Below are 55406 nucleotides of genomic sequence, written 5' to 3'. Positions count from 1 at the left end.
GGCGGGGCTCTCGTAAGGTGGCATTAGCGTCCGGTTAGCGTCCGGTTAGCGTGCGGGCAGGGACCCCGCCGCGAACAGCGGGGCCCCCGGTTTGCGCGGTTGTCAGAAGTCGGCCGTCACGCTGAACACCAGGGTTCGCGGGGTGCCGATCCAGGCATAGTTGCCGGAGATGCCCCCCAGGTAGCTCTCATCCGTCAGGTTGGTGACGTTGAGCGCGAACTGCAGCGCCTTGAGCTGCTCGGTCAGCGCCTCGCCCTTCAACGCGACCGAGAGGTCGGTGAGGAAGTAGTTCTCCGAGACCCAGTCGTTGTCGGCATCGACGAAGCGGTTGCCGGTGTACTTGCCGGTGATGCCCAGCGTCACCGGACCGGTGCTGTAGCTGCCCGAGAGCACCCACATGTGCTTGGGGATGCCCGCGACCCGGTTGCCTGCGGTGACTCCCTGCTCCGCATCGAGATCGGCGTTGCCGGTGCCGCGGTAGGTGGCGTCGATGTAGGTGTAGGCGCCGTAGAGGCTGAGCCCGTCGACCGGGCGCACGTTGGCGAGGATCTCGAAGCCCTCGGAGTCGATGCCGCCGGCGTTGAAGAAGCGGCCGTCGCCCTCGCTCAGGTAGTCCGGCCCGGCCGAGGTCGAGCTCGGCACGAAGATCACCTGGTTGGAGAACTTGCTCTTGAACCAGGTGGCCGAGGCGTTGAAGATCGGGCTGGCGTAGCGCAGGCCCGCTTCCCAGTTCTCGGCGGTTTCCGGCTCGATGTCGGCCACGGCGTCGGCGCTGTATTCGAGGAGCGTGTCGCTCAGCGCCTTGAAGTTCTCCGAGTAGCCGCCGAACACGTCGAGGCCCGCAAGCGGGGTCACCTGCACGCCGCCGGACCAGAGCACCTGCGACTTCGACTTGGTCTCCAGGTTCGGCGTCTCGCCGAACATGTCCTCGCGGTCGATGTGGTTGATGAACTGCTTGGCACCGATGTTCGCGGTCACCGGGCCGACCTGGACCTGCTCCTGCACGTACCACTTGAAGGTGTCCTGCGGATACTTGCGGTCGTACTGCGTCCAGTAGGGGTCGGCGTCGTAGGCAGGGCCGACGCGGGTGTCGGTGACGTGGTGCCAGTCGCGCCATTCGCGCCGGTCCGTGTCCTCGTACCACAAGCCGCCGCGCAGCGTGTTCTCGACCGTGCCGAACTGCGCGATCCAGGCGGCGTCGAAGGTGCCGCCGAGGCGCTCCTTGCGATAGTGCGTGTGGCGGTAGGACTGCTGCCAGAGGAAGCTGGCTGCGGTGGTGGGATCGACCGCCGCGCCGGTGGGACCGGTGGCGGTGTAGACCGGCGTGCCGGTGCCCGCGGGCAGCCCGGCCCACCATGCCGGCGTGCCGTTGACGGTGCCGCCTGCGATCTCGCTCTGCGGGCCGGTGCCGTCCTGGATGACGTCGACGATGTAGGGCGGCGCCCAGTCGCCGCGCCCGGACATGTCGTGGTAGTAGATCGAGCCCTTGAGATCGAGCACCTCGGCGATCCGGGTCTCGCCCTTGAGGTAGCCGAAGAAATTCTTGCGCTTGGTGTTCCACACCTGCCGGTACTGCTGGTCGAGCACGGGCACGCCGGTCCACACGCCGGTGAGGCCGTCCGTCTCCGGATTGGCGGCGAACTGCGCCGCGGAATACATCTGGTCGTAGTTGCTTTCGAACGCGTCGTCGTAGCTGGCGTAGCCGGTGATCTTGACCGAGGTGTCGATGATGAACTTGCCCGCGAAGTTGTCGCGGTGGTTCTTTGCCGAGCCTTCCATCCAGTCGGTGGCTTCCTGGTGTGCGTAGGAGAACCAGGCCTTGGCCACGCCGCCGATCAGGCCGGTGTCGAAGCGACCGTAATAGCGGCTGGCCTCGTAGTCGCCCACCGAGCCGGAGAGACGCACGTTCATCTCGTCACGCGGGTCGGACGTCACGAAGTTGATCGTGCCGCCCAGCGCCTCGTTCGAGCGCGAGGCGATGTCGGCGGTGCCCTGGAACACCTCGACGGTGGCGATGTTGGCAGTGTCGACGAAGCGGTTGGCCTTCGAGCCGCCGCCGTAGCCCGACCCGCCGTTGGGCAGGCCGTCGATGGTCAGACCGACCTGCTGCGTGTCGAGGTTCGTCTGGTAGCCGCGGATCGAGTAGGTCGTCGACCAATCGTCGAAGCCGTAGGCGTCGCCTTCGTTGACCTGCACGCCGGGCAGGGTGCCGATGAGGTCGATGGCCGAGGCGATCGGCGACTTGTCGTCGATCAGCGTCTCGTCGAGCGCGGCGTTGTTGTACGTGGTGCGCTGGCCGGTGACGATGATGGAGTCGCCCCCGTCGACGGGCCCGACGTCGGCAGCCTCGGGGGCAGCCTCGGCGGCAGCCTCGTCGGCAGCCTCGGCGGCGAAGGCTGGCGCGTGGGCGGCCAGCGCCGCAAGGCTCGATCCGAGCAGGCAGAGATGACGAACGAAATGCGCACGCATGGCTGAAACCCCCACATTGAACATGTTGCGGTGCAGCATCTGAGCCTGTTTGGTGACGCCGTGCAGTCATTTCGGTGTCCGCGAGATGACGGCATGGCGACGATCGTCTGACGGCGCGGGAGGCGTCGCGCCTTCTCGGGGCATGGGAGCCTCACGCCTCGCCCCGGGGCCTTCGACAAGCTCAGGCTGAGCGGGCGGTGGGGAGCTGGCGTGCAGGGGAGGTGTGGTGCTCGCCCCTGAACCGCCACGTCGCGCCCGCGCCCGCACTTCCGCTCCGCTCATGCTGAGCTTGTCGAAGCATGGGAACCTCGCGCCTCGCCTCGGCCGGCAGCGGTTTTGCGGCCAACCTCCCCGAGGGGTTGCCCCCACCCGTGCGTGGCACGTAACGTCCGGCGACACCGACATGGAGCGAAGTTTTGGAATCAGTCTCGATCGTGCTTTTCCTTCTGCTGGCCGTGGTGGTCAGTGGCGCCCTGGCCCGCATGGTGCCGTTCTCCGTCCCGACGCCGCTGGTGCAAATCGCGCTGGGCGCCATCATCGGCCTGTCGACGGAGCACCGCGTGGCGCTCGATCCCGAACTGTTCCTGTTCCTCTTCCTGCCACCGCTGCTGTTCCTGGACGGCTGGCGCATTCCCAAGGACGAGCTGCTGAAGGACGCCTCGACCGTGCTCGAGCTGGCGCTCGGGCTGGTGCTGCTGACGGTGGTGGGGATGGGCTTCCTGATCCACTGGATGATCCCGGCGATGCCCCTGGCGGTCGCCTTCGCCCTTGCCGCGGTGGTGTCGCCCACCGATCCCATCGCGGTGTCCGCCATCGCCGCGCGGGTGCCGATCCCGCGGCGCATGATGCACATCCTCGAGGGCGAGTCCCTGCTCAACGACGCGTCCGGCCTGGTCTGCCTGCGCTTCGCGGTGGCCGCCGCGCTGACGGGCACGTTCTCCGCCGGGGCGGCAGCGGTCAACTTCCTGTGGGTGGCCGGGGCCGGCCTCGTCATCGGCATCCTCGTCACCCTGGCGACCACGCGCCTCAAGGCCTGGGTCACCCGGCGCTGGGGCGAGGACACCGGCTCGCAGATCCTGGTCAGCCTGCTGATCCCTTTCGGCTCCTACCTGCTGGCCGAGCACGTCCATGCCTCGGGCATCCTGGCGGCGGTGAGCGCGGGCGTGACGATGACCTATGCGGAAATCTCGCGCCAGGCGCTGGCTATCACCCGGATGCGCCGCAACTCGGTGTGGGACACGATCCAGTTCACGCTCAACGGCATCATCTTCGTGCTCCTGGGCGAGCAGTTGCCCGCGATCGTCTCCGGCGCGCGGCAGACGGTGGCGCTGACCGGGCACGCCCAGCCCTGGTGGCTCGGTGTCTACGTCCTGGCCATCGTCGCGGGCCTGGCGGCGCTGCGCTTCGCCTGGGTCTGGGCCTCGCTGCGGCTCACGATCCTGCGCGGCGACCGGCGGGGCGTGGGGGCGCAGAGCCAGGACTGGCGGCTGGTGGCCGCGACGTCCGTCGCCGGCGTGCGCGGTGCGATCACGCTGGCGGGCGTGCTGACCCTGCCGCTGGCGATGAACGACGGCACGCCTTTCCCGGCGCGGGACCTGGCGATCTTCCTGGCGGCGGGGGTCATCGTGGTCTCGCTGCTGATCGGCAGCGTGCTGCTTCCGGTGCTGCTCAAGGGCCTGGCGATGCCGCCCGAGCCGGTGCGCCAGGCCGAGGAGCAGGGCGCGCGGATCGCTGCGGCCGAGGCCGCGATCCGCGCGATCGAGCGCCACCAGCACGCGCTGGCGGAGGATCACGACGAGCCCGACCTCTACGTCGAGACGGGGGCGCAGGTCATGAACCTCTACCGCGAGCGGATCGAGGGCCTGAGCGGGCGCCCGTCCCAGCAGGCGCGCGCCGAGGACCGGCTGCAGCGCGAGTTCCGCCTGATCGGCTTGAGGGCGGAGCGGGCCGTGCTCGGACAGCTGCTGCGCGGGCGCCAGATCGGCAGCGAGACGGCGCGCAAGCTGACTCGCGAGCTGGACCTGTCGGAGGCGCGCTATCTGGGCTGAGGCTGACGGCTAGAGGACGGCGGGAAGGGCCTGCCAGCACACCGCGACCAGGCTGATCGCGGTTCCCCCGAGCGCGACCGAGCGGCGCCACGCGCCGAAGCCGTCGCGCGCGGGGAGGCGGCGCAGCCGCACCAGCAGCGCGGCGTCGGCGAGGAGGCAGGGCAGCGTCAGCGCCGCGACGGCGAGCGGGGACGGGGCTATCTCGGCGATGGCGTAGAGGCCGAAGAAATGCACGGTCCAGACCAGCAGGCCGCCGAGCAGGATGAACCAGGTGCTCATGCTCCGATGGCGCGCGCGAAGAGGGTGCCGACCAGCCCTTGCGCACCCGTGTAGCCCAGGAACAGGCAGGTGAGATCGAGCGTGGTGTTGCGGCGCGCGGTCACCGCGCCGCGCAGCCGTCGCCAGCCGAGGTAGAGCGCCATCAGCAGCGCGATCCCCGCCACCATCGCCTGCAGCGCCAGCAGCGCGAAGACCGAGGCGGCCTGGCCGCTGCTCTGCGGCGCCAGGATCGCCAGCCAGGCGCGCGCGTCGAGCCAGATCAGCCCGGGCACCGCGAGCGCGGCGAGGAGGGCGGGAGCGACGGCGAGATCGAAGCCGCGGCGGTGCAGCAGGCGGGTGCCCCAGGCCGCGGCGATCACCAGCAGGTAGCCGAGCGCGATCGGCAGTCCCTCGGCGAAGGGCGGCGGCGCCGTCCAGAAGTCGGGCTGGTTTCCCCACAGGAAGGCGAGGCCGAACAGCGCCATGGCGAAGATCATGCCCATGACCACCATCAGGATCACCATCGCCCACCAGCCGTGGCTCTGCGGGCCGGTGACGTAGGTGGGGACGCGGATGCCGGCGCCGATGTCGACCTCGTGCTCGGCCACCGGGCGGTCGGTGTCGGAGAGCCAGCGGATCACCGCCAGCACGCCCAGCACGCCGCTGGCCAGCCCGAAGGTATAGGCCTGCACGGTGAGCGCGAGGAAGAAGCCGGCGGTGAAGAGGGCGGCCGCGAAGGGCCAGACCGAGGGGCCGGGCATGATCTGGACGTACTGCGGCTCGGCGAGGAGGGGGCTGGTGACGATCGTCTCGCGCAGCCCGGTCGCCGAGCGGGGCAGGAAGTAGCGGCCCTGCTCGACGTCGTCGCAGATCTGCGGGTCGTCCCACAGCGGCTCGCGGCTCCTCACCACCGGGATCGAGCGGGTGGAGTAGAGTTCGGTGGGGAGCCACTCGAGCGTGCCGGCGCCGTAGACGTTGCCCGCGTTTCCCTCGCTGGGCGCGAGGCGGAAGTTGCGGGCGAGGTCGAGGAGGAAGAGCAGCACGCCCGCCGCCAGCAGAAAGGCGCCCAGCGTGGAGACGAGGTTGGGCAGGTCCCAGCCGCTGCCGGGGAGATACGTGTAGACGCGCCGGGGCATGCCCATGAAGCCGGCAAGGTGCATCGGCATGAAGGCGACGTTCATGCCGGTGAACATGAGCGCGAAGACCCATCGCCCCCATCGTTCCGACAGCGGCCGCCGGCTCACCATCGGGATCCAGTAGTACATCGCGGCGAACAGCGGGAACACCATGCCGCCGATCAGCACGTAGTGGAGATGGGCGACGATGAAGTAGGTGTCGTGGACCTGCCAGTCGAACGGGACGAGGGCGACCATCACGCCCGTGAGCCCGCCGGTGACGAACACCACCACGCTGCCCATCGCGAACAGGCCGGGCGCGTTGAACCGGGGCTTGCCGGCCGCGAAGGTGGCGATCCACGCGAAGACCTGGATGCCCGCCGGCACGCTCACCGCCATCGAGGCGGCGGAGAAGAAGCCGGAGGTCATCGGCGGCAGCCCGGTGGCGAACATGTGGTGCGCCCAGACCCCGAAGCTGATGAAGCCGGTGGCGACCATGGCCAGCACGATCAGGCGGTAGCCGACCAGCTCGGTCTGGGCGACGGTGGGGATGATCATGCTCATCATCCCGGCGGCGGGGAGGAAGATGATGTAGACTTCCGGGTGCCCGAAGAACCAGAACAGGTGCTGCCACAGCACCGGGTCGCCGCCGCGGGTGGCATCGAAGAAGGGCCAGTTGAAGGCGCGCTCGATCTCCAGCAGCAGCGTCGCCAGGATCACGCTGGGGAAGGCGATCACGATCATCACCGCGAAGACCAGCATGGCCCAGGCGAAGATCGGCATCTTGTCCAGGCTCATGCCCGGCGCGCGGGTGCGCAGGACGCCGACGATGATCTCGATGGCGCCGGCGATGGCGCTGATCTCGATGAAGCCGATGCCCAGCAGCCAGAAGTCGGTGTTGATGCCGGGCGAGAACGCCTTGGAGGTCAGCGGCGGATACATGAACCACCCGCCGTCGGGCGCGAGGCCCACGAACAGCGAGGCGAAGAAGGCAAGGCCCCCCACCGCATAGGCCCAGAACGCATAGGCGGAAAGGCGCGGGAAGGGCAGGTCGCGCGCGGACAGCATCTGCGGCAGCAGCAGCACGCCCGCCGCCTCCACCATCGGCACCGCGAACAGGAACATCATCACCGTGCCGTGCATGGTGAAGACCTGGTTGTAGGTCGCCTGGGGCAACACCGCCATCAGCGGCGCGGCCAGCTGCACCCGCATCAGCAGCGCCAGGACGCCCGCCAGGAGGAAGAACAGGAAGGCCGTTCCCAGATAATAGATGCCGACGTAGTTGTTGTTGACGACGGTGAGGTATTCCCAGCCCTTGGGCGCGCACCAGATGCGGCGCAGCGCCTCCTCTTCCCCCTCGGGCCGCGCGTCCTGCGTGGGGAAGCGGCGGTAGAGCGCGGGGTCGAAACCCGTCTCCGACCTCATTTCAGGCCCGCGAGGTAGGCGGCCAGGTCGTTGAGCTCGTCGGCGCGGAGCTGCTTGTAGTCGGGCATGCGGTTGCCGGGCTTGATGGCCTGGCTGCCGGCGATCCATCCCGCCAGCGTACCCGGGTTGTTGGGGAGGATCCCCGCGCCCAGCGTCCGGCGCGAGCCGACGTGGGTAAGGTCGGGCCCGGCCAGCCCACGCGCCGGCGTGCCTGCGATCGTGTGGCATGCGGCGCAGCCGCTGGAGCGGAACAGCGCCTCACCCCGGCCCCTGTCCCGCGGCGGAGGCGGTGCCAGGCGCTGCGCGTGCCAGCGCCGGAAGCTCTCGGGCGTGTGCGCCACCACCACGAACCCCATCAGCGCATGGGGCCCGCCGCAGTACTCGGCGCACTGGCCGCCGTAGGTCCCCGGTCGGTCGGCCTGGATGCGCAGCAGGTTCCGCCGGCCCGGGATCATGTCCATCTTGCCCGAAAGCTGCGGCACCCAGAAGCTGTGGATCACGTCGGCGGATTCGAGTTCGAGGAGCACGCTCTGCCCTACCGGCACGTGCAGTTCGTTGGCGTCCTGCACCACCGCGCGGCCTGCGCCGTCGAGGTAGGCGACCCGCCACCACCACATCTCGCCCGTGACGCGCACGCGCATCTCGCCCGGGCGGGGGCCCCGCGCCTGGAGGTCGGAGGTCAGCCACAAGCCCCAGGCGAGCAGCACCGTCAGCACCACCACCGGGAAGGCGACGCCGCCGATCCAGATCGCGCGGTCGCCGCCCAGCCTGTCCCGCACCGCGCGCTTGCCCCATAGCGCGATGCCGAGCGCCGCGAGCACGATCAGGAACACCACCCCGCCACCGACCAGCAGCGCCCAGGACAGCTGCGTCACCGGCTTGGAGTAAGGCCCTGCCGGATCGAGGACGGCCGGCGGCCACCCGCCCAGCATGGCGCGCAGCCCCGTCTCAGCGGGCATCGGGCTGGTGCAGGAATGCGGCGATGTCGGCGGCCTGCGCGCGGGTCATCGGCACGCGCGGCATGCCGGTGCCGGGCACGGTGGCCGGGGGGTTGAAGAGGAAGGCGGCCAGGGCATCGGGGCGGTTGGGAAGGGTGCCCGCGATCAGGCCGCGCTCGGCGAAACCGGCCAGCGACGGGCCCGAGGTTCCGCGCGGCCACAGGCCGGGAATGACGTGGCAGGCGCCGCAGCCCAGCCGCTCGGCGGCGAGGCGGCCGCGCGTCGCGGACGCGGGTCCCGCCGCGTTCGGCTCCACGGCCACGTTCTCGCAGCCGGCTAGAAGCGTTGCGGCCATCAGTGCGAAGCGGGCCCTCGTCCTTCGTTCATCCATCGTCAAGCGGAACAGTCGGCCGTCGCGATGGTTCCGCTTGACGATGCGCCGCTCCTTCCTCGTTCTGTCGCTCGCCCTCTCCGCCTGCGGCGCCGAAGGCGGCAACCCCGCCTTCCGGTCCACGGGCGAGGTGATCGCCTTCAGCGGGGGCGACGGCGGTGCCGCCCACGCCTGCGTCACCTGCCACGGCCTTCGCGGCGAGGGCGACGGGCGGCTGGCGCCCCGCCTCGCCGGGCTGGACGCCGGCTATCTCCACCGCCAGCTCGACGACTATGCGAACGGCCGGCGCGATCACAAGGCGATGCGCGCCGTCGTGCGGCGCCTCAGCGGAGAGGACCGGGCGCGGGTCGCGGCCTACTATGCGGGCCTGCCCGGAACCGGCACGCCGTTCGCACAGACATCCGCGCTGTACCGCGCCCGGTGCGCCGGGTGCCACGGGGTGCGGGGCGAGGGCGGGGACGCCGCCAATCCGCCGCTGGCCGGACAGTCGCCAGCCTATATCGCCGCCCAGCTCGAGGCGTGGCGGGCGGGCAAGCGGCGGGGCGACGGCATGGCGCAGATGCTGCAGGTCAGCCGGGCGCTGACGCCGGAGGAGGTCCGCCTGGTCGCAGGCCACGCCGCGCCTCCGCTTCCGCCGGCTCGTCGGCCTGAAGCTCAGGCAGCATCCCGATAAGCACGTCGTGCTTGTCCCAGAAGTGGTGCTTGATCGCGGCCCCGGCGTGCAGCGGGACCATCACCAGCAGCAGGATGACCAGCAGCGCATGGATGCCTTCGGCCCAGTCGAGGATCGCCCACTGCATGGCGATGGGAATGTCGTGGAAGGGCATCTGCGGCCACGGGACGCCACCGAGCGAGAGGGGCGGGGCGTCGCCCAGCGCCGACCACATCGCCCATCCGCTCAGCGGCAGGGCGAAGAAGCAGGTGTAGAACAGCCCGTGGGTGAGGTAGGCGAGCTGGGTCTGCCAGCCCAGCTTGTCCGCATCGTTCTCCGGCCCCGGGACGATGACACGCCACGAGAGGCGCAGCGCGGCCAGTACGAGCATCAGCAGGCCGAGTTCGGAGTGCAGGCGGTAGCCCTCCAGCTTGGCCTCGCCCACGGGAAGCCGGCCGACGTGCCAGCCCCAGTAGAGCTGCAGCGTGATGAGCGCCGCCATCGTCCAGTGGAAGGCGACGCCGACCGGCGAATAGCGCCGCTCGGCGGTATGGCGAGCGGCCCAGCGCCGGATCGCCGCGATCACGCCGCCATCGCCCGTTCGCGGCGGGAGAGCCAGGCCCCGGTCAGCGCCAGCGCCGCCAGGAGGTAGGCGCCGGCTCCGGGCACCCACATGATGAGCCCGGCAAGCTGCTGGTCCTCGCGCGGAGAGAGGCCCCAGGGCTGCACGGTGGTCCAGTGGAAGGCGTAGATCGCCCGGCCTGCGAAGGCGAGCAGGGCGCCCAGCAGCCCCATCTGCACCATCGTCGCCAGCAGCGCGGCGCCCGCCGCGGGGGCGGAGGCGGCCAGGACGGCACGCCAGAAGCCCACGGCCACGGCGAGCATGCTGGCCTGCATCAGCCAGTAGACGCCGTCGTTCGCCAGCGCGAGGGCGTAGGCGGGCGGGGCGTGCCAGATCCACACCACCACCGCCTGCGCCAGCGTCCACGAGGGAAGCGCGCGGCCGCCGCGGGGCAGGGCAAGCGCCAGGCACGGGGCGACCAGCTCGACCAGCAGCAGGTGATGGACCGTGCGGGCGCTGAACAGCGCCGAGGTCAGCGCGCAGAGCGGCGACACGAACAGGACTGCCAGCAGCGCGAACCCGGCCCACAGCGGCGCCGGTCGCCCGCCCGCTCGCGTCAGCGCGGCAAAGGCCAGCACCAGGACTGCGGCCAGCACCGGGTCGGGGTTCCAGCGGGTCCACAGGTCATGGGGAAGGGGCGGCGCGCCGCAATAGGGGATGGTGCCCGGCTCCATGCTAGCGCAACCGCCCGTTCCGCACCCGGTTCCCGGTCCGGCGCGCTATTCCCTCAGTCCGCGACGATCCGCACCGGCACTCCCTTGGCGGCGGGTGTCTTGGAGAGCTGGTCGTGGTGCTCCAGCGGCACGAGTGGGTTGAGCTCGGGGAAGTAGCCGGCCAGGCAGCCGCGGGGCAGGTCGTAAGGAGTGACCGCCAGCCCCGCGACGGCGCGGTGGATGCCCTCGCCGCAATCGGTGACGAGCGTCACCTTCTGGCCTTCGGAGAGGTTCGCGGCCGCCATGTCCTCGGGACTGACGAGCACGATCATGCGATCGCCTTCGAGCCCGCGCAGCCGGTCCGAGTGGCCGTAGACGGTGGTGTTGAACTGGTCGTTCGAGCGCAAGGTGACCAGGGTGTAGCGCCCCGGCGCCTCGTCGAAGCCGTGCGAGGTCCAGACCGAGGGCACGGTGAACTCGGCCTTTCCGCTCTCGGTCTTCCACACGCGTTCGTGCGCGGGGTTGCCGCGATAGAAGCCGCCGGGCTGGTTCATCCGCGCGTCCATGTCGTGGAACTCGTCGGGGTAGGTGCGGGCGATCAGCTCGCGCACCTGGCGATAGTCGCCCGCCCATTCGTCCCACCTCCACAGCGGGTTGGGCGGGAGGGTTGCCTTGGCGATCCCGGCGACGATCGCCAGTTCGGAGCGCAAGTGCGGGCTGGCGGGCTTGCGCCGCCCGATCGAGCCGTAGATGTGGCTGAAGCTGTCCTCGATGGTGACGGTCTGCGGCCCGCCCGCCTGGATGTCCTCCTCCGCGCGGACCAGGCAGGGCAGGAGGTAGCTCTCCTTGCCGGGCATCAGGTGCGTCCGGTTGAGGCGGGTGGCGACGTGCGCGGTCAGCTCCATGCCGCGCCAGGCAGGATGGACCCTGGCATGGTCCGGCACGGCCCGCGCCAGGTTGCCGCCGAGCCCGACGAAGCCTTTGGCGCTTCCGTCGAGCAGGGCCTCCAGGAACTCGACCGTGGTGTGGCCCTTCTCGGTCGGCGGATCGAACCCGAAGATCTCGCGCAGCTTGTCGAGCGGCACCAGCTCGGGCTTCTCGGAGATGCCGACGGTGCGCTGGCCCTGGACGTTGGAATGGCCGCGGATGGGCTGGCAACCGGCGCCCGGGCGACCGATGTTGCCGCGCAGCAGCAGAAGGTTGACCAGCATGCCGATCGCCTGCGAGCCGTGGACCTGCTGCGTCAGGCCCATGCCGTAGATGCCGATGACGCTGCGCGCCGCGACGTAGGAGTCGCCCGCGCGCTCCAGTTCGGCCCGGGTCACGCCCGAATGGCGCTCGATCTCGTCCCAGGCCGCGGCGCGGACCTGGGCCGCAAACGCCTCGAAGCCGTGGCAGTGCTCGGCCAGGAAGGCGTGGTCGAGCACGCCGCCACGCTCGTCCTCCAGCTCCAGCACCCGCTTGCACACGCCGGTGAGCGCGGCGATGTCGCCGCCGGGGCGGACCTGCACGTACTGGTCCGCGATTGGGGTCGGCTTGCCGAGCGTCATCTGCCACGGGTTCTGCGGGTCGACGAACTCGATCAGGCCCTTCTCGCGCAGCGGATTGAAGGCGACGATGCGGCAGCCGCGCTCGACCGCGTCCTTCAGCGGATGGAGGATGCGCGGGCTGTTGGTGCCCGGGTTCTGGCCCAGGTAGAAGATCGCCTCGCAATGCTGGAGGTCCTCGAAGGTGCAGGTCCCCACCGGGGAGCCGATCACCTTCTTGAGCCCGACCGAGGTGGTCTCGTGGCACATGTTGGAGCTGTCGGGGAGGTTGTTGTTCCCGTACATGCGGGCGAACACGCCGTAGAGGTAGGACGGCTCCAGCGCCGCCTTGCCGGAGGCGTAGAAGGTCACCGAGCGGGGCTCCAGCCGGCGCAGCGTGCGCCCGATGGCCTCGAGCGCCTCGTCCCAGGCCACCGGCACGTAGCGGTCGCTGGCGGCGTCGTAGCGCATCGGATGGGTGAGGCGGCCCACCTTCTCCAGCTCGTGTTCCTCCCATTCCGCCAGCGCGGTGACGGTGTGCTGCGCGAAGAACTCCGGAGTGCAGCGCTTGGAGGTGAGATCCCAGATCGTCGCCTTGGCGCCGTTCTCGCAGAACTCCGCGGGGTGCGGGCTGGGCGGCTTGGCCCAGGCGCAGGAGCTGCACATGTAGCCTTCGGGCTTGTTCTGCTCGGACAGCGTGCGCAGCGCCTCGGGGGGCGCCTTGCTCGCCACCTCCACGCGCGCCATGCCGTCCAGCGAGCCCCAGCCGCCGGTGGCGTGATGATAGCGCCGCGGCTTGACCAGGTTGTCCATCGCTCTCTCCTCAGGCCGGTTCGTGGGTCGGGCAGCCGTTGCGGTGCCGTGCGCGAGGCGCGGGCGATCGCCAGGGCTTCTTGCGTTAACCCCGCAGGACGCCGCGAGTGCCTGAATCTGCGGAAATTTACCTGCGCGCCCTGCGCAATCGGGGCGCTCAGGCGGAGTGGTCGCGCTGGCAGAGCCGCTTGGCGATGTTGGCCGTGCGCGTCATCATCCCGGCTTGGGGGTCGGTGGACCAGAACCGCGCCCCGGCCCGGTGCATGTAGTCCCACTGCAGGTCGCGCCGCCCTTCGTGGTCGACCCGCTTGCTGATGATGAAGCGGATCTTGCCGGTGGAATCGAGGATCACGGTGGCGCCGCCGTAGAACGGGAAGAGCTTGCCGTCGCGCCGGACCAACACCCGCTGCGTGACTTCGGCGACGAGGTCGAAGGCGATCTGCCGGTCGGGCCCGATCCGCCGCGCGATCCGCACCGATTCCACCGTGGGCAGGCCCGTCTCGCCTTCCACGAACTCGACCGCGCGCGGGCTGACGAGGCCGAACTCGCGCGCGTAGACCGGATCGGCGGCGAGCCGGCCGATCGCCCCGGCCAGGTGCATCATGTCGGTCCTGTCGTGCAGGTCGGCGAGATCGTCGCTCAGGTGCAGGGCGCCCAGCTTGAGGTCGGCGCCGGTCACGATCTCGGTGCGCGGCTTGCGCCATTGCAGCGCGTCCTCGCTCATGCTGTCCACCCCCTCGCCATAGATGCGCGCGCTGCCGAAGGCCTCGATGATCGCCTCGCGATAGGCGAGCGCGTCGTCGGGGACGAGGTCGATGTCGGCGGTGATAAGCGCGCGCAGGTAGTCGCCGAAGCGCACGTCCACCGGGGGGCAGTAGTCGATGGCGCGGATGCAGATGGTGAGGAACTGGCTGGCGAGCTTGCTCGCCTCGTCCACCAGGATCTCCAGGATCAGCTCGGACAGTTCGCCGTCGGGCAGCACCCCCGAGCCACCGGTGGCGAGGCGCACATAACGGCGGATGCGCCGCTGGTAGAGGCGGTCGAAGGCGCAGAAGATGGCGCGGGTGAGCGCCTGCCCGCGCGTGTGCGGATCGGTCACGCTCTCGTCGTACTCGACCTGGCAGTGCGCCTCCGGCTTGACGAAGGTGCGCAGGCCGGGACCCTCCACGCCGATCGCGCGGCCGAACTCCTGCGCCAGGCTGACGAGCTGCTCGGCGTTCGCCAGCCCCCCGCGCGAGGACGACAGGGCGGAGCGGACGACATCGGGGTAGGCGAAGTGCTGGAAGAACGCGATGAGGTCGGCGAAGGCCTCGTGGAAGGCCAGGACGTCGGCATGCGTGGGCTCGAAGAAGTGCGCGCGCAGCCCGTCCAGCAGGGCATGGCTCGCCTCGTGCACGATGATGTCGTGCGAGAGGCTGGTATAGACGAGGCTCTGCCCCGCCTGCATCAGCGGGCGCGACTGGGTGGCGGTGAAGTAGCCGAAGATGATCTCGCCGCGCTCGCGATCGTACCAGGCATTGGCGGCGTTCGCTCCGAACGGGCGCAGCCTGAGCCGGGCCGATCCGTCCTGCTCGCCCGCGATCGCCCAGGGCACCTCGCGCCCGAGCGCGAGCTTGAAGTTGGCGTAGGTCAGCATGGTCACGGCATAGACCATCTGCTGGTGGAACTCGGGCCGCGACAGCGAAGGCGTGTACCCGCCGTTCAGCAGCACCGGGATGCTGTCGAGCTCGGCTGCCGGATAGGCGGTGCCGTTCGCGTCGGTGTTGTCCACCTCCACGATGGCGCCGCACAGGCGCTCGCCGAGCGCCTCGTAGGGGATCTTGACCTTGGCGATCGCGCCGCCGAGCTTCGACACGCTGGGGTCCAGCGCGTAGATCGACAGCGTGCGGTAGAGCGGATCGCCCGGCCGGTGCGCGTAGGAGCGCAGCTTGCCCGCCCGCATCAGCCGCTTGCCGAAGTGGAACAGCGTGCCGGCCCCGTCCGGCAGCGGGTCCGACGGGTCGATCGCCGGCGTGGGCGGGACACGGCTCTGCGCCTCGCTGCTGACGGCCTCCGAGACCGGCTCTGTCGGACGCGTGGCCATGGCGGCTCAGAGCGCCATCGGCTGGTCGAAGGCGGCGGGGTCGCAGTACAGGTTGGGTATTTGCCGCGCCTGGGCGCCGAAGGCCTTGATGAGCGCGTCGTGGAACTCGCGGTTGGTGAGGCCGGAGGCGCGGGCGAGCAGGGGCACGGCGCGGATGGTGAAGTCGCCCGAGCCGTTGGACTCGAAAGCGACCTGCTGGTCCTGGCAGGCGGAGAACTGGATGCCGATCAGCCCGGCCTGCGCGGTCAGCGCGCGGCTCTGCTGGGGCGCCGTCGCCTTGGCCGCCTTCCAGGCCGCGATCATCCCGGGCGTGGGCTCGACGTAGCGGGCCAGCACGCCGGGCTCGGGCGCCGGCGGCGGCGGGGCCAGCAGCGCGCGCATGACGGTCCCCGAATGGCAGCAGTCCATGAAGAAGGTGACCGATGCCCCCGGGGGCAGGAGCTGGACGGCCCGGTAGATGGCGTCGTCGAGCACCAGCCCGCCGGTTCCTCCGGGATTGTTGCAGTCGACCGCGCAAATGGCGGAATCGTCCTTGCCGCCTTCGTCGCCGTCGGCGTCCGGGAACAGCGTGCCGTGGCCGGCGTACTGCACCACGAGCCGGTCGCCCGCCGCGGCCGAGCCGATGAAGGCGGACAGCTGCGCGATGATCGTCTCCGAGGTCGCTTCCTGCTCGGGGATCGTGCTCACCTGGAAGCCGATGCCTTTCAAGGCCGCGGACCAGCGCGCCACGTCGTTGAGGCAGCCGCGCAGGCCGGAAATGTGCCGGTAGTTGTCGATGCCGAAGCACAGCGCCTTGCGCATCCCCACCGGCGCGGAGGCGGACGGCTGCGCCGGGGAGGAAGCCGAAGAGGAGGGCGCGGAGGGCGCGGGCCCTGCCGCGGCCGCCGCGGGGAACGCCGAGAGGTAGGGTCGCAGGTGCTCGGGCAGGGCCGGCGGGGCGTCCCAGAGGCCTTCGAAGGCCCGCGTGCCGACATAGGGCGAAATGGCTTCGCCGTTCACCCGGTCGGTGATCCGGCGGCACACGCTTTCCAGGGTGGCAGCGTCGTTGTCGAAGCCGCCGTGGCTCGTCGAATCGCTCGCCGAGCCGGAGCCGGCATCGCTGCCCGGCGACCAGATCACCCGGGCGGCGCGGCCGGGGCCGCCGTCCAGCGCGAACAGGCGCCGCAGCGCGGCATCGCCGCGCAGCGAGACCTCGAGGCCGAGGATGTCCACGTCCCGCTCGGGCTCGAGCGCGCCGTAGATCATGTAGAGCAGCGACTTGCGATAGAGCGGGGTGACCGTGTCGGCACGCTCGCGCGCCTTGGTCATGGTGTAGACGGTCAGGTCCCTGACCTGCTGCCCGACCGCGGGGGCGAACCGCTCCTGGAAGAGATCGGAGGTGATCGCGGGAGCCAGGAAGTGCGCCGTCTCGACCACCACGTCGGGGCCGAACGCGCCCAGCAGGTAGGTATGGAAGATGCTGCCGGCGCTGTGGCCGGCCAGGTGCAGCTCGATCGCATCGCCATGGTCGTCCAGCAGCTTCGCGATCTTCTGCGCGACGTAGGCGGCACCGCCGTCCGGAGCGCTGGCCCGCTCGGCGCTGCGCTTCATGCCGGACCAGATCTTGTCCGCGCCCAGGAAGCGGACGGTGTCCTCGACCCGGTCGTCCATCCAGTCGGCCAGCCCTCCGCGCGGCGCCTCCTGCAGGCCGCGCGCGCCCAGGAGCATCTGCTTGAGCGTCTCCGCCAGTCCGGTCTCCCAGATGAAGAACAGCGGATAGACGCCGTTCGCCTGCCAGAAGCGCAGCTGGTCGTAGGCGCCCAGCAGCGCCGACTTCTCGCTGGTGAGCCCGCCATGGGCATAGAGCAGGAGCCGGACCTTGCCCGCGTCTCCCGCAGCGGCGATCTCTCGCGGCAGCACCTCGTCGAACACGCGGTCGACGTCGCCGGCGTCGGTCTGCACGATCCCGCCGCTGGAGAAGCGGCCCTGGGTGAGGTTGACGATGTGGTCCGACAGCGCCTCGACGATCCCCGGGTCCAGCGCGGGCGAGAACAGGTCGCGGCTTGCGCCGTCCGCGACCTCGGGCCACTCGAGCGGGTGGTCGGCCGCGGCGAGGTCGTCGGTCTGCGGGGCGCGCGGGTCCATCTTGTCGATCATGGCGTAGCTGCCGCCGCCTTGCGCCGTGAAGGCGTCGCGGCGGGTCTCCGCCGGGGCGTCGGGCAGGGCGAAGGCCGCGATGGCCTGGATCCACTGCCCCTTGTCCTGGCTGGTGCCGGGGCAGCTCTTGGTCGACATCTCGTTGTGGAAGCGCAGTGCCTTCGCCTCCAGGCCGAAGTGCTGCTGCACTGCCTTGATGACGGTCAGCGCGGCATCCTTCTGCGCGGCCGAGATCGTCTCGCGGCCCTTGTCGAAGTCGCCGATCATCTCGATCATGAACGGCCCGGCCTTGCTGTTGCCGTTGAAGCCGGAGGCCGAGGCGGGCGACCAGTTGAAGTTGCGGCCGATCCAGATCGTGCCGTCCGGCGCGATGCTGGCGTGCTGGGCGATGTCGCTCCACCCGTTGACCTGCGTGTGGTGGCGCCACATCGCCTCGATCGTGGGCAGCCCGCGGTAGTCCGCCTGGCGCGGCCGCCAGGTGTGGTGGAGATGGACCTCGACGATCCGGCGCGTCCACGGGAAGTCCCGGATGAGCCGGACGAAGGCGGCTGCGTCAACCGACTGGAACGATCGCATGGTTTCCTCCCCTCAGGATGCCGGCCGCAGGATCTCGGTGGCGATGTTCTTGACGATGGCCTGCCGCTTCTCCTCCAGCTTCTGCTTCGTGGCGGCATCCGGAACGGCGGCGATCTGCGCCTCCAGTCGGTCCGCCTCGCCCTTGAGGCGCATGTCGGAGACGAGTTGCAGCCCTTCGACCAGGGCGTCGACGGAAGCCGCACCGCCGTTCTTGCCGGCAGAGCCGTAGAACCGCTCCAGCTGCGCGGCGCTGGCGGCGCGCGCGGCGAAGCCGTTGAGCTCGGGCCGCTCGGTCCCGTCCAGCGTCAGCACCACGTAGGGCTCGTCCCCGGCATAGGCCTTCCCGTCGGGACCGACCAGCCCGCGCGCCGGGTCGTAGCGGTGGCCGGCGAGGTCGGCGTGGGTGAGCAGCCAGTGGTCCGCCACGGCGAGCGGCCGGCCGGGCAGCCCGAAGTTCAGCGCCTCGGTAATGGAGAACACCGGATCGCCGTCGATCAGCGCATCGGCCAGCTTGCTGCCGATGTTGACGACCTCTCCGGCGGCCAGGAGCGCGCCGGCGTAAGGCATCATCAGCGGCATCCCGCCGGCCGCCTTGAGCGCCCGGGCCACGCCGTCGAACAGTTCGCGGTCGAAGCGGTTCACCGCGATCTCGATGCTGAGGATCAGACTGTCGGCCATCACGGCGGGCGAATAGAGCACCACCGGAGTGCCTTCGTCGAAGGCCGAGCCGGTGATGTGCGAGCGGGGCTCGACATCGTCGAGCATCAGGTTCAGCGCGCGGGCGGTGGCCTGGAGGACGGCGTAGTCCTTGACGCCCGACATCACGCCCACGTCGGTGCCGCGGAACGGCCCCTGCTTGGGGTACTTGCCGGTGTAGATCCGCTCCAGGTAGACCAGCAGCGGCAGGCCCTTGCCGATCGGCTTGAACGGCAGGACCTCGCCCGGCCCGCCCAGCGGACCGCGCGCGTCCCGCGCCTGCGCGTCGTCGAGCATGTCGGTCTGCGAGACGACCGTCTCGCCCATGATAGCGAAGATCCCCAAGGTAACCCCCGTAGTTCCAAGGTCGATCGGGCCGGACGGACTGGAGCGATACTCCCGAGACGACTCCGAACGGCTGCAATTTACTACCACAGCAAAGAAGAAGTCTCATGACGTTTCGCGTCATGTTAGGCTCAGGAAAGAAAAGCCGTGCGCCCGGCGCCGCGCCGGACGCGTGGGGCACGCGGATACCGCTGTTCCACGTTCTCGAACGGTTCGAACGAGTTTATCCGGCTGAACTGAAAGGCCGGCCGGCGATACAAGGTCTGCATGAAGAGGGCGTTCCTCTTCTACCCGGCGGATCCCGCGGTCCGCCCGTCATTCCAGACCGGCTTTTTCAGACAGGATAAGGAGAGTCCCATGTCCGTCCGCTTATCCGACATCGAAGGTGTCGATCTCGTCGTCCTCCCGCCCGTCCGCGATCTCGGCGATGGCTTCCAGGTCCGCCGTGCCCTTCCCACCGCGCAGCGCCGGATGGTCGGCCCGTTCATCTTCTTCGACCAGATGGGCGAGGCCGTGTTCCGCAGTGGCGAGGGCCTCGACGTGCGCCCGCATCCGCACATCGGCCTGTCCACGCTGACCTACCTGGTCGAAGGCGAGATCCTCCACCGCGATTCGCTCGGTTCGGTCCAGGCGATCCGGCCCGGCGAAGTGAACTGGATGACCGCCGGCAGCGGCATCGTCCATTCGGAGCGCACCTCGCCCGAGGTCCGGGCCAGCGGCGGCAAGCTGTTTGGCCTGCAGACCTGGATCGCGCTCCCGCGCGAGGCGGAGGAGACCGCGCCCGCCTTCGCCCACCACAAGGCGCACGAGATGCCGGTGGCAGAGGATCGCGGCACCCGCATGACGCTCATCGCCGGCACCTCGGACGGCATGACCTCGCCGCTGCGGACCTATTCGGACATGGTCTACGCCGACCTGGTGATGCAGGACGGCGCCCGCTACCAGGTCCGGCCTGAGCACATCGAGCGCGCCCTCTACGTCGTCTCGGGCGCGATCGAGATCGAGGGCCAGACCGGCGGCTTCGTGGAAAGCGAGCTGGTGGTGCTCAAGCCCGATGCCGAGGTGGTGGTTCGGGCCAAGGGACCGACGCGCCTGATGCTGCTGGGCGGCGAGCCGCTGGCGGAGCAGCGCCACATCTTCTGGAACTTCGTCTCGTCCTCGGCCGAGCGGATCGAGCAGGCGAAGGCGGACTGGAAGTCCGACCGCTTCGCCCGCGTCCCCGGCGAAGACGAATTCATCCCGCTGCCGGCCTGAGGACCGCCTCGCGCCGGAAACGGAGCCTCGGCCGCACCGTGCCGGCGCGACCGAGGCTCCGTCCCATCATTCAGCCGCGATGGAGACTGCGGTCATGCCTTCCTCGCACTCGCACGTGGTGATTTCCTCGGCGAACCAGGCGCAGGTGCGTGCCAGGCCTTCCGAAAGCGGCATGCGGGGAGTCCATCCCAGCAGCGTCTCGGCGCGTGCGATATCGGGACGGCGGCGGCGGGGATCGTCCACCGGCAGCGGCAGGTTCGTCACCGTCGCGGACCGCCCGATCAGCGCGAGGATCGCGTCGAGCAGCTCGTTGACGGTGCGCTCCTCGGGATTGCCCAGGTTGATCGGCTCCAGGCCGTCGATGTCGCTCTCCATCAGGCGGATCAGGCCTTCGACCATGTCGGAGACATAGCAGAAGCTGCGGGTCTGGCTGCCGTCCCCGTAGATCGTCACCTCACGCCCGGAAAGCGCCTGACAGATCAGGTTGGAGACGACCCGGCCGTCGTCGGGGTGCATGTGCGGGCCATAGGTGTTGAAGATGCGCGCCACACGGACGTCGGCGCGGCCCATGCGCGCGAAGTCGAACGCCATCGCTTCGGCTGCGCGCTTGCCCTCGTCGTAGCAGGCGCGCGGTCCGGTGCAGTTCACCCAGCCGCGGTAGTCCTCGCGCTGGGGGTGGACTTCGGGATCGCCATAGACCTCGCTGGTGGATGTCAGCAGGAAGCGGGCTCCCGAGGTCTCGGCCAGCCGAAGCAGGTGGTCCGTGCCGACCACGCAGGTGAGCATCGTGTGCTCGGGATCGGCCTGGTACTGCGGCGGAGAGGCGGCGCAGGCCAGGTTGTAGACCCGCTCGAACCGCGCGGCGCGATCCACGATCGAGGCCGGCAGCGGATTGACGATGTCGGCCTCGACGAACTCGAAGTTCGGGTGCGCTTCGAGGTGCCTGAGGTTGGACGGGCGCGCGGTCTGCAGGTTGTCCAGGCAGACCACGCGCTTGCCGCGTGCGAGCAACTCGGCGCAGAGATGGGAGCCGATGAAGCCCGCACCCCCGGCGACAAGGGTGAGCGGCTCGCCATGGGGCTGGGTCTCGGCGATCATCATGGTGCTCCTCTCCTGTGGCGCGGATGCCGACCGCGCCATCGCTTCGAACAGATGGTTCTCCAGCTCGCCCGCGCGGTGGGCTGCCGTATGGGCGTCGAGCACGCGCCGGCGCGCGGCTTCGCCCAGCGCCTCGGACGGGCGTGCCAGCGCGGCGATGGCGTCTTCGCTGGTGTCGGCCAGCACGATCTCCTCGCCCGGGACGAACAGGCTCTCGATGCCGTCCCAGCGGTCCGACAGGATCGGAGTGCCGCAGGCCGCGGCCTCGAACAGGCGCACCGAGGGCGACCAGCCTGCGGCGATCATGTCGGCGCGCGTGACGTTGAGCGCCATGCGCGAGGCGCTGTAGAACTCGGCATGCTGGGACGGGGGAAGATGCTCAATGCGCTCGACGTTCGCCGGCCAGTCGATCTCGGCGGGATACTGCGGACCAGCGACCGCGAAGCGCAGGTCCGGCCGACGCCGCGCCGGTTCGAGCAGCAGCCTCTCGAGCGTCGGCTGGCGGTCCGGGCTGTAGGTGCCCAGATACGTGAGGTCCCAGCGCTTGGCGATGCCGAGCGGCCGGTAGGGCTCCGGGTCGACCGAGCAGTAGAGCGCGCGGGCGGCCTTGGCGCCGTACTCCTGCTCAATCCGCTGCAGCGTGGGGCCGCCGGTGAACGACAGGTACACGTCGAAGCCGGGGATCACCTCGGGCGAAAGATACTCGTAGTCGCCCCGGGCCAGCTTGGCGAGGGTGACGGGCGTGTCGATGTCGTAGAAGGCGGTGACGCCGCGGGCATGCGCCTGCACGAAGCGCGCGACCTCGACGCCGTCAGGGACGTAGGAGCCGACGATCACCGCGTCCGCGCCGGCGATCTCGTCACTCCAGAGCGACAGGTGGTCCAGGTCACGGTAGTATTCGAGCCGGCAGAAGTCCGGATCGGCCAGGTCGCGGTTTGCGCCGGCATACCAGGGGACCTCGCGCTCCAGGAACAGGATGTCGTGCCCGCGCGCGGCGAGGGCGGCGAGCAGCGCGCGGAAGGTGGTGGCGTGGCCGTTGCCCCAGGAGGAACCCAGGCTCAGTCCGAGTACGACGAGTTTCATGCTGGCTCCGTTGCGCGCTGCTGGTGTTCCTGGAAGATGCGGTGGACCTGCCGGCCGCGGAGCGCATACGTGTGCTCCGCGTGCACGCGGCGCAGCGCAGCCTCACCAATGGCTTCGGCGCGCTCGGGGGTGAGGGCGCCGAGGATCTCGGCGACGTCCTGGCCGTCGCGGGCCACCAGCACTTCCTCGTCGGGCTTGAGGAACTGCTCGATGCCTTCCCAGGCGTCGGTGATCAGGCACGCGGCCGCGCCCGCGGCCTCGAACACGCGCGTCGCCGGCGAGAAGCCGATGTGTGCCATGGAATCGCGCGCCACGTTGAGGACGGCGCGGGGCGTGCAGTTGAACGCGTTGTGATCGCCGGTGCCGACATGGCCGATGGCGCGCACGTTGAGGGTCATCGCCTTGTCGTGCCAGCCGTTGCCGCCCAGCAGGAAGGACGACTGCGGCAACTGCGCGGCGGGGCGCAGGAAGAACTCCTCGATGCGCGCCTCGCGGTCCGGCAGGCGGTTGGCGAGCAGGCCGAGGTCGGCGGTAAACCGCGCATCGTGGGGCGCGGGATGGTGCGTTTCGGGGTCGAGCGCATTGTAGATCGGCTCGCACAGCGCCGCGCCGAAGCCGGTGTAGGCGTCCACCACCGGCGGCCCGCCGCCATAGGTGAGCACCATGTCGAGATGCGGCAGCGCCTGCAGCACCGGATGGCTGGCATCGCCGCGCATCTCGTCGAGCGTGGCGGCGGCGTCCACGTCCCAGAAGATGCGCAGCGCATCGGGCCGGCTTTCGGAGACGATCCCTTCGAGCAGCTCGCGGTCGAACACGCCCACGCCGTTGGCCTTGACGACGATGTCGGCCGCGCCGGCTTCGGCAAGCACGGAACGCAGGCCCTCCTGCGTCGCCGGGTAGACCACCGAGCGCGCCCATTGCGGGGGCTCGATGTCGCGGTGCTGCTGGCGGTCGAAGGCGTCGGGTTCGTAGAAAGTGATCTCGTAGCCGTGCCCGGCGAGCGCCTTGAGGATGCCGCGGTAGTACGTCGCGGCGCCGTTCCAGTAGGAGGAGAGCAGGCTGGATCCGTAGAATGCGATCTTCATGCGGCGTCCTTGGCGGTCTGGGGTTGGGCCAGGCTGGCGACGATCGAGAGGAGTTCGTCGACACGGTGGGCGCAGGTGTGGCGGGCCAGGATCGTCTCCAGGCCCTTGCGGACGAGTTCGGCACGCACCGAGGGATCGTCGCGCAGGGTGGCAAGGTGGCGCGTCATTTCCGCCCCGTCCCGGGCGACGAGGTAGTCCTCGCCCGGGCGGAACAGGTGCTCGGCGTCCTCCCACGGGGCCGAGACCAGCGGAATGCCGCAGGCGAGCGCCTCGAACACGCGGATGGTCGGGATGCCCGGCAGGATCGTGGAATAGTAGCGGCGCGGCACGTGGACCGTGGCCAGGTGACCGGCGAAGATCTGCGGTGCCCGCGCGTTGGGAGCCCAGCCGTGGTACCGCACGCCGTAGCGCGCCAGCGTGGCGCGGGCGGCTTCGGGATAGCGCACGCCGTAGATGTCCAGAGCCAGGCGGGCGTCCTGGGCCGGGCGGAACAGGAACTGCTCCAGTTCCTCGGTGCGCTCCCCGTCGCCCCAGTTGCCGATCCACACCAGGCCCTCGCGCGGGCCCCCGGCCTGCGGCGGGTGGAAGCGGCGTACGTCCGCGGCCTCGTGCCAGGTCCATACCCGACCGCCCCAGCCCCAGCCGCGATAGACCTCGCTGAGGGTTTCCCCGAAGGCGAGAACGCCGTCGTAGCCCGACAGATCGTAGGCGCGCATGGCTTCGGGTTCGCTGACGGCGCGGTGGTGGGTGTCGTGGAACAGCAGCGTGAACGCCGCGCCCTGCGCGCGCAGGCGGCCGACCGCGGCGACGAGCTGCGGATCGTTCCACTCGTGGACGATCACCAGGTCGGCATCGTCCACCAGCGGCTCCACGGGTGTCTGAGGCTCGTACGTGGCGGAGGACAGCTCCGGATAGCTGTCGCGATAGGCCGCGAGGCCGGCCTCGCCGTGGTCGGCCAGCAGGTTCTCGAGGCTCCAGGCGCCGGCCGGCTCCCACACCGAGACCTCATGGCCGCGCGTGACGAGGTCGCTCAGGACGCCGCGCAGGAAGTGTGCGTTGCCGTGGTTCCAGCACGAGGCCAGCGAGTGGGTGAAATAGACGATCTTCATGCCGCCACTCTCCCGCTGCACGTTCCCTCGGCCAGCGCGTCCGCGTAGATCGCGAGCATGGCGTCCGCCATCGCCTGGGGCGAGTAGCGACCCGCCCGTTGGCGCGCCGCCTCGCCGAGGCGCCGGCGCTCCGCCGGATCGTGCAGCAACTGCTCGATCGCTCCGACGTAGGCAGCCTTGTCGTCCGGCGGCACGAATGCGGCGGCGCCGTCCCAGAGTTCGCGGAAGCTGTCTATGTCCGAGAGGACCAGGGCGCAACCGGCCTGCGCGGCCTCGAGGACGGCGAGGCCGAAGGGCTCGAAGGAGGCTGCGGACACGAAGACGGGCTGCTTCGCCAGTTCGGCGCCAAGGCCCGCTGCGTCCAGTTGCCCGAGCAGCCGAAGGTGATGGAGCTCGGCGCGCTCGCCGTGCGGACCGATGGCGGCACCGGCCGCGGCGAAGGGCGCGCCGATGCGCGCGGCGACGGCGTCGAGCAGGTCCGCGCGCTTGACCCGGTCCCACAGCCGCCCGACCGTCAGCACGCCGCCGGTCGGCTCGCCTCGCATCGGCTGATCCCCGGCGCCCTCGACGAGCACGGTGCGGCCGTTGTGGACGACCTGCGGCGTGTCAGGAAGCGCATAGAGCCGCTGGATGGTGCGGGCATAGCTGTGCGTCGGGGCGACCAGGCGGTCGGCGCTGCGCAGGCCTTCTCCCATCAGGTCGCGGTGCCAGTGATAGGCGGGATCGAGCGCTTCGCCGCGCTTGGCGGCTTCCCACCAGGTGCCGACGCAGCCGTGCGTCACGGCGATCACCGGGACCGGCGGCGGCGTCGCGGCGCCGAGCGTGGGCATGTTGAACTGGACGAGATCGGCGTGCTCGTCGCGGGCGAGGGTGGCGATGGCGGCGCCGGCCGCCAGTACCGGCTCCGGCCCCTCGCTGAGCCAGTCGAGCGCAAGGCCGGTCTCCACCACGCGCGCGCCCTCGATCCGGGATGCCTCCGCGCGCTGGCCGGCATCGGGCGCGGGGCCGAGCACGGCGAGGACCGGCTCCACCCCGCGTGCCACGAGACCGCGGGCGAGGTCCATGCCGTATTGCCAGACGCCGCCCACGGCATCGAGCGTAAGGAGGATCCGCAATCCTTCTGCGTTCACAGCGCGGCGGCCCGGGCCGGCATGGCGGCAACGGGTTCCTCGCTGCCGGGGAGGTCGAGGCCGCGTTCCCCGGCCAGCCAGCGCGCCAGGCGTTCGACGCCCTCGCGCCAGGGCGTGGCCGTGCCCAGGCCCAGCGTGGTGCGGATCGCGCGGGTATCGGCGACAAAATAGCGCTGGTCGCCCGCGCGCCAGTCCGAGAAGCTGACGTCCAGGTCCTTGCCGAGGAAGCTGCCGACGTGGGCCAGCAGGGTGCGCAGGCTGACGGCATTGGCCGGACCGCCGCCCAGGTTGAAGGCTCGCCCGGCCACCGCGTCGATATGCTGCCAGGTGCGCAGGTACGCATCCACCGCATCGCTCACGTCCAGGATGTCGCGCACCTGGTGCCCGTCACCGTAGAGGGTGATGGGCTTGCCTTCGAGGGCGCGGATCACGAAGTGTGCGACCCAGCCCTGGTCCTCGGTCCCCATCTGGCGCTCGCCGTAGATGCAGCTCATGCGCAACACGGCCGCCGGAACCGCGTAGCTGCGCGCGTAGTCGAGCACGTACTGGTCGGCCGCGCCCTTGGAGCAGCCGTAGGGCGTGTGGAAGTCGAGCGGGCGGGCTTCGCCTATGCCGTGGGTTCGCACGGCCTCGTCGACCGGCGCGTAGCCGTCGCGGGTGGGTGCGAATTCCAGGTCCGCAAGGTCGCCATAGACCTTGTTGGTGGAGGCGAACACCACGGGGACGGGGGCGCGGCGCACGGCTTCGAGCAGGTTGAACGTGCCGCTCAGGTTGATGTCGAAATCCTCGCGCGGGTCGGTGAGGCTGGTCGTCACGGCCACTTGCGCGGCCATGTGGAACACCGCGCGCGCGCCGCGCACGGCGTCCGCCAGCAGGGCACCGTCGCGGATGTCGCCGATCACCGGCTGGATCCTGTCGCCGTGGCGCGCCTGCAGCCAGGCGAGGTTCCGCTCGACCCCGGCCCGGGAGAGGGCATCGAAGACGATCACGGGGTGCCCTTGTCCGGCCAGCCGGTCGGCCAGGTTGGAGCCAATGAAACCGGCGCCGCCGGTGATGAGGATCGGGCGGTCGCTGGCTTCCATCATGCCACCAGCCCTCGCGCCTCGAGTTCGGCGCGCGCCTGGTTGACCCGGTCCTCCGCGGTCTGCTGCTGGACCCACTCGGCCAGTTCGGCGAGCCCTTCCTCGAAGTCCTGCCGCGCCTGGAAGCCGAGCTTCTCCTGGGCGAGCGCGGTGTCGCAGAAGCAGTGGCGGATGTCGCCGATGCGGGCCTTGCCCACGATCTCGGGCGCGATGTCGTTCTTGTTCATGGCGCGCGCGAGCGACTGCGCCACTTCGGTGACCGAGCGATCCGCACCCGAGCCGATGTTGAAGGTCTGGCCCGAGGCCTGGGGAAGCACCAGAGCATCGGCGAACGCGCGGGCGACGTCGCTGACGTGGACGAAGTCGCGGCGCTGCTCGCCGTCCTCGAAGATCATCGGCTGCTGCCCGTTGAGCAGGCGCGAGGCGAAGATGGCGAGGACGCCGGTGTAGGGGTTCGACAGCGCCTGGCCGGGGCCGTAGACGTTGAACAGGCGCAGGCACACGCTTTCGATGCCGTAAGGCGCACCCATGATGTGGGTGGTGCGCTCCTGCACGTACTTGTTCAGGGCGTAGATCGAGGCGAGGCTGGGGCGCTTCCACTCCGGCGTGGCGATCGGCATCAGCGGCCGTCCTTCGGCGTCCAGCGGATCCCAGACCTTCTGGCCGTCGCGGATCACGCCGCGCTCCGCATTCTCGATCAGGTTGCCGTCCGCGTCGCGATAGAGGCCTTCGCCATAGATGCTCATCGAGGAGGCCGTGACCACCCGGCGGACGGGGTTGTCGATCAGCCGTTCGAACAACACCGCCGTGCCGACGTCGTTCGCGGAGGTATAGCGCTCGACCTCGTACATCGACTGGCCCACGCCCACCTCGGCCGCGAGGTGGACGACGCTGTCCACGCCCTTGAGCGCGTTGGCGACGGCGTTACCATCGCGCACGTCGGCGACGATCAGCTCCGCCTCGGGGTCCAGACCCTCGGGCCGCGCCACGCCGCCATGGACCTGGTCCAGCATGCAGTCGAGCACCCGCACGCGGTTGCCGCGCCGGAGCAGTTCGGCCGTGACCTGCCGGCCGATGAAACCAGCGCCGCCGGTGATAAGAACGTTTTCCGCCATAGGTGAGCCCCGCCTCCACTATCGAATGAATGGACGACTGCCGCTGTGTGCGCTGGGCACGGTTCGGCGCCGATGCGGGGATCAACACCATCTTCTTCATCTTGTTCCCTCCCCCTCTGCAACGAAGCTCGGTGCTTGATTTAGGTTATCTTCGGGGGTGTGTTCAGGAACCGCGCGGATGGGCCCCTGTGTCTTCGCGGAGGCTTGTGTCTTTACCGAGGCTACTGTCTAAGCGCCGCCATGGGTCTGATACATCTGGTACGCCATGGCACGCACGACGAAGTAGGCCGCGTCCTCAGCGGCCGCTCCGAGATCGCGCTGAACGCGGCAGGGCAGGAGGAATCGCGCAAGGTGGTCCGGCTGCTGGGCGATGAGGAGATCGGGGCGATCCACAGCAGCCCCCGCCGGCGGGCGCGCGACACCGCGGCGCCGCTCGCCCAGGCGCGCGGGCTTCCCGTACTGACGACCCCCGCCCTCGACGAGATCGACTTCGGGCACTTCACCGGCCGCAGTTTCGCCGAGCTCGACCGGGATGCTTGCTGGCACCGCTGGAATGCGGAGCGGTCCACCGCCCGTTGCCCCGACGGCGAGACGATGGCGCAGGCGATCGCGCGGGCCGTCGATGGGCTGGCAACCCTGGAAGCGGATGCGTCGCCGGCAGTCTGCTTCACCCATTGCGATGTCATCCGCGGCGTGGTGGCGCACGTGCTCGGGCTGCCGTTCGACCGGATCTTCCGCTTCGACTGCGACCCGGGCTCGATCACCACGCTGGCGGTGGAGGCCGGCGCCATGCGCCTCGTGGCGCTCAACCGGCGCGGGCCGCGACCAGGGTCGGGGTGACCGGGCGGGCTGCCATGTCGGCGTAGCTCTTCTCCTCCACCAGTTCGCAGTCGAGCAGCATGTTGATCTCGCGCTTGATCGCGGCGCGCGTGTCGTTGGTCTGGTAGACCGACCGCGCCAGCGCCACGAAGCGCGGTCCGAAGCGGGCTTCCGCCTCCTGCTCGCGAATGGCGTCCTCCACGTCCCACAGCGTTTCGTTGACGCGCTTCAGCCGCTCGATCAGCGGCGCGACGAGCGGCGAGGACAGGACGTCGCGGGCCGCCGCAGTGAGGAGCGCGTGTTCCTTCTCGACGTTCGCCAGCGCCGCGCCCTGGGGCAGGCGTTCGCGCTTGATGTCGAGAATGGTGATCTTGTCGAGCAGTTCGCCCCAGGATACCGGCACGGAAGGAACGGTCGCCATCGCGTCATCTCTCCATCATCAGGTCGGCGCGCGCGGTGAGGTCGCGCACGACGGTGTCAATCACGGACTGCCAGTCGCCGGGTTGCGGCTGCACGTAGAGCCGCATGGCGGGATACCAGGGCGTGGAACGCGCACCGGGATTCCAGCGCCAGTCCGGCTCCGCCTTGAGCAGCAGCCAGGTCGGGACGCCCAGCGCGCCGGCCAGATGCGCGATCATGGTGTCCACGGTGATGACCAGCGCGCAGCCGGCCACCAGCGAGGCGGTCACGTCCATGTCGAGCGGACAGCCCGCCGGATTGTGCACGGGAAGCGCGGTTGGCTCCGCCACCAGGGTGATGCACGGGGCCAGGCCGCAGAGCGGCTCGAGCAGCGGCGCGGGGATGCTGCGCTCCGGATCCCAGTCGCCCGAACCGTAGCAAAGCCCCAGGGTGCCATGTGGCAACAAGGCCCGGGGCGCCTTCAGGTAAGGACCTTGGACGGCCGGCGGCGCGGTGCGCAGGGCGCGGTCGAGCTCGCCGATCTCGATGTCGCATTCGGCCGGCGGCAGCGGATGCGCGGGATCGAAGGGCACCAGCCGGGCATTTCCGGGCAGGGTCGCGAGCAGGGGGATCAGGCTGGGCTGCACTTCCACCGTCACCGAGGCGGCGCGCCGGGCGAGGAGAGGCAGGTAGCGGGCGAACTGAATGGTGTCGCCAAGGCCATGATAGCACCGCACTAGCACGCGCTTAGCGTCGCAGGAGCGGCCGTCCCACACCCAGCGCTGGTGGTACGGGCGGGAGGGGTCGTCGCGCGTGGCGGGATCCCGGCTTCGCATCGCGCGTTCGGCCAGGGACCATGCAGCCTCGTACCGGCCGGCGCGCATCGCCTCTGTCCAGCGCAGCATGTCATCGGTCATGAAGCGCACAATGCCCGAGAGCCCAACTGTATCCCGGCGCGGCAAAAACAAAGATGATGTTCCCCGCCGTCGCGGGCCATCCCCTAACATGGATCAAGCCTGGCCAATCTTTGTAGATGCTAGGGAACAGCAGGACGGGATGATCGTTGCCGGCCGGTGACCCGTTGATTTCAGCAGGCGCGCCGGCGTGGTTCTCCGGGACCGGGCCAGGGCCCACAAGTGGAGGAATCCGTTGCATCAGGCTGCAGCTCCAAGACGTCAGGATACAGCAGAGCTGCGGGATCGGATCGAAGAGCTTGGCCCCTGGTTCCACAACATCGATCTCGGCAACGGCCTGACTACCGCACCCGAGCACTTCCTGGGCGACTATCCCAGCTTCAAGTTCAAGGCCTTCGCGCATCTCCTGCCGGACGACCTCAGCGGCCGCTCGGTGCTCGACATCGGCTGCAACGCCGGCTTCTACTCGGTGGAGATGAAGCGCCGCGGGGCCGAGCGGGTGGTGGGCATCGACAGCGACGAGCGCTACCTGGCGCAGGCGCGGCTCGCCTGCGAGGCGCTGGGGTTCGAAGGGATCGAGTTCCGCAACCTGTCGGTCTACGACGTGGCGGCGCTCGGCGAGCGGTTCGACCTCGTCATCTTCATGGGCGTGCTCTACCACCTGCGGCATCCGCTGCTGGCGCTCGACCTCATCCGCGAGCACGTGGCCGACGACCTGATGCTGTTCCAGACCATGCAGCAGGGCTCCGACGACGTGGCCGAGGTGCCGGAGGACCACCCGTTCTTCATGCCCGGCACCACCGAGCCGCCGCCCTACTTCGACGCGCCGGGCTATCCCAAGATGCACTTCATCGAGCGCGAGTTCGCGAACGACTGGACCAACTGGTGGGCGCCCAACGCGGCGTGCAGCCAGGCGATGCTGCGCGCCGCCGGCTTCAGCGTGGAAGGGCGCGCGCAGTCCGACGTCTATCTGTGCCGCGCGGCGCCGGTGCCTTATGCCAAGTACGGCCCCGCGGCCGTCTATCCGACGAGAGGGGAAGCACGTTGATCGAAGCGGCGATGATCTGGAACGAGCCGAACAACAAGTCCCACTGGGACCCGGCGCTCGATCCCGAATGGAGCCGGTTCGCCGAGCACGTGATCGCCGCGGGCGGCGCCATCCACGCCGTGAACCCCGGGATCACCCGCGTGCTGGGCGGGATGTCGCCGATCGACCCGCACTGGCTACGCCGCATGGAAGGCCATGGCGCGCTCGACGCGGTGGACGTGGTGGCCGTGCATGGCTTCCCGCTCGACTGGAACCTGTGGCCGCTCTCCGCCTGGCCCGACAAGATCGCCGAGATCAAGGCGGTCACCGACAAGCCGGTCTGGGTCACGGAAGTGGGCGTCAGCTCATTCGGCGCCGAGGAAGTGCAGGTCTTCGGGCTGGAGCGCACCGCCGCGCTGCTCAAGGACGTGGCGCCGCGGGTGTTCTGGTATTCGCTGTTCGACCTGCCCATCAGCTGGGGCGCCGAGACGCGGCACCGCGAGGCGGAGGGATCGTCCTACTACCGCCACTTCTACCTGGGCCTGATCCGGGAGGACGGCACGCCCAAGCCGGCGCTCGAGACCTATGCGCAGCACGCGCAGGACCTCGGCCTGATGCAGTGGTTCCACTTCGAGGACCCGCGCCTGGACGAGGCGGTCGCCTGGATGAAGCGGCTGGGCACGCGCCGTATCCGCACCGGCCTGTCCTGGGCCGACAGCTTCCGCCCCAACGCGGTGGACTGGTTCGACCGGCAGATGGAGGCGCTGGCGGACTTCGACGTCACGGTGACCTTCTGCTTCACGCCCGAGCACCTGGGCCTGGCCCCGCACCACACCAGCCCTGCGCAGGACCCGCAGGCCTTTGCCGACTTCTGCGCCTGGATGATCGACCGCTACGCCCCCGCCAGCAGCGGCACCCGTGGCATCCCCGCTCCGGCTCCTGTCGCGTTCGAGGCGCGTGCGCCCGAGCTTTCCCCCCTCCATTTCGACCGAGACGAACGTCTCAGCGCTGAACGGAGCATTGCCTGATGCTGTCGCCAGAACGCCATGGAATCAATGTCGCGATCGCCGGCATCGGCAACTGCGCGAGCTCGCTCGTCCAGGGGATCGAGCACTACCGTTCGGGCGCGAACGACACGGTGGGCCTGTCGCACTACGAGCTGGGCGGCTATAGCCCGAGCGACATCCAGGTCGTCGCGGCATGGGACGTCGACGAGCGCAAGGTCGGTCGCGACGTGTCCGCCGCGATCTTCGCGAAGCCGAACTGCACCGCGGTGTTCTGCGACAGCGTCGAGCCCACCGGCGCCGAAGTGCGCATGGGCCGGATTCTCGACGGCGTGGCCGACCACATGGCCGACTACCCGGACGATCGTACCTTCCGCGTCGCGCAGGAGCGCGAGCCGACCAAGGACGAAGTCGTGGCCGTGCTGCGCGAGAGCCATGCCGACGTGCTGATGAACTACCTTCCGGTGGGATCGCAAAAGGCGACGGAGTTCTACGCCGAGTGCGCGCTGGAAGCGGGTGTAGCCTTCGTCAACAACATCCCCGTCTTCATCGCCAGCAATCCCGAGTGGGCGGAGCGCTTCCTGAAAGCCGGCGTCCCGATCATCGGCGACGACATCAAGGCGCAGCTGGGCGCGACCATCGTCCACCGCGTGCTGACCGACCTGTTCAAGAAGCGGGGCGTGAAGCTGGACCGGACCTACCAGCTCAACACCGGTGGCAACACCGACTTCCTCAACATGCTCAACCGCACGCGGCTGGCCTCCAAGAAGGAGTCCAAGACCGAGGCGGTGCAGTCGGTCGCGCAGGCGCGGCTGGAGGACGAGAACATCCACGTCGGCCCGAGCGACTACGTGGCCTGGCAGAACGACAACAAGGTCTGCTTCTTGCGCATGGAAGGCCAACTCTTCGGCGGCGTGCCGATGAACCTGGAACTGCGCCTGTCGGTGGAGGACAGCCCCAACAGCGCCGGCGTCGCCATCGACATGATCCGCTGCGCCAAGCTCGCCAGGACGCGGGGCATGGCCGGCCCGATCCTTCCGGCGGCGGCCTGGTTCTGCAAGCACCCGCCGGTGCAGATGCCCGACGACGAGGCGCATGCCGCTTTCGAGGCGTTCATCGATCAGGATGCCAAGTGACGGTCCAGCCGCCGCCGTCAGTGCTGGACATTCTCCTCGCGCCGCGTCTCGTCCAGCGCGTCGAGCACTTGCGTGGGCTCGATGTCCTTGCGGATCTCGTGGAACTGGGGATCGTCGATCGCGACGTCGAGCTTCTCGGCGATGCGCTGGACGAGCCCGGCGAGCTTGGTCAGCTCGTGCTCGGCCAAGAGGTTGACGTGGAGGTCGAGGTCGGCGCGCCGGTCGGCCGCGGAGGCCATGCGGTTCTGGCTGATGAGCACGAAGGTGGACAGGAAGATCGCTTCCACCGAGGCGACCATCGCCAGCACCACGAAGCTGGGATCGAAGCGGGGCAGGATCGGCAGGACCCCCAGGTTGACCAGGATCCAGGCGCCGAACACCAGCAGGTGGAGCGCCACGAAGGTCATCGAGCCGGTGAAGCCGGTGATCCGGTCGGCGATGCGGTCGCTGAGCGAGGGCTGGCGCGCCTCGGCGTGCTGGCGGGCGGTCAGGCGGGCGATGTTGTCCCGCAGCGCCGCCGCCATTTCTGGATTCGACATGGTCATGGAACGGCAAAGCGCCTGAGGAGTGGAAGGTTGCAGGAGTGGGAAGCATGATGCGCGCGGCGGTGCTGGACGGGCCCGGGGTCATCTCGATCGCGCAAGTCGATAGGCCGGAGCCGCGGCCGGGCGAGGTTCGCATCCGCCTGGAAGGCTGCGGCGTCTGCGCCTCGAACCTGGAGCCCTGGGCGGGGCAGGAGTGGATGACCTATCCCGGCGAGGCAGGCGGGCTCGGGCACGAGGCCTGGGGCCAGGTCGATGCGGTGGGCGACGGCGTGGGCGAGTTCGCGGTCGGCGATCGTGTCGCCGCGCTCTCATACCGCGCCTTCGCCGAGTACGACCTCGCCTCGGCCGCCATGACGGTGAAGCTGCCCCCGGCGCTGGAGGGACAGCCGTTCCCGGGCGAGCCGCTCGGCTGCGCCTTCAACATCTTCCGCCGCAGCGACATCCGCGCCGGGCAGACGGTGGCGATCATCGGCATTGGCTTCCTGGGGGCGGTGCTCACCAAGCTCGCCACCGATGCCGGCGCGCGCGTCATCGCGATCTCGCGGCGGCAGGAATCGCTCGATCTCGCACGGCACTACGGCGCGGCCGAGACGATCGCGATGCACGATCACTGGCAGATCATCGAGGCGGTCAAGGCGCTGACCGGCGATGGGCTGTGCGCGCGCGTGATCGAATGCGTGGGCAAGCAGTGGCCGCTCGACCTGGCCGGGGAGCTGGTCGGCTTCAGCGGCAAGCTGGTGGTCGCCGGCTACCACCAGGACGGCCCGCGGCAGGTCAGCATGCAAATGTGGAACTGGAAGGGCATCGACGTGATCAATGCGCACGAGCGCGACCCGCAGGTGCAGATGCAGGGCCTGCGCGAAGCGGTCGAGGCGGTGGCATCCGGCCGGCTCGACCCGGCGCCGCTCTACACCCACCGCTATCCGCTCGAACGGCTGGGCGAGGCGCTGGACGCCACGCGCGACAAGCCGGGCAACTTCGTCAAGGCGCTGGTGACCTTCGCATGAAGCCGCGTATCGGGTTCCTGGGAACGGGCTGGATCGGCCGTCACCGCATGGAGGCGATGGTCGCGACCGGCGCCATCGAGGCCGTCGCCTTCTGCGACCCCTCGGACGCGTGCGCCGCCGAGGCGGCCCGTGTCGCGCCCGAGGCCGCGCGGGTGGACAGCTTCGAGGCGCTGCTGGCGCAGGACATTGACGGCGTGGTCATCGCCACGCCCAGCGCGTTGCACGCGCAGCAGTCGATCCGTGCGCTCCAGGCCGGCAAGGCCGTGTTCTGCCAGAAGCCGCTGGGACGGACGGGAGCCGAGACGCAGGCGGTGGTCGATGCCGCGCAGGCGGCCGACCGGCTGCTGGGCGTCGACCTCTCCTACCGGCACACGCAGGCCATGGAGCACATCGCCGGGCTGGTCCGCTCCGGCGGGCTGGGGCAGGTCTTCGCCGTCGACCTCACGTTCCACAACGCCTACGGCCCGGACAAACCGTGGTTCTACGACCCGGAGCAGTCGGGCGGCGGCTGCGTGGTCGACCTTGGCGTCCACCTCGTCGATCTGGCGCTCTGGACCCTAGGCTTTCCGCCGGTGTCGGGCGTCGACGCGCGGCTGCTGAGCGCCGGCCGCCCGCTCGCGCCGGGGCAGGTGGAGGATTATGCCTCTGCGCAGTTCACCGCAGGCGATGCGCAAGTGCGGCTCGCCTGCTCGTGGCGCCTCAACGCGGGCCGCGACGCGGTGATCGAGGCAGCGTTCTACGGGACCGGCGGCGGCGCGGCGCTGCGCAACGTCAACGGCTCCTTCTACGACTTCACGGCGGAGCGGTTCGACGGCACCGCGACGACGCGGCTGGCCGATCCGCCCGATGCCTGGGGCGCGCGCTCGGCGGCGGTCTGGGCCGAGCAGTGCGCGCGCTCGCTGGCGTTCGATGCAGAGGCGCTGCAGTTCGTGCGCAGCGCGCAGGTGCTCGACGGCATCTACGGGCGATGACGCGATGAAGGTCGGCGTGCTGACGTTTCATCGTTGCATCAACTACGGGTCGTACTGGCAGGCGCGCTGCCTGGTGGAGGGGTTGCGCGCGCTGGGGCACGACGCCGAGCTGCTCGACCACGATGCCGCCGACGTCACTCGTGCCGAGTGGCGCTGCGCCTTCAACCCGCTGCTGCCCCAGCGCACCGCGCGCGCCGACCTGCCGCTCTACGCTGCCAAGGCCCGCAAGTTCCTCGCGGCCTTCGACGAACTGCCCCAATCGACGCGCTTCCCGCTGGAGCGGCCGGAGGAGGCGGGCGCTTACGACACGGTCGTGGTGGGCAGCGACGAGGTCTGGAACTTCCAGCACCCGTGGTACGGCCACAAGGGGGTGTTCTTCGGCGAGGGCCTCCAGGCCCGGCGCCTCTCCGCCTATGCCGCGAGCTTCGGCAACCACGATGCGGCGAACGGGATCGACCCGGCCTGGGCCGCGAAGCTGACGCGCTTCGAGACGATCTCGGTGCGCGACGCGAACAGCCTGGATCTCGTCCGGCAGAGCCTCGGCCGCGAGCCCGACCTGGTGCTCGACCCCTGCCTGCAGTTCCCGCTGCCCCCCGCGCGCGCGCCGGGGGAGGAGGCGCCGTACCTCGCGCTCTATGGCCACGGCTTCCCCTCGTGGTTCGCCGCGGCGGTGCGGCGCTGGGCCCGCGACACCGGCCGGCGGATCGTCAGCATCGGCTATCGCTGCGACTGGGCGGACGAACAGCGCATCGACGTGGGACCGGAGGAGTTCCCGGCCGTGATCTCGGGCGCCGACGCGGTCGCCACCAACTTCTTCCACGGCTGCGTCTTCGCGCTGCACTACGCCCGGCCCTTCGTCTGCGCGCCTTCGGCCTACCGCTTCAACAAGGTGCGCGACCTCACCCGCCTGCTCGGTGCCGAACGCCACCGGGTGGAGGAGGGCACGCCTCCCGATACCTTCGCCGCGATGCTGGAGGCGCCGCTCGCACCCGACATCACCCGGCGCATCGAGGCCTTGCGCCAAGCCTCGCGCTCCTACCTGGACCGTGCGCTTGCCTGAGGCGGGCCTGGCGCCCGGAGACGTCGTCGATGCGGGCCTGTGCATCGGCTGCGGCGCCTGCGCGGCAGGGCAGGGGGCGATGGGCTGGGACGACTACGGTCAGCTCAAGCCGACGGGTGCCTGGACCCGCGCGCCGACCCCGCAATTCGCGCTGACCTGCCCGTTCTCTCCCCAGGCCGCGGACGAGGACGCCCTCGCCTCGGCGCGGTTCCCCGAGCCCGCCCACCGCGACGCGCGGATCGGCAGCTTCGAGGCCGCCTACGTCGGGCACGTCGCGCAAGGGGCGTTCCGAGCCGAGGGCAGCTCCGGCGGCATGGTGAGTTGGGTGGCCGCCGAACTACTCGAACGCGGGCTGATCGACGGCGTGGCGCACGTGATCCCGGCCGATCCGGCGACCGACGGCGGGTTCTTCCGCTACCGCATGTCCCGCAGCATCGACGACGTCCGCGAAGGGGCGCGCTCGCGCTATCATCCGGTCGAGATGTCGGCGATGCTGGAGGAGGTCCGCGCCGCGCCCGGGCGCTACGCCTTCGTGGGCGTGCCGTGCTTCATCAAGGCGCTGAACCTGCTCTGCGCGCAGGATCCCGTGCTGGAGGCGCGCATCGCCTACCGGCTCGGCCTGTTCTGCGGCCACATGAAGAGCGCGCGCTTCGTCGAGAGCTTCGCCTGGCAGCTGGGCGCGCCCATGGCCGATGTGCGCGCCGTCGAATACCGGCGCAAGGATCCCGGCCGTCCCGCCAACTGGTACACCGCGCACCTCACACTGGCGGACGGCACGGCGCGCTGGCAGGACTGGTGGCACCTCGTCGATGGGGACTGGGGTGCGGGGTACTTCCAGAACCCGGCCTGCAGCTACTGCGACGACGTCGTCGCCGAGACCGCCGACATCGCCTTCGGCGACGCCTGGGTGGAGCCGTACTCCTCCGATGGCCGCGGCACCAACGTGGTGATCGTGCGCAGCCCGGAACTGCGCGACATGGTGCAGGCGGCGATCGCCGAGGGGCGGCTGGCGCTCGAGGCGGTCGACGCCGCCTTCATCGCCGACACGCAGGCCGCCGGGCTGCGCCAGCGGCGCGAGGGGCTCGCCTATCGCCTGCGGGTCGCGCCGCCGCGGCTGCCCTTGCGCAAGCGCGTGGCACCGGGTGGGCACGACCTGCCCTGGCGGCGCAAGCTGGTCTACCGCAGCCGGATGGGGATCACCGCGGGCAGCCACCGCGTCTTCGCGCTGGCCAGACGGGCAGGATCGCCTTGGCTCTACCTGCGGTGGGCCCGCCTGTCGCTGCGCATCTACGAGGCGGTCACTTACTTGCGCGGCCCGCTCGGCAAGGTCCTGCGCCGCCTCGACAAGACCTCGCGCGAGGACGCGTAGCCGGTCAGGCGCGGCTCGGCATCGCGGCTCGGCTGCTCCAGACGCTGTCGGCGGGGCCCGAACGCGTGCGCCGGCGCGTCGCCTGCCAGCTGGCCAGCAGCACGACACTTCCCGCAAGTGCCAAGAGGTCCACTCCCAGCACCGCGGGGGGATGGCGCATGACGAAGACCAGTGTCGCGGCCGGGATCGCCAGCAGCGCCAGCGCCGCGGCCGGCAGCAGCTCGAGCGCACCGCGGGCACTGCCGCGCAGCAGCGCCCAGGCGACGAAGGCCAGGAACACGGCATGGTAGATCAGGCTGTGCATGACTTCCGTCGCGCCGGCGCCCAGCGGCTTGGCCGCAGCGATGGTGAGCGCCACGCCGGCGATGCAGCCCAGCGGCACGCCCACGGTCAGCGCCCCCAGGATGCGGGTGGAGCGGGTCTGCTCGACCGCGCCGGCCTTGCGCTCGCGCTTGCGGCGGCTCTCTACCCACAGCAGGTTGCCCGTGTAGAACAGGAAGGCGCCCGCCAGCCCCAGCAGGAAATAGGCCCAGCGCACGCCGATGCCGCCGAAGCTGCCGAAGTGAAGCGCGAAGAAGCCGGTGATCGCCGCGCCCCAGCCGTCCTGCACGCCGCCGAGGTAGTCCGACCCGACGACCGCGCCGGTTCCCGGATCGAGGATGACCGGGGTGAATGTCGGCCCGCGCAGGCCGTAGCGGTCGTCCCTCCCCATGGCCCGCAGGCTGGGCGCCCCATCGCGGCCCCGGCCGTAAGCGAGCGCGATCGGGGTGAACCCGGGCACTTCGCGCGCCAGCGTCTGCATGACGGCGGCGGGCGGGAGCGGCTCGGCAAGCGGCGGCGGCGGCGGCGACGGAGCCTTGGCCGCGGGTCGCTCCTCGGCGTGCGAGAAGGTGGCGCCCTGCGCGTCGTAGAACTGGTCGTGGAAGGCGAAGACGACGGCGGTCAGGGCCATGATGATGTGGAACGGCAGGCTGAACACGCCCAGCAGGTTGTGGACGTCCAGCCACATGCGCTTGACGTTGCGGCCCATGCGCATGGCGAAGAGGTCCTTCACCAGGCTCGGCAGCAGGACGATGACGCCCGAGACGAGCGCGATGGCGTAGAGCAGCGCGACGGCGCCCATGATCGGCATGGCCGCCTCGTGCTCGAGCATGATGCCGACCTGTTGGTGCAGCACGTCCACGAACTGCGCGACGGGGGAGGGCCCGTCCTCTTCCACCTGCAGCGTGCCGTCCGGTGCCAGGGCCGCATGGAAGGTGCGCCGGGCGCCGTGTTCGTCCCCGCCTGGCTCCGCCTGCTGCCAGCTCACGCGAGCAGGCTGCTCGCGCCCGGTCTCGAGATGGACCGTGTATCCTTTCGCCGCTTCGGGATGGGCGGCAAGGACGGCGCGGACGAGATCGGGCGTGCGTTCGAGCGATACGGGCGCGGCGAGCGTCGTCGGCGGCGAGGCCCAGCGCTGGAGCGACTGCTCGAACATGGTGATCGCGCCGGCGTAGAAGGCGACGAAGAGGGCGAGGCCCGAGACGATGCCCACCCACCCGTGGACGTCCTTGTACATCCGGACGATGTCGGAACGGACCTTCATGCGAGCAATCCCGTGGCATAGAGGGCGATCCAGACGGCCGCCGTGGCCAGCCCCAGGACCGTCCAGGCGCGCAGGCCCGAGCGGAACAGGAAGCACAGGCTGAGCACGATGCACCAGGTGGGCGAGATCGACCACATCGTCAGCTGGCCCTTGGTCGAGAAGAAGGTGTCGGTGACGCCGATGGCCCAGGCGAGCAGGCCGCTGAGGCCGAGCGCAAGCGCGAAGCCGAGGACGAGACCGGCGGAAGCCTTGCCGAACCAGTCGCGGCTGGAGAGCTCCGTCTTCACTGGTCTGTCGCCCCACGGTGGCGCAGCCAGGCCGCGAGCAGGGGGACCAGGGTCCACACCAGCGAGGCGAACGTGAAGGCGATGAATACGGCGGTGGCCGGCCCCGCCCAGTTCAGCAGGGCCACAAGCCCCAGTACCAGCAGCGCGACCCCTGCCCAGCCGAAGCTCCTGCGCGGCCCCCCCGGGGCGACGAGCACCTGATGGGGCGCGGCGAGGTAGAGCGCCAGCGCGCCGGCCGCGACCAGGCATGCACCGAGCCAGGCCAGCATCACTGGGCTTCTCCGCCGAACGCCGCGCGGATCGCCGGAGCCATCGCCGCCAGCATGGTGGAGCCGTGGTCCTGCCCGGGCAGCGGCAGGTAGCGCGCCGCGTTGCCGCGCTGGCGCCAGCGGGCGACGAGCGCCTCGGCTTCCGCCATCGGAGCGCCGGCGGGCGCGGCGCGGGTCCGCTCGTCGGGCGAGGCTGCGACGAGGAGCGCGGCCTTGGCCCCGCTCCCCGCGTGCTGCTCCGACCGCGCCAGGACGCCGTCGCCGTACCACAGCGAGGGGCTCACCGCGACGATGCGGGAGAAGCCGCGGCCCTCGTACATCGCGTCGAGCGCCAGCAGGCCCCCGAAGCTGTGGCCCATGAGCGTCTGGCGGCGTGGATCGACACGCCAGCGCGCGGCGACCAGCGGGCGGAGGCGCTCTTCGATGAAGTCGAGAAAGCTCTCGCCCCCGCCGACATTCAGCCCGTGCGCGGGCATGCCCTCCGGGATCGCGTAGCCCGGCGCAGGCGGCGTGTAGTCGAGCACGCGCCGGGGCAGTCCGCCGGATTCGATGGCCACGATCACGCCGGGCTCCACGCCGGAGCGGGCGCCGGCGCGCGCCAGCCGGCGTGCGGTCATCGCCGCGACGGCGAAGTTGTCCTCCCCGTCGAGCAGCCAGAGCACCGGCCAGCCTTCCGCCGGTGGCGGCCCCTCCGGCCAGGCGACGAGCACGCGGTATGCGTGCCCGTCCGACGCCGAGACGGTCTCCACGTCGGAGCGCGGCAGCTCCCAGGGCGCCGCCTGGAGCGGTCCCGCGCTCACGAGAACCGCGGGCATCGCCAGCGCGGTCGCAAGCCGGCGAAGCCACCTCACCAGCGCATGTCCAGGCGGGCGGTGACGGTGCGGCCCTGGCCGTAGTAGCAGGCCGAGGTGGCGGTGCAGGTAGCGACGAAGCGCTTGTCGGTGATGTTGCGGCCGTTCACCGAAGCGACCATGCCGTTGCCGAAGTCATAGCGCACGAACACGTCGAACTGGGTGTAGTCGGGGATCGCCAGCGTGTTGGCGTTCTCGCCGAAGCTCTTGCCGGTGTAGCGGACGCCGCCGCCGAGGCCGAGGCCCTGCAGCGGGCCGGCCGTGATCCGCTGGTCGAGGAACAGCGAGGCCATCCAGTCCGGCACCTGCGGCAGGTCGTTGCCCCGCTGCACGGCGGTGTTGGTCTCGGTGATCTTGCTCCAGCTCTTCGTCGTGGTCGCGATCACCGCCATGCCCCAGGGAAGCGAGGCCTTGCCTTCGAACTCGATGCCGCGGATCCGGCCCTCGCCGGTCTGGACCTGGCAGGTGGCGCCGCCATTGCAGATCAGGTCGCTCGCGTCGCCGCCTGCGGGAAGGTCGTCCAGCGTCGCCGGGGTGACGATGTTCTGCTGCGTGATCTGGTAGGCGCCGAGGCTGAGATAGATGTTGTTGCCCGACTGGTAGCGCAGGCCGGCCTCGTACTGCTGCCCGGTGGTGGGCACGAAGGGCACCCCGCCCAGGCTGGTGCCGGGGTCGCTGATCTGGGGCAGGAACGATTCGGCATAGCTGGCGTAAGGCGCCAGGCCGTTGTCGAACAGATAGACCGCGCCCGCGCGCCAGGTGAACGCGTCGGACTTGTTGACGTAGGTGGAGCGGGTGATCGGATTGGTGGTCTCGTCGCGCGCCCAGTCCTGGCGTCCGCCCACCGTCACCCGCAGCCTGCCGATGGCGATCTGGTCCTGGAGGTAGAGGCCGTTCTGGCGGCTCACCGTCTCGGTGTAGATCGCCGGGGTCAGGCTGGTTGCATAGCCGGCCGCGCCGCGCGGGACGGGGTCGAAGATGTCGAGCAGCGGCAGCACCCGCGCCGCCGCGACCGAATCGCGATAGTGCTCCCATTCGGTGCGGAAGTAGTCGAAGCCGCCCAGCAGGGTGTGCTTGACCGCACCGGTCTGCAGTTCGAACTGGAGCTGCGTGTCGGTGGCGATGCCGTCGCTCTCGCCCTGTCCCTGCACGGCGCGGCGGCCGATCGTCTGGCCGGGGATGCAGCCGGGGATGGTCGCCGGGCAGGTCGTCAGCGTGTTGCCGGAGAGAACCACCACGCGATAGAGCGTGTCGAGGTGCGTGTAGCGGGTGTTGTTGCGGATCGTCAGGCCGCTGTCGCCGAACCGGTGCTCGAAGAAGCTGCCGGCCAGGTACTGGTTGCGATCGAAGGTGTTCCAGTCCGGCTCGCCGATGTTGGCGTCGTTGGCGATGTACCGGCCGTTGCTGGGGCGCAGCGAACCGAGCTCCGGCAGGAACTGGAAGGTCGAGCCGCCCTCGTCGCGCTGGTACTGGCCGAGCAGGGTCCAGGTGGTGTTCTCGTCCGGCTTCCAGGTCAGGCTCGGCGACACGTACTGGCGCCCGATGGTCACCTCCTCCACTTGCGTGTCGCCATAGCGGGCGAGACCCACGAGGCGGCCGGAGAGCGTGTCGGTGATGGGGCCGGAGATGTCCGCGGCGGCCTGGTAGTTCCAGTTCGACAGCTCGGTGGTGCCGATCGCCTGCAGCATGAACTGCGCCTGGAACACGTCGGTCGGACGCTTGCTGACGACGTTGACCACGCCGCCCGGCGCCGTCTGGCCATAGAGCGCGCCCGAGGGGCCCTTGAGCACCTCGATCTGCTGGAGCGCGAAGGAATCGAATCCGGGGCGGGTCCACTGGCCGCCGGAAGGCAGGCGCAGTCCATCCACGAAGTTGTTGTTGGACGAGAAGCCGCCGGCGCCGAAGCCGCGGACCGAGACCTCGTCGACGCGGCTGTCGATGCCGAACGCCTCCGCCTGGACGCCCGCCGTGTAGGACAGGGCGTCGGCGATCGTCGGCGAGGCGCGCAGGTCCATCTCGGCGCGGCTGACGATCGAGATCGACTGCGGCGATTCGATGATCGGCGTGTTGGTCTTGGTGCTCGACGTCGCGGACGACTGCCCGGTGGCGGTCACGACGATCTCGCGAGCGTCCGGCTGCTCGGCCTCGGGCGCGCCCTGGGCGAAGGAAGGCGTGGCCAGGGCTGCCAGAACGATGGCCAGGCCGGTGGAAGTATTTCGCATAATGCCCCTACAATATTCGTCGCCCGGCCGCGCTAATGCGGATCACTCGCACCTTCAAGGGTTCTCTTGAGTCGGGGCATGCTATTCCGCCGACAGTGCTTTGCCAGACACAGCCCGCGGCACAGGGCCCGAAGGACACGGCGCCCCCGGCTTGCCATTCCCCCGCCCGGCTTGCTAGGAGCCCGCCATTCGCAAGGACCCGGTGAGATTCCGGGTGGCTATTCCGGCCGCCGATCCGCCGGACAACATCACACATGCAGCATCCGATCCTGCGCTTCGGGCGCCATGTGCCTTGTTGTGGATTTCCCATGCCCGACAGTCTTACCCGCTACCGCCGCGAGTGGTTCCGCGACGCGGCCGCTGCCCGCCGCGACGTGCTTGCCGGCATCGTCGTCGCCCTCGCCCTGATCCCCGAAGCCATCGGCTTCTCCGTCATCGCCGGCGTGGACCCGCGCGTCGGCCTCTACGCCTCGGTGGCGATCGCCATGGTGATCGCCTGCATCGGCGGCCGTCCGGGCATGATCTCGGCCGCGACCGCCTCGGTCGCCGTGCTGGTGACGCCGCTGGTCCGCGAGCACGGCGTCGAATACCTCCTTGCCGCGACGATCCTGATGGGATTGATCCAGGTCCTGGCGGGGCTCCTCAGGCTCGACCTGCTGATGCAGTTCGTCTCCCGCTCGGTCATCACCGGCTTCGTCAACGCACTCGCGATCCTCATCTTCATGGCGCAGCTTCCGCAGCTGACGAACGTGGCCTGGCAGACGTATGCGCTGGTCGCGGCCGGGCTGGCGATCATCTATCTCTTCCCGCGCCTGACCAAGGCGGTGCCCTCGCCGCTGGTCGCCATCCTGGTGCTGACCGCGGTCAGCCTCGGGCTGGGGCTGCCGGTGCATGCCGTCAGCGACATGGGCCGCCTGCCCGAAGGGCTGCCGAGCCTGGCGCTCCCGCAGGTGCCGCTCAACCTCGAGACGCTGCGCATCATCGCGCCCTACTCGGTCGCGATGGCCGCGGTGGGGCTGCTGGAATCGCTCCTGACCGCGCAGATCGTCGACGACATGACCGACACCGACAGCGACAAGCGGCGCGAGTGCCTGGGGCAGGGGGGCGCCAACCTGGTCTCCGCGGTGTTCGGCGGCATGGGCGGCTGCGCCATGATCGGCCAGTCGGTCATCAACGTGACCTCGGGCGGGCGCGGGCGGCTCTCCACGTTCGTGGCCGGCGCCTTCCTGCTGTTCCTGCTGGCGGTGCTGGGCCCCTATGTCGGCCGCGTGCCGATGCCGGCGCTGGTGGCGGTGATGATCATGGTCTCGATCGGGACGTTCAGCTGGGCCTCCATCGCCAACTTGCGCCGTCATCCGCCGACTTCCTCGGCGGTGATGCTGGTGACCGTCGCGGTGGTCGTCGCCACCGGCGATCTCTCGCTGGGCGTGCTGTCGGGCGTGCTGCTGTCCGGCATCTTCTTCGCGGGCAAGGTGCAGCGCATGTTCGCCGTCGAGCGCGTACCGGCGGCCGCGGGAGAGAGCGTGACCTACCGCGTCACCGGCCAGATCTTCTTCGCCTCGGTGGACCGCTTCACCCGCGCGTTCCAGAGCGAGGCGGAGGCCCGCCACGTCGTCATCGACGTTTCGGACGCGCACTTCTGGGACATCTCCGGCGTCGGGGCGCTCGACAAGATCGTCGCCCGGCTGCGGCGCGAGGGTCGCACCGTCGCGGTGGCAGGCTACAACCGGGCGAGCGCCGACATCGTCGACCGCTTCGCGCTTCACGACAAGACGGGTGTGGAGACGGGCGCGGTTCCGCACTGAGCGCGGCGAAGCGGCCGGCAGGCTCCCTGATCTGGTCGAGGCGGAGGGATCCAGGCAGCCCGCGGAATGTTGTTCCAGGCAGACGCTCAGGCGTAGGAGCTTGGAATGAAACTGGACTTTGCCACCGATCATGCCGGCGGCGGCGCCGCGGACCTGGTGCAGACCCATGCCGTCCGCGGCGAGGCGGATCGCCTTGTCGACGTCCTCCTGTGCGGTCCTTCGCACCTGGAGACCGTCCCCTGCTGCTCGGTCACCCGGGAAAGCATGCGCAACGGCTTCGTCGTCGCGCAAGACGAGGCCCAGCGCCAGCATGCGGCCTTGCGCCAGGTGCTGGAGCGGCATGGCGTGCGCTGCCACGCGATGCCCGCCACGCCCGAACTGCCGGACTTGTGCTTCACCCGCGATGCCGGCGTGATGACGCCCTGGGGCTTCGTGGCGCTGAAGCCGGCGATGGCGCACCGCTCGGTGGAGGTCGATCACCTGGTGCGGACTCTCTCGGCGATCGGCGTGCGCCCGGTGCGCCGGATCACCGAAGGCACCATCGAGGGCGGCGACGTGTGTGTCGCCCGTCCCGGGCTGCTGGTGCTCGGCCTCTCGGGCGAGCGCACCAGCACCGCCGGCGCCGAGGCTTTCGCGGCGTCGTTCGTTCAGCAGGGCTGGGACGTGCTCTACTGCTCGTTCGACCCGCACTTCCTGCATCTCGACACGATGTTCTGCATGCTCGATGCCAACACCGCGCTGGCCTGCACCGACGTGCTGGACGACGGCTTCCTGGCGGCACTTGCGGCGCGCGACATCACGCTCATCCCGGTGTCCTACAAGGAGGCGCGGCGGCTGGGCTGCAACGTCGTCTCGCTTGACGGCCGCACGATCCTGATGAACGCCGCCGCGCCCCAGGCGGCCGAGCGCGTGAGGGCGGCCGGCTTCCTGGTCGAGGAGCTGGACGTCTCGCAGTTCGCCGCCTGCGGGGGCGGCCTGCACTGCCTCACGCTGCCGCTGCGGCGGCTCCCCGCCAGAGGCTAGGCGGCGGCCGGTTCGAACGTCACGTCGAAGAACGCCAGCATGGCGGCCCAGGACAGCGCGTGCGATTCCGGGTCATAGGCCATGCGCGAATCATTGAGCCCATCGACGTCGCAATTGGTGAAGCTGTGCAGCGCGCGCCCGTAGACCGCCATGCGCCAGTCGGCGTCGGCCCAGGTCATCTCCGCCTGGAACGCGGCGACGTGCTCGGGCGGGACCAGCGGATCCTTGGCGCCGGTGAAGACCGCCACCCGCGCGCCGATCTCTCCGGGGCGCGCCGGCCGGCAGGTCGTGAGCAAGCCGTGGAAACTGGCGACCGCTCTGACGGGGGCGCCGCTACGCGCCAGCTCCAGCACGGCGAAGCCGCCGAAGCAGTACCCCACGGCCACGATTGCCCCCGCATCGACGCCGGGAATGGCCGCCAGCGCGTCGAAGCCGGCGCGGGCGCGCGCGCGCAGGAGTTCGGGATCGCTGCGGAACGTCGCGAGCGCGGCCTGCATCTCCTCCCCCTCCAGCACCCGGCCCTCTCCGTGCATGTCGGCCGCGACGGCGACGTAGCCGAGATCCGCGAGCCGGGCGCAGTGCCGCCGGACATTGCCGCCGATCCCGTCGGCCTCGTGCACCACCAGCGCCGCACGCCCGTTCGCGGCACCCGAGGGGAGGTAGAGCTCTCCGCGCAGCTCCAGGTCGTCGTGGCGATAGACATGCGGCGTCCCTCGGGGGGCGGCAGAAGCGCTCACGATCAATGCTCGCCGTGCGAGATCGCCGTGCGCACCAGCACGCGGGTCGAGAGAAGAATCCCGCTCACCAGGACGGAGATGGCCAGCAGGCCCAGCGGCGTGACCTCCACGGAGGCGCGGAAATGGGCCCGCCGTCCCAGCGACATCCTGACTTGGGCGGCTTGTCTTTGCGGCTCGATCTTCATGTCGCTGCAACGCCGGAAGACGCCGGAGGCTCCCGATGCGCGGGCTGCCGGCCATGGCGCGCGCGGCAGGCTCAGTTCGGGGTGCCCGTCATCCCGAGCCGGTAGGGAACGGGGTCCGGCGCCACCGGTGGCGGTGCCGGCGTGGGCTCCAGCGCCGCCGCACCCGCGAGGCCGCGGCCGGTCACGTTCGCGGTCGAGAGCGCCGCGCCCGACCGCACCGTCACGGCCACGCTTTCGAGCACCACATCGCGCATGTTGGCGAGGAAGATGCCTCGCTCGGCAGCGCCGGTGATGGCGCGCAGGACGAAGCCTTCCACCGGCTTCGCGGGATGGATGCTGGTCGCCTGGACCAGGGTGGGGACATCGGCCACCCGCACCCTCTCGAAGGAAAGCCGCCGCACCTGGGGGATGCCTTCGTCGCCGGGGACGGGGAATGGGTCCTGCTTGCCGCTGTCGAGGAAATTCAGCCGCAGGAACCCGTCGCCGGCGCTGCCCACCTCGAGGTCGCGCATGGCGATGTCTTCGATGAACGCCCCGCGCCCCGGCCTGCTCTTGATGTAGATGCTGAAGGTGTAGGCACTGAGGAACCGGCAGCGATCGACGCTGACGCGCCGGATGCCGCCGCTGGTCTCGCTGCCGATACCGATGCAGGCCCAGCGCCGATCGGTGAACGTGCAGTCGGCGATGGCGACGTCCTCGGTCGGGCGGGCCAGCGCGTGGCCTTCCAGACCGCGCCCGGACTTGAGCGAAATGCAGTCATCGGCCGTATCGAAGGTGCAGCGCGCGATCGCGACGCGGCGGCAGGAGTCGACATCGATGCCGTCGGCGCCGCCATGGACGACGAGGCCCTCGAACAGCACATCCTCGCAGTAGACCGGGTGGATGGACCACATGTCGTTCTGCTCGGTCGTGAGCCCCGCGACGGCGAGCCTCTGCACGTCGACGAACTCGAGCAGGGCCGGGTGCCTCAGCCCCGACGCGGCCACGCGCCCGCGAATCGCGCGCGAGGCGACGATGCGGCCTTTGCCGACGAGGCGCACGTCCCGCGCACCCTGAGCCGAGACGAGGCCGATGTAGCCGGGTATCCAGCGCCCTTCCCAGCGGACCTGGGTGACCGGGTAATCGGCAAGGTCGTCCGAACCGCGCAGGAGCGCATCCTGCGCGAGGGAGAGGGTGGTGGAGGAACCGATCCGAATGGCGCCGGTGAGGAAAGTCCCTCCGGACAGCACGACTTCGCCGCCGCCGAGCACGGCACAGCGGTCGAGCGCCTGCTGGATCGCGGCGGTGTCCTTGGTCCTGCCGTCTGCCCGCGCGCCGAACTCGCGAGGATCGATCCGCAGGCCTGATCCTGGAAGACGGGGTGCGGTCGGCGGCGCGACCCTCGGCGCCGGCTTCCCGCGCGCCGAGGCCTCGCGCGGTATCGCCAGGGCCAGCCCGCCCGCGATACCCGCCGCAGCGACGAAGCCGCGCCGGTCTACCCGCAAGGGAGGAGCACCGGCGAGGGGCGGTAGGCGAACGGACCTGGCGACTGGCAGGATGTCAAAGGGTGGCCTCCTCGGTGGAGCTGTTCTTTGACACCGGTGTCTATGGCGCTGCTGCCGCGAGATCAAGCGAGTCCCGCGGCCCCGGCGTATCCGGGTAGGCGGTTCAGTCGATGACGAAGGTGGTCGTGGCGATCCGGTGCAGCACCGCGACCTTGCCGAGGCTGGTCTCGGCGCCGGCTTCGTCCTTCTGCGACGCGCTCAGCAGGTACCGGCCTTTCTCACGGACCGGCACCGTGACTACACCCTGACCGTCCGTCTTAAAGGACTTCGACCACTTTTCCGGCGTGATGACGGTGACGGCTGCGCCCGCGACGGGCTTGCCGTCGCGCACGAGCACGAAGCGATCCCCGCCGGCCGAGACCGGCGCGATCTCGAAGGCCATCGTCGCGTGCGGCTGCGCACGACCGGCGCGGGCGAAGTAGGCGACGCCTTCCTTCTTGCCCTCCGGCCCCCAGGGCGTGAACACGGCATCGTCCTGCGCGCGCACGTCGCCGGGAGGCGCCGTCACTTCCAGGTATCCGGCCTTGCGGGCCATCGGCGCGCTGCTGGCGGGGACGAGCTTGGGGGCCTTGAGGTGCTCGAACTCGGGGTCGCCGCCGACGGGGAGCGGATCCCCGGGCTCGCCGAGGTAGATGCGCGCGGGGCCGGACCCGTCGCGCTCGATCCAGACCTCGTGCGCCTGCGCGGCAGAGGCGGTGTAGGCCAGCAGCAGGGCGGGCAGGTACCTGAGCTTCATGTCGGACTCCGTCACGTGTGGACGACCGCGAGGTTCCGCGGTCCGGTTCGCGGCGTTAGCACGGGAACCCCTCTGTTGAGAACCCTTCGCAACAACCCACCGCTCGGGCGCGTCCCCTCGTGTCAGGCGCGGCCGGTCCTGAGCGCGCGGGCCCAGTCTTCCCGGCCGCGGTTCTCGGCATTCCGCGCCGCCTGCTCCCAATCGTACTCGACCTTCAGAAGGTCCGCGGACCAGTGTCCATCCGCTCCGCTCACGACGGCGTAGCGCGCGTGGGGCGAACCGCTCTCCACCGCGTGGGGATAGGGGCGCTCGTCGGCATAGGCCGGCAGGCCCACGCTGCCGGGATTGACGATCAGCCGCCCGTCGTCGAGCCGGACCACCCGCGCGACATGCGTGTGCCCGCACAGGATCACCTTGGCCTTCGCACCCGCGGCGCGGTGCTCGACCTCGTCCATCGTCGCGGGGCGCAGACCTGCTTCGGTGACCGTCTCGAGGAAGTAGGCGAGGTCGCTGTCGGGCGTGCCATGGACCAGGAGTACCTCGTCGCTCAGCTGCAGCGTTTCCGGCAGCGCCGCGATCCAGGCGCGCTGGTCGGCCCGCAGGCAGCCCGCGGCGTATCGGTCGGACGCACCCATGCTCTCCGGCGCCTGCTCGGTCAGTTGCCGCTCGTGATTGCCGCGGATCGTCGGCAGGGCGAGCGGCATCAGGCGGTCCGCCGTCTCGCGGGGGAACAGCGGACCGGACACGATGTCCCCCAGGTTCACAATGCGATCGACCGCGCGCGCCGCTGCGTCGGCCAGAACCGCATCGAGCGCGGCGAGATTGCCATGGATGTCGGAGAGTACGGCGATCTTCATCCACGCTCCTGGAGGGCTGGGCGCGTCGGTCCGCGCCGGAGCGGTCGTACTCTCAAGCAAGCCTGCGTCGCAAGGCGTCGCTCAGGCGTACCGGTAGGGACCGCCGCGCTGTAATGCGGCGCGGTAGGCGGGCCGGGCGTGGATGGTGTCGAGCCATGCCGCGGTGGCGGGGCGGCCGCTGTCCAGGCCGCCGCGGTCGCGCGCTGCCTCCAGCGGGAAGCTCATCATGATGTCGGCGCCGGTGAAGCTTTCGCCGGCGAACCACGGGCGCTGCGCCAGTTCGCTCTCCACGAAGTCGAGGTGGACGTCTATCATCGGCTGGATGCGCTTCTGCGCGCCGCGGCCGAAGAGTGGGACCCGGCCGAGCACCAGCTTCACCAGCAGCGGCGGCATCAGCGATCCCTCGGCGTAGTGGAGGAAGTAGCGGTAGCGCATCGCCTCTGCCACCGCCTCCGGAGGGCCGAGCCTGCCGCTCGCCTTGGCGGTGAGGTACTCGACGATCGCGCCCGTCTCCGCCACCGTGGCCAGACCCGCTGGGGCCTCGTCATCGACGATGACGGGCGACTTGCCCAGCGGATGCACCGCGCGAAGCTCGGGCGGCGCCAGCATGGTCGCCTTGTCGCGCGCGTACCGCCGGACCTCGTAGGGAAGGCCCAGCTCCTCGAGCATCCACAGGACGCGCTGCGAGCGCGAATTCTCGAGATGATGGACGGTAATCATGCCCTGCTGAACGCAGGGCTCGCCGGAAGGTTCGCGCGCGCCGCCAAGGCTCAGGCGCTGTCCCGACCGGCGAGCGCGCCGATCGCTTGCTTGATCTTCGAGATGCCGAAGCGCACCGCCTGCTTGGGATCGATGTGCGGCATCGCCGGGATCTCGTCCGGATCGACGAGGGCGTGCAGGATCGCCGGGCCGGGCTCGGCCAGCCAGGCCGCGATGGCACCTGGCAGGTCGGCAGGCTTCGCGGCCTTGAAGCCCCTGGCGCCGCATGCCCGTGCGAAGGCGGCAAAGTCGAGGTTGGGGAACGCCGCGCCCGGCGCCGGGGGAACGCCCGCGCCCTCCATCTCCAAGTGGACGAGGCCCCACCCGCTGTTGTCGTAGACCACCACTTTCACCGGCAGGCGATGCTCCACCGCGGTCATGAACTCGCCGAGCAGCATCGTGAAGCCGCCGTCGCCGGCATGGAGGATCACCTGCCGCGCCGGGTCGAGCGCCTGCGTCCCGTTGGCGATGCCCATGCCGGTCCCCACCGCGGCGTTGTTGTTAGAGCCGGTGATCTGCTGGCGCCCGGTCTGGCGCAGCCAGTTCGCCGCCCATAGCGTGACCTCGCCGGTATCGGTCACCCATATCGCATCGTCCGCGGCGCTGTCGCTGATCGCGCGGGCAACCGCCTGCGGGTGCAGCTTGTCCGGCGATCGGTCGAGCGCGGCCTTAGCATCCAGCATCTCGTCCCACTCGGCCCGATCCGCGTTCACCTCGTCGAGGAAGGAACTGTCCGTGCGCTGGGGCAGGGTGTCGAGCAGCATGCGCAGGGCGGGTCGCACCGAGCCGACGATGCCGAGCGCTACGGGGGTGCGCCGGCCGAGAGCGAAGGCGCGCTCGTCCACCTGCACGACCTGCGTCTTGCGCGGGAGGAACTCCGAATAGGGGTAATCCGTGCCCAGCATCAGCATGAGGTCGGCGTTCTCCAGCGCGTCCACGCCGGGCCGCCCGCCGATCAGTCCGACCCCGCCGATCCAGCGCGGATCGTCGTAGGGCAGGATGTCCTTGCCGCGGTAGGTGTGGACGAGCGGCGCCTGGAGCCGATCCGAAAGTGCGGTAAGCTCGGCCGCGGCCCCGTGGCAACCGAAGCCGCAAAGCACCGCCACCTTCTGCGCCTCCGCGATCATGCCGGCCATCGCCGCGATGTCCTCCGCCGCTGGAGCGAGCTCCGGCCGGGGGCGCAAGGTGGCGATGCTCGGAACGGCACCGGAGACCTTGGCTCCGAAGACATCGGGCGGGATGGAGATATGCGCGACGCCGCGCTCGCCATAGGCCTGCGCGATCGCCTGGTGGATCACCGTGGCGGCCTGTTCCGGCGAGGCGATCAGCTCGCTATAGACGCCCACGTCGCGGAACAGGGCCACGGGATCGTCCTCCTGCAGGTGGTCGATACCCCGCTTGGCCGAGGGCACCCCGCCGGAGATGGCCAGGACCGGGGCATGGTCCTTGCGCGCTTCGTACAGCCCGGCGACGAGATGGTTGGCTCCCGGACCGGTGGTGCCGCAGCAGACGCCTAGGCGACCGGTGAGCTTCGCCTGGCCGGCGGCGGCCAGCGCCGCACCTTCCTCGTGCCGCACCCCGATCCAGCGCACCCTGTCCTGCCGGCGGATCGCGTCGGTGAAGGGGTTGAGCGCATCGCCGACGATGCCGAACACCTGGTGCGCTCCGATCTCGTCCAGCGTGCGGACCAGCATCTCGGCGACGGTGAGGGACATGGACGGATCTCCTGAGTCGGAAGGCTGGAGCGGGAAGCGGGGCGCCTGGGCGCCCCAGTCCCTCAGTGCCGAAGGCTGTCGGGCACGATGCCGCCGTTCGCGGCCAGCTTGTCCATCACCGCGCGGTGGAGGGCGATGTTCTGCTCGGCAGTGCCATCGGCGGCGGCATGGACCCCAAGCTCGTCCGCCAGCTCCTTGCGTGCGGCGAGGCTGGAATCGAGGTCCAGCAGCTTGAGCAGGTCGACAATCGAACTCTTGTAGTTGCCACCATGATCCGCCTTCATCGCCGCCATGGCCTCGAGCACCGCGCCCACATCGACCGGCTGAGCGGGTGCAGCCGGCGCAGGCGCGGCAATGGGCGCGGGCGAGGCCGCGGGAGCGGCGGTCTTGGTCGTGGCCGGCTTGGGAGCGGCGGATTTGGGAGCGGCCGTCGGGGCGGCCTTGTCGTCATCGTGATGGAATACCTTGCCGAAGATCTTGCCGAGAATGCTCATGTCACGCTCCTGCTTGCAGCTGTTGGCGCTTTCCGTGTTCGCGATGCGGGTTGCACGGACAGCTTGCGACGGGAACGCACGCGGCGGCGGATTGTTGACCCGGCAGCCTTCACTTTATCGATCGAGGATACCGTCATGAAGCATGCCCTGCTGTTCGCCGCCTCGCTTGCGGCGCTTGGTCTGACCGCCTGCGGCAAGGAACCCGAACCGGCCGCAAGCACGCCGGCGGCGACTCTGGACGCAACGGACGACGCCGCGGCCCTGCCTGCTCCCGCAACCGCCAGCGAAGGACAGACCTTCGCCAACACCGCGGCGGCCAGCGACGCATTCGAGATCGAGAGCTCGCGCCTGGCCGCGAGCAAGGCGTCCTCGGCCGAGGTCAAGCGCTTTGCGGAAGAAATGATCAAGGCGCACACCGATTCGACCGCCAAGCTCAAGAGCGCCGCGGCGCAGGCCACTCCGCCGATCACGCCCGATCCGAAGCTGACCCCGATGCAGCAGCAGACGCTCACCGATCTGGGCGGCAAGTCGGGGGCGGAGTTCGACAAGGCCTATGTCGCCGCGCAGGTGAACGCGCACCAGATGACGCTGGACGCGCTCAAGGCCTATTCCGCGGACGGGGACGTGCCCTCGCTCAAGGCGTTCGCGACCGAGCTCGTCCCGATTGTCACGGCGCACCTGAACATGGCCAAGGGGATGTGACCGAGCGGCAGGGCGACGATCCGCGTCGCCCTGCCGTCCTCTTGCGGGGCCCCGGGTCAGGGTCGCGCGATCACCAGCTCGCCTTCATCTTCGCCGTCCCAGTAGTGGATGCGATCCCCGGCAATGCGAATGAGCACCAGACCGGGGGTGTCGATCCCGTCGGGCCACCAGCGTTCCAGGCCTTTGGTCCAGTGCTGGGCGAATTGCGCCTTGTCCCGCACCAGCGTCGCCAGGCCCTCCACATGAAGGAAGAAGGGGCGCACGCCGAGAAGTCCCGAAGAGCCTTGATAGCTCAGCCCCACGCGCGGATCGGCTTCGATGTCCGCCACCATGCGGGTGGTGTCCTCCGCAAAGAACCAGGCGTCGCCTTGGTAGTCCACCTCGCGATTGTTGCTCATCGGCCGCGCGGAGATCGCGCCGCCACTCGTGCGGGAGGACAGCATCGCGAAATCAATCGCGCGCATGGTCTTGGAAAGTTCGGCAAGCGTCCTGGTCATCGTCGGCTCCATGGTTTTCGTCCCGCCAACGCGGCGCCGGCGCGGTTCGCTCCTGGCGATGCGACGGACGGATAGCTGGGGCTGGTGGCGGGATTCCCGCTGCCGCCGCCTCTGCGGGCCACCCCTTAACATAACGAACATTATCGCTCTTGATCCGCTGCGGCACGGTGGCGTGGAAAGCCACTACTCGTTCAATGGCGACTTGGATTTGTCGAGCTTCGCGAGCCAGTCGTCGAGCGACAAGGCGGCGCTGGCCGCGGTCTCCGCGCCCATGCTGTCCTGCATGATCCTCAATGCCCACCGGTTCCGTTCCGGGTCCTCGGCCGCGACCGCATCGCCAGGCACCCACAGGGAATAGTCCCGCATATGCGCGTCCGCCGCCGTGAACAGGATGCAGATGTCGGTGGCGATCCCGGTGAGAACCAGGCGGGTCACGCCCAGCTTCGGCAGCAGCACGGCGAGGTTCGTGGCGTAGAAGCCGGAAAACTGCGGCTTGATGATGAAGAAATCATCGGCCCGCGGGCGCAGGCGCTGGGTCACCGGGTTGTCATGCTCGAGTGCGCGCTCGACAAGCCGCGAGCGTTCCGAGTGCCACTCGCCGAAGTTGTCGTTCACGTAGACGACCGGCCATCCCCGCGCCTCGAACTCCGCTCGCAGCCTTTCGATCGCATCTGCGGCAGCCTCGGCCGCGGGCTGGAGCGCTTCCGCGCCGGGAAAATCGAAGCAGTTGATCATGTCGATGATCAGCAACGCGGTGCCGTCGCCCTCCTGGTCGCGATGCGGCACCTGAACCGGATCCGTCTGCGCCATCTGGTCCCGCTCCTCCTGCGTCGTCTGTTCGGTTCGCTTTGGTGGCAAGTCCAATGCCCTGCCCCTGCTCCGGTTGCCGACATGCCATGCATGTCAGTCAACCCAAGGCAGGCGCTGCGGCCCGCGATCCTGCATGGCAACGTCCACGCCGGCGGCGACTTGATCGATCACCCCCCTGCCCCGTCGCTGACGTTGGACGTCGTTCCGCGGCCCCTGCGCGGCTGAAAACGCGTCTCCGAAAAAAATCTGCAGGGCCTGGCGAATCTCCTTGACGGTCTGAAAGCTCCCCCATATATGGCCGGAACCGACGCGAGGCCGACCACTTCGGCATCGCACCGGTCGCCCATAAGGACGGACAGCTGGTCTTCCCCCGAT

The 55406-nt window shown here is 70.0% G+C and carries 49 protein-coding genes and 1 other annotated feature; of the genes, 14 read left to right on the top strand and 35 right to left on the bottom strand.

What is annotated here, in order from left to right; genetic code table 11:
* Positions 1–102: 102 nt before the first annotated feature.
* Complete coding sequence (locus ACFFJC_RS16520) at positions 103–2469, bottom strand: TonB-dependent receptor (RefSeq protein WP_379488593.1); 2367 nt, start codon at positions 2467–2469, stop codon at positions 103–105.
* Between the two features lie 416 nt (positions 2470–2885).
* Between ACFFJC_RS16520 and ACFFJC_RS16515 the strand changes: the two genes are divergently transcribed.
* Positions 2886–4517: a Na+/H+ antiporter gene (locus ACFFJC_RS16515; protein WP_379488592.1), complete on the top strand. Its 1632-nt coding sequence runs from the start codon at positions 2886–2888 to the stop codon at positions 4515–4517.
* Between the two features lie 9 nt (positions 4518–4526).
* Here ACFFJC_RS16515 and ACFFJC_RS16510 read toward each other — a convergent pair whose 3' ends face one another.
* The 4 genes from ACFFJC_RS16510 to ACFFJC_RS16495 are packed head-to-tail and all read right to left on the bottom strand — an operon-like array spanning position 4527 to position 8608.
* Complete coding sequence (locus tag ACFFJC_RS16510; RefSeq protein WP_379488591.1) at positions 4527–4796, bottom strand: hypothetical protein; 270 nt, start codon at positions 4794–4796, stop codon at positions 4527–4529.
* Entirely contained in the window at positions 4793–7315 is a 2523-nt protein-coding gene (locus ACFFJC_RS16505) for a cbb3-type cytochrome c oxidase subunit I (protein WP_379488590.1), read from the bottom strand. Before ACFFJC_RS16505 ends, ACFFJC_RS16510 begins: the two co-directional genes overlap by 4 nt.
* Complete coding sequence (gene coxB, locus ACFFJC_RS16500; protein WP_379488589.1) at positions 7312–8274, bottom strand: cytochrome c oxidase subunit II; 963 nt, start codon at positions 8272–8274, stop codon at positions 7312–7314. The genes ACFFJC_RS16505 and coxB overlap by 4 nt, the downstream gene beginning before the upstream one ends.
* Complete coding sequence (locus ACFFJC_RS16495) at positions 8264–8608, bottom strand: c-type cytochrome (protein ID WP_379488588.1); 345 nt, start codon at positions 8606–8608, stop codon at positions 8264–8266. The genes coxB and ACFFJC_RS16495 overlap by 11 nt, the downstream gene beginning before the upstream one ends.
* A gap of 79 nt (positions 8609–8687) precedes the next feature.
* Between ACFFJC_RS16495 and ACFFJC_RS16490 the strand changes: the two genes are divergently transcribed.
* The gene (locus tag ACFFJC_RS16490) at positions 8688–9317 is read left to right on the top strand and encodes a c-type cytochrome (RefSeq protein ID WP_379488587.1); all 630 of its coding nucleotides are present in this window, start codon (positions 8688–8690) and stop codon (positions 9315–9317) included.
* On the opposite strand, the gene ACFFJC_RS16485 is transcribed toward ACFFJC_RS16490, so the two are convergent.
* The 6 genes from ACFFJC_RS16485 to ACFFJC_RS16460 all read right to left on the bottom strand — a co-directional run bounded on the left by ACFFJC_RS16485 (position 9214) and on the right by ACFFJC_RS16460 (position 18728).
* Positions 9214–9882 carry a cytochrome b gene (locus ACFFJC_RS16485; RefSeq protein WP_379488586.1) on the bottom strand — a complete coding sequence of 223 codons (669 nt, stop codon included), beginning with the start codon at positions 9880–9882 and terminating at the stop codon, positions 9214–9216. The genes ACFFJC_RS16490 and ACFFJC_RS16485 overlap by 104 nt on opposite strands.
* Entirely contained in the window at positions 9879–10592 is a 714-nt protein-coding gene (locus tag ACFFJC_RS16480) for a cytochrome c oxidase assembly protein (RefSeq protein ID WP_379488585.1), read from the bottom strand. Before ACFFJC_RS16480 ends, ACFFJC_RS16485 begins: the two co-directional genes overlap by 4 nt.
* 53 nt (positions 10593–10645) lie before the next feature.
* On the bottom strand, positions 10646–12910 hold the full coding sequence (locus ACFFJC_RS16475; RefSeq protein WP_379488584.1) for an FdhF/YdeP family oxidoreductase: 2265 nt from the start codon (positions 12908–12910) through the stop codon (positions 10646–10648).
* A gap of 157 nt (positions 12911–13067) precedes the next feature.
* Positions 13068–14993, bottom strand: coding sequence for a gluzincin family metallopeptidase (locus ACFFJC_RS16470; protein ID WP_379488583.1), 1926 nt, complete (start codon positions 14991–14993; stop codon positions 13068–13070).
* 6 nt (positions 14994–14999) lie between these two features.
* Positions 15000–17705, bottom strand: a complete 2706-nt coding sequence (locus tag ACFFJC_RS16465; protein ID WP_379488582.1) for a caspase family protein — start codon at positions 17703–17705, stop codon at positions 15000–15002.
* Between the two features lie 12 nt (positions 17706–17717).
* Complete coding sequence (locus tag ACFFJC_RS16460) at positions 17718–18728, bottom strand: hypothetical protein (RefSeq protein ID WP_379488581.1); 1011 nt, start codon at positions 18726–18728, stop codon at positions 17718–17720.
* A gap of 375 nt (positions 18729–19103) precedes the next feature.
* Between ACFFJC_RS16460 and ACFFJC_RS16455 the strand changes: the two genes are divergently transcribed.
* On the top strand, positions 19104–20000 hold the full coding sequence (locus ACFFJC_RS16455) for a pirin family protein (protein WP_379488580.1): 897 nt from the start codon (positions 19104–19106) through the stop codon (positions 19998–20000).
* Between the two features lie 66 nt (positions 20001–20066).
* On the opposite strand, the gene ACFFJC_RS16450 is transcribed toward ACFFJC_RS16455, so the two are convergent.
* From ACFFJC_RS16450 to ACFFJC_RS16425, 6 genes are read right to left on the bottom strand one after another with little or no spacing between them, the layout of a single operon-like run.
* Positions 20067–22181: a bifunctional glycosyltransferase/UDP-glucuronate decarboxylase gene (locus ACFFJC_RS16450; protein ID WP_379488579.1), complete on the bottom strand. Its 2115-nt coding sequence runs from the start codon at positions 22179–22181 to the stop codon at positions 20067–20069.
* On the bottom strand, positions 22178–23266 hold the full coding sequence (locus tag ACFFJC_RS16445; RefSeq protein WP_379488578.1) for a CgeB family protein: 1089 nt from the start codon (positions 23264–23266) through the stop codon (positions 22178–22180). The genes ACFFJC_RS16450 and ACFFJC_RS16445 overlap by 4 nt, the downstream gene beginning before the upstream one ends.
* Positions 23263–24375 (bottom strand): CgeB family protein, encoded by a 1113-nt coding sequence (locus ACFFJC_RS16440; RefSeq protein ID WP_379488577.1) that lies wholly within the window; start codon positions 24373–24375, stop codon positions 23263–23265. Before ACFFJC_RS16440 ends, ACFFJC_RS16445 begins: the two co-directional genes overlap by 4 nt.
* Positions 24372–25490 carry a glycosyltransferase family 4 protein gene (locus tag ACFFJC_RS16435; protein WP_379488576.1) on the bottom strand — a complete coding sequence of 373 codons (1119 nt, stop codon included), beginning with the start codon at positions 25488–25490 and terminating at the stop codon, positions 24372–24374. Before ACFFJC_RS16435 ends, ACFFJC_RS16440 begins: the two co-directional genes overlap by 4 nt.
* 11 nt (positions 25491–25501) lie before the next feature.
* A complete protein-coding gene (locus ACFFJC_RS16430; protein ID WP_379488575.1) occupies positions 25502–26590 on the bottom strand; it encodes an NAD-dependent epimerase/dehydratase family protein in 1089 nt (362 codons plus the stop codon).
* Positions 26587–27702, bottom strand: a complete 1116-nt coding sequence (locus ACFFJC_RS16425; protein WP_379488574.1) for an NAD-dependent epimerase/dehydratase family protein — start codon at positions 27700–27702, stop codon at positions 26587–26589. Before ACFFJC_RS16425 ends, ACFFJC_RS16430 begins: the two co-directional genes overlap by 4 nt.
* Before the next feature lie 240 nt (positions 27703–27942).
* Here ACFFJC_RS16425 and ACFFJC_RS16420 point away from each other — a divergent pair, with 240 nt between their 5' ends.
* Positions 27943–28542, top strand: a complete 600-nt coding sequence (locus tag ACFFJC_RS16420; protein ID WP_379488573.1) for a histidine phosphatase family protein — start codon at positions 27943–27945, stop codon at positions 28540–28542.
* Here the strand turns inward: ACFFJC_RS16420 and ACFFJC_RS16415 are convergent.
* Complete coding sequence (locus tag ACFFJC_RS16415) at positions 28508–28942, bottom strand: DUF6165 family protein (protein WP_379488572.1); 435 nt, start codon at positions 28940–28942, stop codon at positions 28508–28510. The two genes, ACFFJC_RS16420 and ACFFJC_RS16415, sit on opposite strands and share 35 nt — an antisense overlap.
* 4 nt (positions 28943–28946) lie before the next feature.
* Complete coding sequence (locus ACFFJC_RS16410) at positions 28947–29837, bottom strand: glycosyltransferase family protein (RefSeq protein WP_379488571.1); 891 nt, start codon at positions 29835–29837, stop codon at positions 28947–28949.
* A 232-nt stretch (positions 29838–30069) separates the two neighbouring features.
* Here ACFFJC_RS16410 and ACFFJC_RS16405 point away from each other — a divergent pair, with 232 nt between their 5' ends.
* The 3 genes from ACFFJC_RS16405 to ACFFJC_RS16395 are packed head-to-tail and all read left to right on the top strand — an operon-like array spanning position 30070 to position 33001.
* Complete coding sequence (locus ACFFJC_RS16405) at positions 30070–30882, top strand: TIGR04290 family methyltransferase (RefSeq protein WP_379488570.1); 813 nt, start codon at positions 30070–30072, stop codon at positions 30880–30882.
* Complete coding sequence (locus ACFFJC_RS16400; RefSeq protein WP_379488569.1) at positions 30879–31889, top strand: glycosyl hydrolase; 1011 nt, start codon at positions 30879–30881, stop codon at positions 31887–31889. The genes ACFFJC_RS16405 and ACFFJC_RS16400 overlap by 4 nt, the downstream gene beginning before the upstream one ends.
* The gene (locus tag ACFFJC_RS16395) at positions 31889–33001 is read left to right on the top strand and encodes an inositol-3-phosphate synthase (protein ID WP_379488568.1); all 1113 of its coding nucleotides are present in this window, start codon (positions 31889–31891) and stop codon (positions 32999–33001) included. The genes ACFFJC_RS16400 and ACFFJC_RS16395 overlap by 1 nt, the downstream gene beginning before the upstream one ends.
* A 17-nt stretch (positions 33002–33018) precedes the next feature.
* Here the strand turns inward: ACFFJC_RS16395 and ACFFJC_RS16390 are convergent, their stop codons facing one another.
* On the bottom strand, positions 33019–33540 hold the full coding sequence (locus ACFFJC_RS16390; RefSeq protein ID WP_379488567.1) for a DUF1003 domain-containing protein: 522 nt from the start codon (positions 33538–33540) through the stop codon (positions 33019–33021).
* Between the two features lie 53 nt (positions 33541–33593).
* On the opposite strand from ACFFJC_RS16390, the gene ACFFJC_RS16385 reads away from it, so the two are divergent.
* Genes ACFFJC_RS16385 through ACFFJC_RS16370 form a run of 4 tightly spaced genes read left to right on the top strand, consistent with a single transcriptional unit; the run spans position 33594 to position 37953 of the window.
* Complete coding sequence (locus ACFFJC_RS16385; protein ID WP_379488566.1) at positions 33594–34553, top strand: MDR/zinc-dependent alcohol dehydrogenase-like family protein; 960 nt, start codon at positions 33594–33596, stop codon at positions 34551–34553.
* Positions 34550–35524, top strand: coding sequence for a Gfo/Idh/MocA family protein (locus tag ACFFJC_RS16380; protein WP_379488565.1), 975 nt, complete (start codon positions 34550–34552; stop codon positions 35522–35524). The genes ACFFJC_RS16385 and ACFFJC_RS16380 overlap by 4 nt, the downstream gene beginning before the upstream one ends.
* A gap of 4 nt (positions 35525–35528) precedes the next feature.
* Entirely contained in the window at positions 35529–36584 is a 1056-nt protein-coding gene (locus ACFFJC_RS16375) for a polysaccharide pyruvyl transferase family protein (RefSeq protein ID WP_379488564.1), read from the top strand.
* Positions 36577–37953, top strand: coding sequence for a Coenzyme F420 hydrogenase/dehydrogenase, beta subunit C-terminal domain (locus ACFFJC_RS16370; protein WP_379488563.1), 1377 nt, complete (start codon positions 36577–36579; stop codon positions 37951–37953). Before ACFFJC_RS16375 ends, ACFFJC_RS16370 begins: the two co-directional genes overlap by 8 nt.
* A gap of 4 nt (positions 37954–37957) precedes the next feature.
* Here ACFFJC_RS16370 and ACFFJC_RS16365 read toward each other — a convergent pair whose 3' ends face one another.
* Genes ACFFJC_RS16365 through ACFFJC_RS16345 form a run of 5 tightly spaced genes read right to left on the bottom strand, consistent with a single transcriptional unit; the run spans position 37958 to position 43167 of the window.
* Entirely contained in the window at positions 37958–39538 is a 1581-nt protein-coding gene (locus ACFFJC_RS16365) for a PepSY-associated TM helix domain-containing protein (RefSeq protein ID WP_379488562.1), read from the bottom strand.
* Positions 39535–39825 (bottom strand): hypothetical protein, encoded by a 291-nt coding sequence (locus ACFFJC_RS16360; protein WP_379488561.1) that lies wholly within the window; start codon positions 39823–39825, stop codon positions 39535–39537. The genes ACFFJC_RS16365 and ACFFJC_RS16360 overlap by 4 nt, the downstream gene beginning before the upstream one ends.
* Entirely contained in the window at positions 39822–40094 is a 273-nt protein-coding gene (locus ACFFJC_RS16355) for a hypothetical protein (RefSeq protein ID WP_379488560.1), read from the bottom strand. The genes ACFFJC_RS16360 and ACFFJC_RS16355 overlap by 4 nt, the downstream gene beginning before the upstream one ends.
* Positions 40094–40909: an alpha/beta hydrolase gene (locus ACFFJC_RS16350; RefSeq protein WP_379488559.1), complete on the bottom strand. Its 816-nt coding sequence runs from the start codon at positions 40907–40909 to the stop codon at positions 40094–40096. Before ACFFJC_RS16350 ends, ACFFJC_RS16355 begins: the two co-directional genes overlap by 1 nt.
* A 32-nt stretch (positions 40910–40941) precedes the next feature.
* Positions 40942–43167 carry a TonB-dependent siderophore receptor gene (locus ACFFJC_RS16345; RefSeq protein ID WP_379488558.1) on the bottom strand — a complete coding sequence of 742 codons (2226 nt, stop codon included), beginning with the start codon at positions 43165–43167 and terminating at the stop codon, positions 40942–40944.
* Between the two features lie 192 nt (positions 43168–43359).
* Positions 43360–43415, top strand: a sequence feature (sul1 is cis-regulatory element that is thought to sense ions involved in sulfur or methionine metabolism; They are found in Alphaproteobacteria).
* A 60-nt stretch (positions 43416–43475) separates the two neighbouring features.
* Between ACFFJC_RS16345 and ACFFJC_RS16340 the strand changes: the two genes are divergently transcribed.
* Together ACFFJC_RS16340 and ACFFJC_RS16335 are read left to right on the top strand one after the other, a co-directional pair.
* Positions 43476–44972: a SulP family inorganic anion transporter gene (locus ACFFJC_RS16340; protein WP_379488557.1), complete on the top strand. Its 1497-nt coding sequence runs from the start codon at positions 43476–43478 to the stop codon at positions 44970–44972.
* A gap of 105 nt (positions 44973–45077) precedes the next feature.
* Positions 45078–45995 carry a dimethylarginine dimethylaminohydrolase family protein gene (locus ACFFJC_RS16335; RefSeq protein WP_379488556.1) on the top strand — a complete coding sequence of 306 codons (918 nt, stop codon included), beginning with the start codon at positions 45078–45080 and terminating at the stop codon, positions 45993–45995.
* Here the strand turns inward: ACFFJC_RS16335 and ACFFJC_RS16330 are convergent.
* The 8 genes from ACFFJC_RS16330 to ACFFJC_RS16295 form a co-directional block, all read right to left on the bottom strand.
* Positions 45992–46732 (bottom strand): dienelactone hydrolase family protein, encoded by a 741-nt coding sequence (locus ACFFJC_RS16330; RefSeq protein ID WP_379488555.1) that lies wholly within the window; start codon positions 46730–46732, stop codon positions 45992–45994. The two genes, ACFFJC_RS16335 and ACFFJC_RS16330, sit on opposite strands and share 4 nt — an antisense overlap.
* Before the next feature lie 2 nt (positions 46733–46734).
* Positions 46735–46917 (bottom strand): hypothetical protein, encoded by a 183-nt coding sequence (locus tag ACFFJC_RS16325; RefSeq protein ID WP_379488554.1) that lies wholly within the window; start codon positions 46915–46917, stop codon positions 46735–46737.
* Between the two features lie 71 nt (positions 46918–46988).
* Complete coding sequence (locus tag ACFFJC_RS16320) at positions 46989–48401, bottom strand: glycoside hydrolase family 28 protein (RefSeq protein ID WP_379488553.1); 1413 nt, start codon at positions 48399–48401, stop codon at positions 46989–46991.
* Between the two features lie 163 nt (positions 48402–48564).
* Positions 48565–49197 carry a DUF4198 domain-containing protein gene (locus ACFFJC_RS16315; RefSeq protein WP_379488552.1) on the bottom strand — a complete coding sequence of 211 codons (633 nt, stop codon included), beginning with the start codon at positions 49195–49197 and terminating at the stop codon, positions 48565–48567.
* Positions 49198–49319: 122 nt separating this feature from the next.
* A complete protein-coding gene (locus ACFFJC_RS16310; protein ID WP_379488551.1) occupies positions 49320–50054 on the bottom strand; it encodes a metallophosphoesterase family protein in 735 nt (244 codons plus the stop codon).
* Between the two features lie 81 nt (positions 50055–50135).
* Entirely contained in the window at positions 50136–50774 is a 639-nt protein-coding gene (locus tag ACFFJC_RS16305) for a glutathione S-transferase family protein (RefSeq protein ID WP_379488550.1), read from the bottom strand.
* A gap of 50 nt (positions 50775–50824) precedes the next feature.
* Complete coding sequence (locus ACFFJC_RS16300) at positions 50825–52528, bottom strand: thiamine pyrophosphate-binding protein (RefSeq protein ID WP_379488549.1); 1704 nt, start codon at positions 52526–52528, stop codon at positions 50825–50827.
* Positions 52529–52590: 62 nt separating this feature from the next.
* Positions 52591–53022, bottom strand: a complete 432-nt coding sequence (locus ACFFJC_RS16295) for a DUF3597 family protein (protein WP_379488548.1) — start codon at positions 53020–53022, stop codon at positions 52591–52593.
* A gap of 135 nt (positions 53023–53157) precedes the next feature.
* On the opposite strand from ACFFJC_RS16295, the gene ACFFJC_RS16290 reads away from it, so the two are divergent.
* Entirely contained in the window at positions 53158–53724 is a 567-nt protein-coding gene (locus ACFFJC_RS16290) for a DUF4142 domain-containing protein (protein WP_379488547.1), read from the top strand.
* 56 nt (positions 53725–53780) lie between these two features.
* Here the strand turns inward: ACFFJC_RS16290 and ACFFJC_RS16285 are convergent, their stop codons facing one another.
* Entirely contained in the window at positions 53781–54233 is a 453-nt protein-coding gene (locus ACFFJC_RS16285) for a pyridoxamine 5'-phosphate oxidase family protein (protein ID WP_379488546.1), read from the bottom strand.
* Between the two features lie 171 nt (positions 54234–54404).
* A complete protein-coding gene (locus tag ACFFJC_RS16280) occupies positions 54405–55031 on the bottom strand; it encodes a cysteine hydrolase family protein (protein WP_379488545.1) in 627 nt (208 codons plus the stop codon).
* Positions 55032–55406: the final 375 nt, after the last annotated feature.

This window comes from Novosphingobium soli (assembly GCF_042432915.1).
Lineage (GTDB): Bacteria > Pseudomonadota > Alphaproteobacteria > Sphingomonadales > Sphingomonadaceae > Novosphingobium > Novosphingobium soli.
Note: the sequence above shows the minus strand (reverse complement) of the source record. Positions and strands in the feature narration are given on the sequence as shown.

What these genes read in the sequence shown, in the direction of transcription:
- ACFFJC_RS16520 (WP_379488593.1), bottom strand. Translation starts at nt 2,469, where the DNA reads ATGCGTGCGCATTTCGTTCGTCATCTCTGCCTGCTCGGATCGAGCCTT.
- ACFFJC_RS16510 (WP_379488591.1), bottom strand. Translation starts at nt 4,796, where the DNA reads ATGAGCACCTGGTTCATCCTGCTCGGCGGCCTGCTGGTCTGGACCGTG.
- ACFFJC_RS16505 (WP_379488590.1), bottom strand. Translation starts at nt 7,315, where the DNA reads ATGAGGTCGGAGACGGGTTTCGACCCCGCGCTCTACCGCCGCTTCCCC.
- coxB (WP_379488589.1), bottom strand. Translation starts at nt 8,274, where the DNA reads ATGCCCGCTGAGACGGGGCTGCGCGCCATGCTGGGCGGGTGGCCGCCG.
- ACFFJC_RS16495 (WP_379488588.1), bottom strand. Translation starts at nt 8,608, where the DNA reads ATGGCCGCAACGCTTCTAGCCGGCTGCGAGAACGTGGCCGTGGAGCCG.
- ACFFJC_RS16490 (WP_379488587.1), top strand. Translation starts at nt 8,688, where the DNA reads ATGCGCCGCTCCTTCCTCGTTCTGTCGCTCGCCCTCTCCGCCTGCGGC.
- ACFFJC_RS16480 (WP_379488585.1), bottom strand. Translation starts at nt 10,592, where the DNA reads ATGGAGCCGGGCACCATCCCCTATTGCGGCGCGCCGCCCCTTCCCCAT.
- ACFFJC_RS16475 (WP_379488584.1), bottom strand. Translation starts at nt 12,910, where the DNA reads ATGGACAACCTGGTCAAGCCGCGGCGCTATCATCACGCCACCGGCGGC.
- ACFFJC_RS16470 (WP_379488583.1), bottom strand. Translation starts at nt 14,993, where the DNA reads ATGGCCACGCGTCCGACAGAGCCGGTCTCGGAGGCCGTCAGCAGCGAG.
- ACFFJC_RS16465 (WP_379488582.1), bottom strand. Translation starts at nt 17,705, where the DNA reads ATGCGATCGTTCCAGTCGGTTGACGCAGCCGCCTTCGTCCGGCTCATC.
- ACFFJC_RS16460 (WP_379488581.1), bottom strand. Translation starts at nt 18,728, where the DNA reads ATGGGCGAGACGGTCGTCTCGCAGACCGACATGCTCGACGACGCGCAG.
- ACFFJC_RS16455 (WP_379488580.1), top strand. Translation starts at nt 19,104, where the DNA reads ATGTCCGTCCGCTTATCCGACATCGAAGGTGTCGATCTCGTCGTCCTC.
- ACFFJC_RS16450 (WP_379488579.1), bottom strand. Translation starts at nt 22,181, where the DNA reads ATGAAACTCGTCGTACTCGGACTGAGCCTGGGTTCCTCCTGGGGCAAC.
- ACFFJC_RS16445 (WP_379488578.1), bottom strand. Translation starts at nt 23,266, where the DNA reads ATGAAGATCGCATTCTACGGATCCAGCCTGCTCTCCTCCTACTGGAAC.
- ACFFJC_RS16440 (WP_379488577.1), bottom strand. Translation starts at nt 24,375, where the DNA reads ATGAAGATCGTCTATTTCACCCACTCGCTGGCCTCGTGCTGGAACCAC.
- ACFFJC_RS16430 (WP_379488575.1), bottom strand. Translation starts at nt 26,590, where the DNA reads ATGATGGAAGCCAGCGACCGCCCGATCCTCATCACCGGCGGCGCCGGT.
- ACFFJC_RS16425 (WP_379488574.1), bottom strand. Translation starts at nt 27,702, where the DNA reads ATGGCGGAAAACGTTCTTATCACCGGCGGCGCTGGTTTCATCGGCCGG.
- ACFFJC_RS16420 (WP_379488573.1), top strand. Translation starts at nt 27,943, where the DNA reads ATGGGTCTGATACATCTGGTACGCCATGGCACGCACGACGAAGTAGGC.
- ACFFJC_RS16415 (WP_379488572.1), bottom strand. Translation starts at nt 28,942, where the DNA reads ATGGCGACCGTTCCTTCCGTGCCGGTATCCTGGGGCGAACTGCTCGAC.
- ACFFJC_RS16410 (WP_379488571.1), bottom strand. Translation starts at nt 29,837, where the DNA reads ATGACCGATGACATGCTGCGCTGGACAGAGGCGATGCGCGCCGGCCGG.
- ACFFJC_RS16395 (WP_379488568.1), top strand. Translation starts at nt 31,889, where the DNA reads ATGCTGTCGCCAGAACGCCATGGAATCAATGTCGCGATCGCCGGCATC.
- ACFFJC_RS16390 (WP_379488567.1), bottom strand. Translation starts at nt 33,540, where the DNA reads ATGTCGAATCCAGAAATGGCGGCGGCGCTGCGGGACAACATCGCCCGC.
- ACFFJC_RS16385 (WP_379488566.1), top strand. Translation starts at nt 33,594, where the DNA reads ATGATGCGCGCGGCGGTGCTGGACGGGCCCGGGGTCATCTCGATCGCG.
- ACFFJC_RS16380 (WP_379488565.1), top strand. Translation starts at nt 34,550, where the DNA reads ATGAAGCCGCGTATCGGGTTCCTGGGAACGGGCTGGATCGGCCGTCAC.
- ACFFJC_RS16375 (WP_379488564.1), top strand. Translation starts at nt 35,529, where the DNA reads ATGAAGGTCGGCGTGCTGACGTTTCATCGTTGCATCAACTACGGGTCG.
- ACFFJC_RS16365 (WP_379488562.1), bottom strand. Translation starts at nt 39,538, where the DNA reads ATGAAGGTCCGTTCCGACATCGTCCGGATGTACAAGGACGTCCACGGG.
- ACFFJC_RS16355 (WP_379488560.1), bottom strand. Translation starts at nt 40,094, where the DNA reads ATGCTGGCCTGGCTCGGTGCATGCCTGGTCGCGGCCGGCGCGCTGGCG.
- ACFFJC_RS16350 (WP_379488559.1), bottom strand. Translation starts at nt 40,909, where the DNA reads ATGCCCGCGGTTCTCGTGAGCGCGGGACCGCTCCAGGCGGCGCCCTGG.
- ACFFJC_RS16345 (WP_379488558.1), bottom strand. Translation starts at nt 43,167, where the DNA reads ATGCGAAATACTTCCACCGGCCTGGCCATCGTTCTGGCAGCCCTGGCC.
- ACFFJC_RS16340 (WP_379488557.1), top strand. Translation starts at nt 43,476, where the DNA reads ATGCCCGACAGTCTTACCCGCTACCGCCGCGAGTGGTTCCGCGACGCG.
- ACFFJC_RS16335 (WP_379488556.1), top strand. Translation starts at nt 45,078, where the DNA reads ATGAAACTGGACTTTGCCACCGATCATGCCGGCGGCGGCGCCGCGGAC.
- ACFFJC_RS16325 (WP_379488554.1), bottom strand. Translation starts at nt 46,917, where the DNA reads ATGAAGATCGAGCCGCAAAGACAAGCCGCCCAAGTCAGGATGTCGCTG.
- ACFFJC_RS16315 (WP_379488552.1), bottom strand. Translation starts at nt 49,197, where the DNA reads ATGAAGCTCAGGTACCTGCCCGCCCTGCTGCTGGCCTACACCGCCTCT.
- ACFFJC_RS16310 (WP_379488551.1), bottom strand. Translation starts at nt 50,054, where the DNA reads ATGAAGATCGCCGTACTCTCCGACATCCATGGCAATCTCGCCGCGCTC.
- ACFFJC_RS16305 (WP_379488550.1), bottom strand. Translation starts at nt 50,774, where the DNA reads ATGATTACCGTCCATCATCTCGAGAATTCGCGCTCGCAGCGCGTCCTG.
- ACFFJC_RS16300 (WP_379488549.1), bottom strand. Translation starts at nt 52,528, where the DNA reads ATGTCCCTCACCGTCGCCGAGATGCTGGTCCGCACGCTGGACGAGATC.
- ACFFJC_RS16295 (WP_379488548.1), bottom strand. Translation starts at nt 53,022, where the DNA reads ATGAGCATTCTCGGCAAGATCTTCGGCAAGGTATTCCATCACGATGAC.
- ACFFJC_RS16290 (WP_379488547.1), top strand. Translation starts at nt 53,158, where the DNA reads ATGAAGCATGCCCTGCTGTTCGCCGCCTCGCTTGCGGCGCTTGGTCTG.
- ACFFJC_RS16285 (WP_379488546.1), bottom strand. Translation starts at nt 54,233, where the DNA reads ATGGAGCCGACGATGACCAGGACGCTTGCCGAACTTTCCAAGACCATG.
- ACFFJC_RS16280 (WP_379488545.1), bottom strand. Translation starts at nt 55,031, where the DNA reads ATGGCGCAGACGGATCCGGTTCAGGTGCCGCATCGCGACCAGGAGGGC.